At 70.1% G+C, this 56,901-nt stretch carries 52 protein-coding genes and 2 pseudogenes; 20 read left to right on the forward strand and 34 right to left on the reverse strand.

What is annotated here, in order from left to right:
• Nucleotides 1-307: hypothetical protein (locus ACIPEK_RS13470; RefSeq protein WP_401994733.1), on the forward strand; the 307-nt coding region annotated here is incomplete at its 5' end.
• Between the two features lie 331 nt (nt 308-638).
• On the opposite strand, the gene ACIPEK_RS13475 is transcribed toward ACIPEK_RS13470, so the two are convergent.
• Entirely contained in the window at nt 639-1,061 is a 423-nt protein-coding gene (locus tag ACIPEK_RS13475; protein WP_037701150.1) for a YjbQ family protein, read from the reverse strand.
• A 411-nt stretch (nt 1,062-1,472) separates the two neighbouring features.
• On the opposite strand from ACIPEK_RS13475, the pseudogene ACIPEK_RS13480 reads away from it, so the two are divergent.
• Nucleotides 1,473-1,997, forward strand: a pseudogene (locus ACIPEK_RS13480) (transposase); the annotation flags it as partial.
• 242 nt (nt 1,998-2,239) lie between these two features.
• Here ACIPEK_RS13480 and ACIPEK_RS13485 read toward each other — a convergent pair.
• From ACIPEK_RS13485 to ACIPEK_RS13505, 5 genes are read right to left on the reverse strand one after another with little or no spacing between them, the layout of a single operon-like run.
• Nucleotides 2,240-3,238: a LacI family DNA-binding transcriptional regulator gene (locus tag ACIPEK_RS13485; RefSeq protein ID WP_401994737.1), complete on the reverse strand. Its 999-nt coding sequence runs from the start codon at nt 3,236-3,238 to the stop codon at nt 2,240-2,242.
• A 23-nt stretch (nt 3,239-3,261) separates the two neighbouring features.
• Nucleotides 3,262-5,019, reverse strand: coding sequence for an alpha-galactosidase (locus tag ACIPEK_RS13490; RefSeq protein WP_401994740.1), 1,758 nt, complete (start codon nt 5,017-5,019; stop codon nt 3,262-3,264).
• Between the two features lie 2 nt (nt 5,020-5,021).
• A complete protein-coding gene (locus ACIPEK_RS13495; RefSeq protein WP_401994743.1) occupies nt 5,022-5,888 on the reverse strand; it encodes a carbohydrate ABC transporter permease in 867 nt (288 codons plus the stop codon).
• Nucleotides 5,885-6,811 (reverse strand): carbohydrate ABC transporter permease, encoded by a 927-nt coding sequence (locus tag ACIPEK_RS13500; RefSeq protein WP_401994746.1) that lies wholly within the window; start codon nt 6,809-6,811, stop codon nt 5,885-5,887. The genes ACIPEK_RS13495 and ACIPEK_RS13500 overlap by 4 nt, the downstream gene beginning before the upstream one ends.
• Nucleotides 6,808-8,118, reverse strand: coding sequence for an ABC transporter substrate-binding protein (locus ACIPEK_RS13505; RefSeq protein ID WP_401994749.1), 1,311 nt, complete (start codon nt 8,116-8,118; stop codon nt 6,808-6,810). The genes ACIPEK_RS13500 and ACIPEK_RS13505 overlap by 4 nt, the downstream gene beginning before the upstream one ends.
• 246 nt (nt 8,119-8,364) lie before the next feature.
• Between ACIPEK_RS13505 and ACIPEK_RS13510 the strand changes: the two genes are divergently transcribed.
• Together ACIPEK_RS13510 and ACIPEK_RS13515 are read left to right on the forward strand one after the other, a co-directional pair.
• The gene (locus ACIPEK_RS13510; RefSeq protein ID WP_401994752.1) at nt 8,365-10,320 is read left to right on the forward strand and encodes a hypothetical protein; all 1,956 of its coding nucleotides are present in this window, start codon (nt 8,365-8,367) and stop codon (nt 10,318-10,320) included.
• A 345-nt stretch (nt 10,321-10,665) separates the two neighbouring features.
• A complete protein-coding gene (locus tag ACIPEK_RS13515) occupies nt 10,666-10,956 on the forward strand; it encodes a hypothetical protein (protein WP_401994755.1) in 291 nt (96 codons plus the stop codon).
• Between the two features lie 39 nt (nt 10,957-10,995).
• Here the strand turns inward: ACIPEK_RS13515 and ACIPEK_RS13520 are convergent, their stop codons facing one another.
• Nucleotides 10,996-11,220 (reverse strand): hypothetical protein, encoded by a 225-nt coding sequence (locus tag ACIPEK_RS13520; protein WP_401994758.1) that lies wholly within the window; start codon nt 11,218-11,220, stop codon nt 10,996-10,998.
• A gap of 531 nt (nt 11,221-11,751) precedes the next feature.
• Between ACIPEK_RS13520 and ACIPEK_RS13525 the strand changes: the two genes are divergently transcribed.
• Nucleotides 11,752-15,093, forward strand: a complete 3,342-nt coding sequence (locus ACIPEK_RS13525; protein ID WP_401994760.1) for a S8 family peptidase — start codon at nt 11,752-11,754, stop codon at nt 15,091-15,093.
• A gap of 237 nt (nt 15,094-15,330) precedes the next feature.
• On the opposite strand, the gene ACIPEK_RS13530 is transcribed toward ACIPEK_RS13525, so the two are convergent.
• The 5 genes from ACIPEK_RS13530 to ACIPEK_RS13550 form a co-directional block, all read right to left on the reverse strand.
• Nucleotides 15,331-15,993: a hypothetical protein gene (locus ACIPEK_RS13530; protein WP_401994763.1), complete on the reverse strand. Its 663-nt coding sequence runs from the start codon at nt 15,991-15,993 to the stop codon at nt 15,331-15,333.
• Nucleotides 15,990-17,510: a sensor histidine kinase gene (locus ACIPEK_RS13535; RefSeq protein WP_401994766.1), complete on the reverse strand. Its 1,521-nt coding sequence runs from the start codon at nt 17,508-17,510 to the stop codon at nt 15,990-15,992. The genes ACIPEK_RS13530 and ACIPEK_RS13535 overlap by 4 nt, the downstream gene beginning before the upstream one ends.
• A gap of 2 nt (nt 17,511-17,512) precedes the next feature.
• Nucleotides 17,513-18,196 (reverse strand): response regulator, encoded by a 684-nt coding sequence (locus ACIPEK_RS13540; RefSeq protein ID WP_401994769.1) that lies wholly within the window; start codon nt 18,194-18,196, stop codon nt 17,513-17,515.
• 131 nt (nt 18,197-18,327) lie between these two features.
• Nucleotides 18,328-18,516: a hypothetical protein gene (locus ACIPEK_RS13545; RefSeq protein ID WP_401994772.1), complete on the reverse strand. Its 189-nt coding sequence runs from the start codon at nt 18,514-18,516 to the stop codon at nt 18,328-18,330.
• Between the two features lie 210 nt (nt 18,517-18,726).
• On the reverse strand, nt 18,727-18,912 hold the full coding sequence (locus tag ACIPEK_RS13550) for a hypothetical protein (protein ID WP_401994775.1): 186 nt from the start codon (nt 18,910-18,912) through the stop codon (nt 18,727-18,729).
• Nucleotides 18,913-19,540: 628 nt separating this feature from the next.
• Between ACIPEK_RS13550 and ACIPEK_RS13555 the strand changes: the two genes are divergently transcribed.
• From ACIPEK_RS13555 to ACIPEK_RS13595, 9 genes and pseudogenes are all read left to right on the forward strand, one after another.
• Nucleotides 19,541-19,825 carry a type II toxin-antitoxin system Phd/YefM family antitoxin gene (locus ACIPEK_RS13555; RefSeq protein WP_093893440.1) on the forward strand — a complete coding sequence of 95 codons (285 nt, stop codon included), beginning with the start codon at nt 19,541-19,543 and terminating at the stop codon, nt 19,823-19,825.
• 187 nt (nt 19,826-20,012) lie between these two features.
• Nucleotides 20,013-20,195, forward strand: a pseudogene (locus ACIPEK_RS13560) (TetR/AcrR family transcriptional regulator); the annotation flags it as partial.
• 138 nt (nt 20,196-20,333) lie between these two features.
• Nucleotides 20,334-20,636, forward strand: coding sequence for an urease subunit gamma (locus tag ACIPEK_RS13565; RefSeq protein WP_383068549.1), 303 nt, complete (start codon nt 20,334-20,336; stop codon nt 20,634-20,636).
• Nucleotides 20,637-20,651: 15 nt separating this feature from the next.
• A complete protein-coding gene (locus tag ACIPEK_RS13570; protein WP_401994779.1) occupies nt 20,652-20,963 on the forward strand; it encodes an urease subunit beta in 312 nt (103 codons plus the stop codon).
• Nucleotides 20,956-22,677, forward strand: coding sequence for an urease subunit alpha (locus ACIPEK_RS13575; protein WP_401994782.1), 1,722 nt, complete (start codon nt 20,956-20,958; stop codon nt 22,675-22,677). The genes ACIPEK_RS13570 and ACIPEK_RS13575 overlap by 8 nt, the downstream gene beginning before the upstream one ends.
• 13 nt (nt 22,678-22,690) lie before the next feature.
• Nucleotides 22,691-23,353: an urease accessory protein UreF gene (locus ACIPEK_RS13580; RefSeq protein ID WP_401994785.1), complete on the forward strand. Its 663-nt coding sequence runs from the start codon at nt 22,691-22,693 to the stop codon at nt 23,351-23,353.
• Between the two features lie 27 nt (nt 23,354-23,380).
• Complete coding sequence (ureG, locus tag ACIPEK_RS13585; RefSeq protein ID WP_401994788.1) at nt 23,381-24,058, forward strand: urease accessory protein UreG; 678 nt, start codon at nt 23,381-23,383, stop codon at nt 24,056-24,058.
• On the forward strand, nt 24,055-24,828 hold the full coding sequence (locus ACIPEK_RS13590) for an urease accessory protein UreD (protein ID WP_401994790.1): 774 nt from the start codon (nt 24,055-24,057) through the stop codon (nt 24,826-24,828). Before ureG ends, ACIPEK_RS13590 begins: the two co-directional genes overlap by 4 nt.
• 157 nt (nt 24,829-24,985) lie before the next feature.
• Nucleotides 24,986-26,563: an alpha/beta hydrolase gene (locus ACIPEK_RS13595; RefSeq protein WP_401994793.1), complete on the forward strand. Its 1,578-nt coding sequence runs from the start codon at nt 24,986-24,988 to the stop codon at nt 26,561-26,563.
• Between the two features lie 75 nt (nt 26,564-26,638).
• Here the strand turns inward: ACIPEK_RS13595 and ACIPEK_RS13600 are convergent, their stop codons facing one another.
• The 3 genes from ACIPEK_RS13600 to ACIPEK_RS13610 all read right to left on the reverse strand — a co-directional run bounded on the left by ACIPEK_RS13600 (nt 26,639) and on the right by ACIPEK_RS13610 (nt 28,908).
• Nucleotides 26,639-27,688: an NAD-dependent epimerase/dehydratase family protein gene (locus tag ACIPEK_RS13600; RefSeq protein ID WP_401994796.1), complete on the reverse strand. Its 1,050-nt coding sequence runs from the start codon at nt 27,686-27,688 to the stop codon at nt 26,639-26,641.
• A 64-nt stretch (nt 27,689-27,752) separates the two neighbouring features.
• The gene (locus ACIPEK_RS13605; protein WP_401994799.1) at nt 27,753-28,472 is read right to left on the reverse strand and encodes a lysophospholipid acyltransferase family protein; all 720 of its coding nucleotides are present in this window, start codon (nt 28,470-28,472) and stop codon (nt 27,753-27,755) included.
• A gap of 142 nt (nt 28,473-28,614) precedes the next feature.
• A complete protein-coding gene (locus tag ACIPEK_RS13610) occupies nt 28,615-28,908 on the reverse strand; it encodes a TetR/AcrR family transcriptional regulator (RefSeq protein ID WP_401994802.1) in 294 nt (97 codons plus the stop codon).
• A 77-nt stretch (nt 28,909-28,985) separates the two neighbouring features.
• Between ACIPEK_RS13610 and ACIPEK_RS13615 the strand changes: the two genes are divergently transcribed.
• A complete protein-coding gene (locus tag ACIPEK_RS13615) occupies nt 28,986-29,201 on the forward strand; it encodes a hypothetical protein (RefSeq protein WP_401994805.1) in 216 nt (71 codons plus the stop codon).
• Here the strand turns inward: ACIPEK_RS13615 and ACIPEK_RS13620 are convergent.
• From ACIPEK_RS13620 to gcvPA, 6 genes are all read right to left on the reverse strand, one after another.
• Entirely contained in the window at nt 29,198-29,383 is a 186-nt protein-coding gene (locus ACIPEK_RS13620; protein ID WP_401995263.1) for a hypothetical protein, read from the reverse strand. The two genes, ACIPEK_RS13615 and ACIPEK_RS13620, sit on opposite strands and share 4 nt — an antisense overlap.
• Before the next feature lie 152 nt (nt 29,384-29,535).
• Nucleotides 29,536-30,177, reverse strand: coding sequence for a GntR family transcriptional regulator (locus ACIPEK_RS13625; protein WP_383068567.1), 642 nt, complete (start codon nt 30,175-30,177; stop codon nt 29,536-29,538).
• 49 nt (nt 30,178-30,226) lie between these two features.
• Nucleotides 30,227-30,973, reverse strand: coding sequence for an SDR family NAD(P)-dependent oxidoreductase (locus tag ACIPEK_RS13630; RefSeq protein ID WP_389604791.1), 747 nt, complete (start codon nt 30,971-30,973; stop codon nt 30,227-30,229).
• 38 nt (nt 30,974-31,011) lie between these two features.
• A complete protein-coding gene (locus ACIPEK_RS13635; RefSeq protein WP_401994809.1) occupies nt 31,012-32,442 on the reverse strand; it encodes an ATP-NAD kinase family protein in 1,431 nt (476 codons plus the stop codon).
• Nucleotides 32,439-34,031 carry an aminomethyl-transferring glycine dehydrogenase subunit GcvPB gene (gene gcvPB / locus ACIPEK_RS13640; protein WP_401994812.1) on the reverse strand — a complete coding sequence of 531 codons (1,593 nt, stop codon included), beginning with the start codon at nt 34,029-34,031 and terminating at the stop codon, nt 32,439-32,441. The genes ACIPEK_RS13635 and gcvPB overlap by 4 nt, the downstream gene beginning before the upstream one ends.
• Nucleotides 34,028-35,419, reverse strand: coding sequence for an aminomethyl-transferring glycine dehydrogenase subunit GcvPA (gene gcvPA, locus ACIPEK_RS13645; protein WP_401994815.1), 1,392 nt, complete (start codon nt 35,417-35,419; stop codon nt 34,028-34,030). Before gcvPA ends, gcvPB begins: the two co-directional genes overlap by 4 nt.
• A gap of 145 nt (nt 35,420-35,564) precedes the next feature.
• Here gcvPA and ACIPEK_RS13650 point away from each other — a divergent pair, with 145 nt between their 5' ends.
• From ACIPEK_RS13650 to ACIPEK_RS13670, 5 genes are read left to right on the forward strand one after another with little or no spacing between them, the layout of a single operon-like run.
• Nucleotides 35,565-36,908 (forward strand): ABC transporter substrate-binding protein, encoded by a 1,344-nt coding sequence (locus ACIPEK_RS13650; protein WP_401994817.1) that lies wholly within the window; start codon nt 35,565-35,567, stop codon nt 36,906-36,908.
• Between the two features lie 4 nt (nt 36,909-36,912).
• The gene (locus ACIPEK_RS13655; protein WP_401994819.1) at nt 36,913-37,839 is read left to right on the forward strand and encodes a carbohydrate ABC transporter permease; all 927 of its coding nucleotides are present in this window, start codon (nt 36,913-36,915) and stop codon (nt 37,837-37,839) included.
• The gene (locus ACIPEK_RS13660; protein ID WP_401994822.1) at nt 37,836-38,693 is read left to right on the forward strand and encodes a carbohydrate ABC transporter permease; all 858 of its coding nucleotides are present in this window, start codon (nt 37,836-37,838) and stop codon (nt 38,691-38,693) included. The genes ACIPEK_RS13655 and ACIPEK_RS13660 overlap by 4 nt, the downstream gene beginning before the upstream one ends.
• Complete coding sequence (locus ACIPEK_RS13665; protein WP_401994825.1) at nt 38,690-40,723, forward strand: beta-galactosidase; 2,034 nt, start codon at nt 38,690-38,692, stop codon at nt 40,721-40,723. The genes ACIPEK_RS13660 and ACIPEK_RS13665 overlap by 4 nt, the downstream gene beginning before the upstream one ends.
• A complete protein-coding gene (locus tag ACIPEK_RS13670; RefSeq protein ID WP_401994828.1) occupies nt 40,720-42,900 on the forward strand; it encodes an MGH1-like glycoside hydrolase domain-containing protein in 2,181 nt (726 codons plus the stop codon). The genes ACIPEK_RS13665 and ACIPEK_RS13670 overlap by 4 nt, the downstream gene beginning before the upstream one ends.
• 293 nt (nt 42,901-43,193) lie before the next feature.
• On the opposite strand, the gene ACIPEK_RS13675 is transcribed toward ACIPEK_RS13670, so the two are convergent.
• From ACIPEK_RS13675 to ACIPEK_RS13735, 13 genes are all read right to left on the reverse strand, one after another.
• Nucleotides 43,194-43,967, reverse strand: coding sequence for an NADase-type glycan-binding domain-containing protein (locus ACIPEK_RS13675; RefSeq protein ID WP_401994831.1), 774 nt, complete (start codon nt 43,965-43,967; stop codon nt 43,194-43,196).
• A 406-nt stretch (nt 43,968-44,373) separates the two neighbouring features.
• Nucleotides 44,374-44,937, reverse strand: a complete 564-nt coding sequence (locus ACIPEK_RS13680; RefSeq protein WP_383068590.1) for a phage tail protein I — start codon at nt 44,935-44,937, stop codon at nt 44,374-44,376.
• The gene (locus tag ACIPEK_RS13685; RefSeq protein WP_401994834.1) at nt 44,934-46,895 is read right to left on the reverse strand and encodes a putative baseplate assembly protein; all 1,962 of its coding nucleotides are present in this window, start codon (nt 46,893-46,895) and stop codon (nt 44,934-44,936) included. Before ACIPEK_RS13685 ends, ACIPEK_RS13680 begins: the two co-directional genes overlap by 4 nt.
• Nucleotides 46,895-47,320, reverse strand: a complete 426-nt coding sequence (locus ACIPEK_RS13690) for a GPW/gp25 family protein (protein WP_114242526.1) — start codon at nt 47,318-47,320, stop codon at nt 46,895-46,897. Before ACIPEK_RS13690 ends, ACIPEK_RS13685 begins: the two co-directional genes overlap by 1 nt.
• The gene (locus tag ACIPEK_RS13695; RefSeq protein WP_383068594.1) at nt 47,317-47,634 is read right to left on the reverse strand and encodes a PAAR domain-containing protein; all 318 of its coding nucleotides are present in this window, start codon (nt 47,632-47,634) and stop codon (nt 47,317-47,319) included. The genes ACIPEK_RS13690 and ACIPEK_RS13695 overlap by 4 nt, the downstream gene beginning before the upstream one ends.
• 61 nt (nt 47,635-47,695) lie before the next feature.
• A complete protein-coding gene (locus ACIPEK_RS13700) occupies nt 47,696-49,462 on the reverse strand; it encodes a VgrG-related protein (RefSeq protein ID WP_401994838.1) in 1,767 nt (588 codons plus the stop codon).
• Nucleotides 49,459-50,181 carry a LysM peptidoglycan-binding domain-containing protein gene (locus ACIPEK_RS13705; RefSeq protein WP_401994841.1) on the reverse strand — a complete coding sequence of 241 codons (723 nt, stop codon included), beginning with the start codon at nt 50,179-50,181 and terminating at the stop codon, nt 49,459-49,461. Before ACIPEK_RS13705 ends, ACIPEK_RS13700 begins: the two co-directional genes overlap by 4 nt.
• A 60-nt stretch (nt 50,182-50,241) precedes the next feature.
• On the reverse strand, nt 50,242-50,667 hold the full coding sequence (locus tag ACIPEK_RS13710; RefSeq protein WP_266430804.1) for a phage tail protein: 426 nt from the start codon (nt 50,665-50,667) through the stop codon (nt 50,242-50,244).
• Nucleotides 50,668-50,729: 62 nt separating this feature from the next.
• Nucleotides 50,730-51,257 (reverse strand): hypothetical protein, encoded by a 528-nt coding sequence (locus ACIPEK_RS13715; RefSeq protein WP_401994845.1) that lies wholly within the window; start codon nt 51,255-51,257, stop codon nt 50,730-50,732.
• Between the two features lie 2,482 nt (nt 51,258-53,739).
• Nucleotides 53,740-53,898 (reverse strand): DUF6760 family protein, encoded by a 159-nt coding sequence (locus tag ACIPEK_RS13720; protein ID WP_003966147.1) that lies wholly within the window; start codon nt 53,896-53,898, stop codon nt 53,740-53,742.
• Nucleotides 53,895-54,389, reverse strand: a complete 495-nt coding sequence (locus ACIPEK_RS13725; protein ID WP_401994847.1) for a hypothetical protein — start codon at nt 54,387-54,389, stop codon at nt 53,895-53,897. Before ACIPEK_RS13725 ends, ACIPEK_RS13720 begins: the two co-directional genes overlap by 4 nt.
• Nucleotides 54,386-54,826, reverse strand: a complete 441-nt coding sequence (locus tag ACIPEK_RS13730; RefSeq protein ID WP_401994849.1) for a phage tail protein — start codon at nt 54,824-54,826, stop codon at nt 54,386-54,388. Before ACIPEK_RS13730 ends, ACIPEK_RS13725 begins: the two co-directional genes overlap by 4 nt.
• Before the next feature lie 39 nt (nt 54,827-54,865).
• Nucleotides 54,866-56,395 (reverse strand): phage tail sheath family protein, encoded by a 1,530-nt coding sequence (locus tag ACIPEK_RS13735; RefSeq protein ID WP_401994852.1) that lies wholly within the window; start codon nt 56,393-56,395, stop codon nt 54,866-54,868.
• Between the last annotated feature and the right edge of the window lie 506 nt (nt 56,396-56,901).

Raw genomic sequence — 56,901 nt, forward strand, 5'->3', positions numbered from 1 at the left:
CTGGCTGCATCCCCTCGAAGAACCCGTCCCCCTCGCCCCCAGCACCGCCCGGTTCTACCGCGCCCGGGTACAGGCACAGGCCACCGGGATGACGGTCCAGGACGTCGCTCGCGCCGCTGAGGACGCACAGGAATACCAGCGCGACATCGCCGGGCAGGCACTGGACAGCTACCGAGCCGAGGAATGGCTCCGCACCGCCGAAGTGGAACACCAGGAATGGCGCCGGATCTCAGCACTCATGACAGACAAGGCAATGAAGACGTACACCCCGCAGAACGACCCGCAAGGAATGACACCCCACTCCTGAGAAGCACGCTCCCGTGCCCCTGACCGTCGCGGCTGAGATCGCCTCGCGCGCCAGCGCGGCAGGTCAGATGCGCGGCCGCGTCCAGTGAGACAGACAGGAACCGTAGGTGTGTGTCCTCTGACGCCGAACTTGGACCGTTTGCCGCTGAACTTGGATCGGGTGGCCATGTCGATGCAATGACGAGCGACGTTGGATGTCACTCCGACGGGAGGCACCCCGCCTGCGGTGAAGCTTGTTCTGAGGAGACCAACCTCCGCTACGGCATCGGCCTGTAGTCGACATCGGCTGCCAGCAGAGGGCTGTCAGCCGCAGGACCGCGTGGGTGGTGTGGTCAGCCGAGGAAGGACAGCCGGACTTGGCGTTCGGGGCTTTCCCGGTTGGAGTTCACCAGTACAACGGACTGCGAGGCCCCCAGCTCCAGCTCACCATTGACTACGGGCAGCGTGGCGTGTGGTGGTACCAGTGCCGGGAGCACGTGGTCACTGCCGTGGCCTGGACGACCGTGGCGGGCTCGCCAACGGTCGTCCGCGGGAAGAATTTCGCGGAGGGCTGCCAACAGGTCATCGTCGCTGCCCGCGCCGGTCTCGATGATGGCCAGGCCGGATGTCGCGTGGGGGGTGAAAACGTTCAGCAGTCCGTTTCGCCCATGAGCGACCTCCCGGAGGAACGCGGAGCATGCGTTGGTCAGGTCGTGCATGGTCTCAGTGGCGCCGGTTGCAATGTTGATGGTGCGGGTGGTGAAGGTGCCGGTCATGCTTCACCAGTACCCATCGCGGAGCAAAAGCACTAAGCCTTGATCCACCGATCTGATGGCTGTGGATGACGTTTCGGGAAACAAGGAAGTGCCTTGTGACCTGCGATGATGGGAGTTCTGACGCTTCCAGCACGTACAATCAGCAAGGCACCTCGTAGATGCAAGTTTCCCACACTCCGGCAGCGGTCTCCGCTGTGTTCGATGACCCGAACCTGATCGCGCATGCCGGGCTCGCCCCGGTGATGCGGCTGGCCGAGCGGTGCGGGCTGTCGCGCCTGGTGGCCGGGAAGGTGAAGCTGACCGGGACGACGAACGGTGCGGGGGCTGCGGCGGACGCCAAGGTCACCAGCATAGTGGCCGGCATGGCCGCCGGGGCGGACAGCATCGACGACCTGAACGTCCTGCGCCACGGTGCGATGCCGGCCGTGTTCGCGGGTATCCGCGCCCCGTCCACCCTGGGCACCTTCCTGCGCGCTTTCACCCACGGTCACACCCTCCAACTCCACGCCGTGCACCGCGCACACTCCACTGCTGCCCGGGTCTGGAGAGAAGGCGTTCATCGATGTCGACTCCACCCACAAACGCGTTTACGGCCGGGCCAAGCAGGGTGCCGAGTACGGCCGGTTCAAAGGCATCCGCACCCTGCACCCCCTCCTCGCCACGGTCTGCACCCCGCACGCGCGGCCGGTGATCGCCGGGGTTCGGACGCGACGCGGCAAAGCAGCAGACTCCCGGGGCGCCCCGAAGTCCGTGAGCGAGGCCCTGGCTACCGCCCGCGAGGCCGGCTGCACCGGCATGCGCATCCTGCGGGCCGACTCGCAGTTCTGCAACGCCGGCGTGATCACCGCCTGCCAACGGGCCGGAGCCCACTTCTCGGTCACCACCGGGATGAACCCCTCCATCAAACGGGCTATCCATACCCTCCCCGACCAGGCCTGGCGCAGATCATGTACCCCACCGCGGTGCCCGACCCCGCCACCGGCGAACTCATCTCGGACGCCGAAGTCGCCGAGATACCCGCCTACACCGCCTTCGCCAGCCGCTCCACGTGCCCCTCCCGGCGATGCCGCCGACGCAACCGCGTCCAGCTCAAACCCCGCACCACCCAAGGACTTACCGGTCTTCCAGAACGCGAAACTCCTCGCGATCAACGTCCCTCAAACCGAGCCGCACCCAAGTTACTTGTGCGGCGCGGGCCCCGTTGTGGAGCGGATCACCAGTTCGGGGTCGAAGAAGAGTTCTCCCGTCGGTACTTCGCGGTTGCTGACGAGCGACAGGATGGTGCGGCCGACTTCGAGGGCGAGCCGGTCGGCCGGCTGCCTCACGGTGGTCAGAGGCGGATCGACGAACTCCGTGATCATGGAGCCGTCGTAGCCCACGACGGAGACATCCCCAGGGACCGAGAATCCCTGTCGGCGGATGCCGCGGATCGCGCCGAGGGCCATGTAGTCGCTGGCTGCGACTATGGCGGTGGCACCGAGCTGTAGCAGGGTATGCGCGGCTGCCTGACCGCCTTCGACGGTGTAGGACTGCCTTATCACCCAGCGTTCGGCGTCCTGGCTGCCCCGTTTGGCCATGGCGTCGAGGAAGCCCTGCACACGTCGGTCGGCCGGGAGGTTGCCGGCTGGCCCGGATGCCATGCCGATGGCGCGGTGACCGAGACGGTGGAGATGGTCCACGGCCAGTTCGGCGGCCAACGCGTCGTCGGTGGAGAAGACGGGCGCGGGAACGTTGTCGGCGAACCCCCCGTTGACACCGATGTACGGGATGCGTCGGGAGCGGAGCATCTCGTACGTTTCGGTGTCGGCACCCTCCACGGTGTTGGACGAGGACAGGAACACGACGGCCGCGATGCCCTTGTCGATGATCGAGGCGATGAACTCCCGTTCCTGGACCCCTCCGGGAAACGCCGGGCACAACACGGCCTTGAGTCCGTGTGGTGCCAGTGCCGCCTCGATGCGTTCGGCGACGTCGGCGAAGAAGGGGTTGGAGACGTGCTCGGTGATCACCGTGACCAGTTGGCCCTCCACGGGCCTTTCGTAGCCGAGTTCTGCCATGGCCTCTTCGACTGCGTCCCTGGTCTTCGTCGCCACTCCTTGACGCCGGTTGATGACCCGACTGACGGTGGCTTCGCTCACACCCGCCCGGGCAGCGATCTCAACGATGCCGACCTTCATTCGTCCCCTTTTCGCTGGCAGGGTCATGCGGTTTTCCGGATCAAGGCCAGCCCCATGTTCGGCACTGTCAGGTTGTGCAGGCCGGGGGTGAGCGTGATCCGGGTCTGCTCGATGATACGGCCGGAGGGATCACGGATCTCGGCCTCCACCTGCGCTCCCTCGTCCTGGACCTCCAGCACCAGTCGGTTCTCGGCAGTCGCGTTGATCAGGACCGTCTCGCGATGGACCGCAGGCTGCACTGGTACGGTCCGGTCGCTGAACACGGACACCACGTTCACCCCGTCTGCTCCGGCCTGCACCAGGGTGTAGAGGTCGTCAGGGCGACCGGGCTCGACCATTCCGTCGAGCAGTTGGGGGCGCAGGCGGCGCCACTGGGCCAGCCAGAAGCGGACCGCTTCGGCGTGGTCCTCGGGGAGTGCGTCGAGGCGCACGGAGACCTGCGGAACGGAGTGAAGTGCACCGATGAGCTGCCGTGCGGCGGTCGCCGCGGGGGCCGTGGTGTCCCACAGCAAGGGGTCGGAGTGGACGACACCGCCAACGGCGAGCAGCGCGGTGTCGATCGTGCGGACGCGGTTGGCCGTGGAGTCGGCCGGGCAGTCGAAGGATCTGAGCATGTTGCCGAACGCGGCCATGCCCGGACCGACGTAGGGTTGACGCAGTTCCAATAGCAGATCGGACCGCTCGGCGAGCAACGCGGAACGCAGTTCGGTGAGCAGGAGTGTGAGTGCCTGTCCGACATCGCCCCTGCCGTCGCCTGCGTAGGCCATGGCTTCGTCGAGGAAGTCGACCTTGAGTCCGTCGAGACCGTAGTCGCGCACCAGACGCACGCACAGGCGGACGACGTGGGATCGGACTTCGGGGCTGCGGGGGTCGAGGACGTGAGCACCGGGCACCTTGGCGAGGGCCGGGGCGTAGGAAGCCCACTGCTCGTAGCAGTCGGTCCGGGGGCCCAGGAGCAGAGGCGCGACCCAGGCCATGTAGCGCAGTCCGAGTTGGCGTACGCGGGCGACGTGAGTGGCGAAGTCGGGGAATTTGTCGGGGTCGGGGAGCCAGTCCCCCACACCGGCGTATCCGCGGCCGCTGCCGAAGCGCTGCCAGCCGTCGTCCAGGATGAGCGTGCCGAAGCCCATGTCCGCGGCGAGTGCGGCCTGCTGCTCGACGGCTGTCGCATCGACCTGCTGGTTGAAGGCGTACCAGGTGCAGTACAGAGGCAGTCGGGCCGCTTCGGGAACCGGCATGGCAGCCGGGGTCTGCTTTTCGTACCAGCCGCGCAGCGGGCGCATGGCCCAGGCAACTGACCGGCTGCGTGGTACGAAGAGGATGCGGTGCGGTGCGGTGGAAGGCGGCAGTTCGAGGTGGACGACGTGGGTGTCGTTCTCCTCGGACACTCCGAAGCGCAGGGCGACCTCGGGGACGGGGTCGGCTGCGGCGAAAGCGAGCAGTGTGGCACCCGAGTAGTCGTAGAGGCAGCCGGCGGCGAGGCCGTCGACGAGGCTGACCCTGGACCTGCCTTCCCAGTCGGCGACCAGGGTCCGGCTCCAGCCTGCCTTCGGGTGCCAGTAGCCGGCCGTATCGCCGAGCGGGGCGGAGAGTCGGATCTCCACCGGTGAGCCGGGGGCTTCGACATGCAGCATTCTCAGGCCGCCGGGCACTTCGGACAGTGTCCAGGCGGGGTCGGCGCCCGGGGCCAGGACGGCGATCTCCACGGTGTCGAGCAGTGGCTCGAAGGTGGCGGGCGCCAGTTCCGCAGTGGTGACGGCCTCGGTGGACAGGGTGCTCACGATCACTCCTTGACAGCACCGGCGAGCAGGCCGGAGACGAAGTGGCGTTGAAGGGCGAGGAAGACGATGATCACGGGAATGGCGGCGACGGCCGTTCCGGTGAGGATGGCCCCGTAGTCGGTGTCATCGACGCCCTGCAGCGAGGCGAGTGCGACGGGAATGGTGAGGGAAGCATCGTCGCGCAGCACGATCAGGGGCCAGATGAAGTCGTTCCACTGGTAGAGGAACAGGAAGATGCCCAGTGCTGCCAGGGCGGGCCTCATTGGCGGCAGGACGACCCGCAGGAACAGACGCAGTTCGCCGCAGCCGTCCATGCGGCCGGAGTCGAGCAGCTCGTCGGGGAGCGCAGCCATCGACTGGCGCATGAGGAAGATGCCGAACGGAAGCGCCAGATTGGGCATGATCACGGCCTGATACGTGTTGAGCCACTGCAGCTCGGCCATCATCTTGAACAGGGGAACCAGTGTGACCTGGGTCGGGATGACCAGCCCCAGCATCAGCATGCCGAAGAGCGCATCACGGCCCTTGAAGCGGTACTTGGTGAAGGCGTAGCCGGCCAGTGTGCAGACGGCTCCTGCACAGACTGTGTAAATGACCGCGATGAGCAGGGAGTTGAGCACGACCTGCCCGAAGGATGCGGTCTCCTGCAGGCTGGAGAGGTTCTTGCCGAGGTTCCCGCCGGGAAGCAGTGGCGGTGTGGAGTCGAAGATCTCGTCTGTGCTGTGGGTGCTGGCGATGACGAGCCAGTAGAAGGGAAGGAGTACGGCGGCGAGCGCGATGGCCAGCCCCGAGGTCAGCAGGATGCCGCGGCCTGGGCGGTGCAGGCCGGTGCGTGGTGGGCGTGCGGCGCCACGTGCGGGGGTCGTCATGATTTGTCTCCCAGGACCCGGAACTGGATCAGGCCGAGGACTCCGATCAGCACCGCAAGGACGTAGGCGATGGCCGACGCGTAGCCGAAGTCGAAGTACGTGAAGGCGTTCTGGTACAGGTACACGCCGATGGTCAGCGTCGCGTTGTCGGGGCCGCCGCGGGTGAGGATGTACGGCTCGTCGAAGATCTGCAGGGTGCCGATGGTGGAGAGCACCGTGGCGAGGAGGATCGCCGGACGCAGTCCCGGAAGCGTCACGTGACGGAAGGACTGCCAGGCTCCGGCCCCGTCGACCGAGGCGGCGTCGTACAGCTCCTTGGGAATGGTCTGCAGACGGGCCAGCAGAATCACCGCGTTGTAACCGGTGTAGTGCCAGGTCAGTGCCAGACCGAGGGAGATCTTTGCCCACAGCGGATCAGTCAGCCACGGCACTTCGCCGATTCCGACGAGCGAGAGCAACCAGTTGACCAGCCCATACTTCTCGTTGAGCAGGACGGAGAAGATGACACCGTACGCCACGAGGCCGGTGACCATCGGCATGAAGAATCCGAGCCGAAACACCGAACGCGCCCGCACGGAAGCCGAGTTGAACGCGACGGCCAGGCCAGTGGCAAGCGCCAGCATGATCGGCACCTGGACCACCAGGATGACTGCCGTGTTCTTCAGCGCCGTCCAGAACAGCGGGTCGTCCAGCAGCCGCTTGTAGTTGTCCGCTCCGACGAAGGTGTCGACGCCGTCGACCGTCTTGTGGAGGCTGAGAATGAACGACCAGCCGATCGGGTAGAGCTTGAAGGCGGCGAACAGCAGCACGGCGGGCAGGACGAAGGCGTACGGCGCGAGACGGCGGGCGCTCAAGCGCGGTGGTCGGGAGTCGCGCACACCCGCCGGTCGCACCGTACGGGTCGGGGAAGTGACAACGCTCATCGGGCGACCTTGCGCCCGGTCTGGGAAGCGAGCTGGTCCGCCGCCGCATGCAGCACTTTGGCCGGGTCGGCGCCCTTGAGCAGCACCTTCGTCTGGGCGTCGGTGACCACCTTGAGCGCTCGGGCGTAGTCGGAGGTGTAGTTGAACGCCGGCGAGGGCGCCTTGAGGGCACCGAAGAAAATCTCACCCTTCTTCCGACCGCCGAAGAACTTCGACGGCTCGTGGAAGACCGGATCGTCGTACGCCTTCAACAGGGCCGGGGCGATCCCCTTGCCCCGGTAGATCTTGACCTGCGACTCGGGCCGCGTCAGCACGAACTCCACGAAGTTCCAGGCCGCGGCCTGGTGCTTGCTGGTACCGGCAACGGCCAAGTGCGTGGAGTTCACGGTGGCGGCGGTGGGCCCACCGCGGCGTACGGACGGGGGCAGACGCACACCCCACTTGCCCGCCTGGTCGGGGACCGTCTCCTCGATGATTCCGCCGAACCAGGTCGGCCACGGCAGGACCGCCGCCGTTCCCTTCTTGATCGAGCTGATCAGCGCGTTCCAGCCGCCGGAGATGTCGCTGACGAGCCCGGCGTCGTTCATCTTCTTGATGAGCGACATGGCCCGCACGGCCTCGGCGGAATCGAGGGTGATGTCGCCGTCGGTGTTGAAATAGAAGCCGCCCTGGAGCTGGAGCAGCAGCTGGAAGAAGTTCGCCGAGTCCGGCTGCGAGGCGGGCTTGTCGATCCCCAGAAGGTACTTGCCCGTCTTCTTCTTGATCTTCTTGCCGGCCTCGATCGCGTCGTCCCAGGTGTCGAGCGCTTCGACATTGACACCGGCCTCCTCGAAGACATCGGCGCGGTAGTAGAATCCGGCCGAGTTCGCCTCCCACGGAAGCGCGTTCACGCGCTCGCCGTTGGGCGAGACCGTCTCCCACAGACCCTTCGCGAAGGCGTCCTGGTACTTGTGGGCTCCCAGCTTGCCGAGATCGGCGAGCTGGCCCGGGAAGCGGTCCACGTACCCGGGCAGGTAGTCGACGCCTATGTGCAGTACGTCCGCGAGGCCCGCCCCTCCGGCTGCCATGCCCGTGGTGATCTTGTCCCAGATCGCCGGGTTCCCGATGTCCTGCACGGTCACCTTGACGTCCGGGTACTTCTTGTTGAACGCCGGAACCAGTGCCCGCATTTCCGCCGCCGGGCCCTGCCAGCTCCACACCGTGATTGAGCCCTTGGTGGCGTCACCAGCACTGCCTCCCGGAGCGCCTGTGCTGCCGGTGCCGGAGCAGGCGGTCAGGCCGCCGAGGCCCGCTCCTGCGGCAAGCACGCCGCCCGCTCCAAGAACTCTGCGACGACTCATGTCCATGAGATGACCACCCCTACATGCGGCTCGGACATCGACCGAACGCCAGGTCGACTGGAGGGAAGTTAGCAACCAGCCAATCCAACTTGCAATGGTTGATTGAAAACTTTCTGATCGATTCCGCATCGCAAGTCTGCAGGACTATTGCAACCCGTCGCGTGCCGCTGCTAGCTTTCGGCCACTCATTCGAGCCCCGCACTGGAGTACGCCATGAGGCATCGCCGTCCTGCCCGCCTGGCAGTCGTAGCAACACTCGCCACACTCGCCCCGCTCACACCGCTGACCCTGGGCAGTCCGGCCATCGCAGCCACCTCAGCGCTGACCCTCAGCAATCTCGGATTCGAGGACGGCACCACGGGCTGGACGTTCACTTCCGGCACCGGGGTCGCCACCAACGCACCGCACGGTGGCTCAAAGCTCGCGTACCTGGATGCCGGAAGCGGTAACAAGGTGGCGCAGACCACCACGGCGTCCGGTGACGGTACATACGACTTCTCCGCCTGGATCGCCACCGGGGGCACGGGGGGAAGGTTCGTCGCCCGGGTGAACGGCGCGCAGGCCGGTGCGGTGGATCTGCCCAGCCGGTCCGGCTACGCCCGGTACACGATCAGCCGGGTGTCTCTGAAGAACGGCGACAACCTGGAGCTCGCCTTCGAATCCGGCAGCAATTGGATCAACGCCGACGACGTCATGGTCTCCCCCGCGGCCCCGGCCGACCCGGAGATTTCGTCTTCCGATCCGAAGATCGTCGAGATGTTCAACTGGTCGAAGCGCAAGGCCAACAGCTGGGTCCAGATGCCCGGCGCGACCGGTCCGCTGAATGTCGACGAGAACCACCTGTCCGGCACTGGAACCGGGACCTACGGCCCGTCCTACTGGGCCGGGTATGCGCATCGCAGCGCCTACTACTCACGCGATATGGCCCACCAGCTCGCCGGTGCCTCCATCCTCGGACTGAACGACGCGAACAAGGCCATGCTGCGTGCCTTCGCCGGCTCCGCGACGCCCGAGCACAGGTACTACCCCGTGTGGGCCATCAACTTCGACAACAAGACATACCTCTCGATCGACTACCGGAGCCCAAGCTCCTTCGTTCGAGAGGTCCCGGCCACGTTCGAGCTGGTGGAGAAAGCCAAGCACGCCTACCGCTGGAGTGGCGACAGCGCCTACGTCAACGACGGCACGCTCTGGGACTTCTACAAGCACGCGACCAAGGAATTCGTCGAACTCCACGACGCCAACAAGCCGAACGGCGTCGCCGAAGGCACCGGCAACGGCATCTTCGCGGGCGCCGCCAGCTACAACGAGGTCGGAGAGGAGCACCTGGCCGAGTCCGGGGACTCCATCGGATCCCAGTACCAGGCCTACCGGGCGATGTCCGACCTGGCCGCCGCCAAGGGCGACAGCACCCTGTCCAAGGAGTTCCGGCAGAAGGCCGACAGCCTCAAGGCGTACTTCAACGACACCTGGAGCGGCTCCGGCTCAGGGGCCGACATGGTCCGCGGCTACACCACCGACGGCAAGGCGCTCACCGGCTGGGGCAAGGAGAACAGCTGGTTCATGCCCATGAAGCAGATCATGAATCCGGGAGCGCGCGCCGACGCCTACCTGGACTACGTCGATGAGCAGGCGAGCGGCAGCGGCAAGCCGTCCAACGTCGAGGCGATCAGCTACCTGCCGGACACCTTCTTCGCCTACGAGCACAACGACACGGCCTGGAAGTGGATGCAGTACGTCTACGACAAGCGGAACGACCAGCACCCGGCGTCCAGCCAAGGCCCCAACGGCGACTATCCTGAAGTCTCTTACACCCTGCTGAGCCAGACCGTCGAGGGCCTCATGGGCGTGCAGCCCAACGCCCCGGGGCGCGCCCTGAGCACCCAGTCCCGCATGCCCGCCGGAATGGGCTGGCTGCAGATCAAGGACATCAAGATCGGCGGCAACACCTTCACCCTGCGTCATGACGGTGCCACCAAGTCGACCCTGACCAACGCCTCGGGTTCGGCCCGCTACAAGTGGGAGGCCCGCTTTCCCGGCAGCCACTCGACGATCAAGGTCAACGGCGTCCCTCAAGCAGTCAAGACGAAGACCGTCAACGGAAAGACCTGCACCTACGCAAAGGTGTCCGTCGCCCCTGGACAGAAGGTCACTGTGCACGTCTCGTAACGAAGGAGTGTCATGAATTAGTACTCCAGCCGGACTTCTTCATTGGCGTTGGTCAACGGCTTGGGTGTGGGGAGTGTAGCGGGCTGGGACGGGGGTGAGGCGGCCTTTGCCGAGCCGTCCCACGAAGGTGTGACCGCGCCGTGTGTAGTGGCAACGTTCCGGGCAGCCCGCTCGCATGAGTGATGCACCAACGGGCCTGTGGGAAGAGAGACTTGCTGAGCTGGCCACCAGCTGTCTGTCCCAGGGGTTCCGCAGATCATCGATGCGCACTACCCCGACCTCCCCGACGGCCGCGGCGTTCACCAGCCGAGACTGCAGCCGCGCTCGGAAGCGGAGATCGCGTTCGTGGGCATCGGCCCGGGAGCCGGCCGCTGGCTCAAGGAGGCCGGACCTGCCGGCGCGGTCCGTATCCGCGCCAAGATGGCCCGTGCCGTCGAGCTCGCCACGGTCATGGGCTCCGACAGCGTTGATCAGGCCCTGAGGCTGGCCGCGACCGCCGGACGCTTCGCCGACGACGACCTGCTCTCCATCCTGGAGCATCTCGCGGCGAACAGACCCGTCGGCGAGTTCGCGCGCGCGGACGAGGCGCACTCCGTCCAGAGCGGCACGATCGGATGGAAGGACCTGGGCCAGTAGGCCGCAGTCCCAGGGCAGTTGAAGACCAGCCGATCGGGGTCAGTCACCGAGGAACCACAGATACAGGTGCAACCCGCGCTCGACGACCTGGCACAACTCGCGGGCCTGCACGACCCAGTCACCACCACAGGCGGCGGGAAGCCGGTCGAGTTCCGCCGGCAGCAGCGGCAGCTTCCGCTGGTTGAACACCGCGTCCCCATACGGAGTCGGGGCCCGCAGCATCGGGAAGTCCGCCGGGTCCAGGTCCGCGAAGGCAGCGGCCACTCCCCGGCCTTGGCGCGAGCCACGATGTCCCCGCTCTCACCACGCACCGCCATATTGATCACTCGCCGAGCCTATCGGCGCCCACCCCGACCAGCGAAGAACGACCTCCCGGACCACGCGCCGCGCAGCCACCGCACCGCCGCGCAGGGCCGGGCCGTGTTCGCCGACTGGCAGGAAGCCCGCGCCACGCCATGGCGCGCACCATGACGGCCCCGACCACCGCACTACCGCTCGCGCCGGCGCATGACGTGGCGAAAGCCGACGCCGACGGCCCGCAGCGGGCGCCGCAGGGGCCGCGGACGACCCATGCGCCCGCGCAAGGAATGCCGCCGCCCACGAATAACCTGACGAGCCGTCACCACGTGCGGCCCGGCCGGGCCCCACGTGGTGAAGCGTTGTTACACAACGATCATTGAGTGCCTCCGAGCGCCCCCGGAATACTTCAAGTCCTCGGGGCCGCACGAGTATTCGAGAGCGCCCCATGCGGGCCGGGCCCTCGCCCGCCCGATTCACTCCTGAGCAGGGGCAATCTTGCGTAAACGATCAAAACAGGCCTATGCCGTCGTGGCCGCGGCCGCCGTCGTCCTGACGGCGGGCATGACCGGCCCGGCATCGGCGAGGACCAGCAGCGGCCCGGACCCGGCATTCCCGGTCGTCGCCAAGGACACGGGGACGGTCGGCAAGGCCGTGCGCACCGTCACCCTGATCACCGGTGACCGGGTCCTCGTGGACTCCCGTGGCCGGGTCGGCGGTATCCAGCGGGCGAAGGGCAGACAGGACATTCCCTTCTTCACCCGGACCTACGACGGCCGTACCTATGTGGTGCCGCGTGATGCCCGGCGGCTGATCGCCGACGGCACGCTGGACCAGCGGCTGTTCGACATCACCGGACTCACCGAACCGGAGAGCCTCAAGGCCAACCGGGCCGGCCTCAAGGTGATCGTCGGCTACCGGGGGTCGGCGGCCGGGTCCGCCCGCGCCGAGGTGCGTTCCTCCGACGGCACCACCGTCCGCCGGACCCTGTCGGCCCTCGACGCCGACGCCGTCACCAGCACCACCGACAGCGCGGGTTCCCTGTGGGACGCGCTGACCCGTCGGCGGGACGACGGTTCGGCGGCCACGACCTCCGGCATCGCGCGAATCTGGCTGGACGGCGTACGGAAGGCGTCGCTCGACCGCAGCACCGGCCAGATCGGCGCTCCGGCGGCCTGGGCCCGCTCCTACGACGGCACCGGTGTGAAGATCGCCGTCGTGGACACCGGAATCGACGCCACCCACCCGGACCTGACGGGCCGGGTGGTGGCGGAACGGAACTTCAGCGGCTCCCCGGACGCCCGGGACCGGGTCGGACACGGCACGCACGTGGCCTCCATCGCCGCCGGTGCGGGGGCCAAGGACGCCCGGTTCAAGGGCGTGGCGCCCGGGGCCCGGCTGATCAACGCCAAGGTGCTGGACGATCAGGGCAACGGTGACGACTCCAGCGTCCTGGCGGGGGTCGACTGGGCCGTCGCCCAGGGGGCCGACATCATCAATATGAGTCTGGGCGGCCCCGACACCCCGGGGATCGACCCTCTGGAGGCCCAGGTCGACAAGCTCTCCGCCGAGAAGGGCGTCCTGTTCGCGGTGGCCGCGGGCAACAGCGGGCCGGGCCGGGGCACGGTCGCGTCCCCCGGCAGCGCCGACGCGGCGCTGACGGTCGGTGCCGTCGACGACGACGACCTGATCGCCGACTTCTCCGGCGTCGGGCCCCGCACCGGGGACGGCGCCGTCAAGCCCGACATCACCGCGCCGGGCGTGGACATCACGGCGGCAGCGGCGAGCGGCACGCCGGACCAGAACCCTCCCGGATACGTCAGCAAGAGCGGCACGTCGATGGCGACCCCGCACGTCGCGGGCGCTGCGGCGATCCTCAAGCAGAAGAACCCCGCCTGGACGGGCGCACAGATCAAGGCGGCCCTGACGGGCTCGGCCAAGGGCGGCTCCCACTCGGTCTTCCAGCAGGGGGCGGGCCGGCTCGCTGTCGACAAGGCGATCGACCAGACGGTCGTCTCCGAACCGGCCTCGGTCGGCCTGGGTACCCAGCAGTGGCCCCACACCGACGACACACCCGTCGCCAAGCAGGTGAGGTACCGCAACAGCGGCACCACCGACGTGACGCTGGACCTGTCGCTGGAGGCGCCCACCGGCGGGGACGAGAAGCCCGCCGCGGCCGGGTTCTTCACCCTCGGGGCACAGCGGATCACGGTCCCGGCGGGCGGTACCGCCGCCGTGGACCTGACGGCCGACACCCGGCTCGGCGGTACGGTCGACGGCTCGTACTCGGTCACGGTCGTCGCGTCCGGAGGCGGCCGGAGCGTGCGCACCGCGGCATCGGTGGAGCGTGAGGCCGAGTCGTACGACGTCACCTTCAACACCGTCGGACGGGACGGTGCGGCCAGTACCAACTGGCAGGCCGACCTGAAGGGCTACGGCGGGTCCGCCACGGGCCTTCGGTTCTTCCCGGACCTGTCGTCGGGCTCCGCCACGGTCCGACTGCCGCGAGGTACCTACAGTCTCGCCGCCGACATGCTGGTCGACCCCACTGCCCCGGGCAAGGGCGTCGACCTGATCAACAACCCGCGGTTCTCGGTGACCGGTCCCACCACGGTCACCCTCGACGCCCGGACCACCCGGCCCGTCGACTTCAAGGTGCCGGACGCGGCCGCACGCTACACGCGCGCCGGAATGATGTACACCGTGAGCACACCCGAGACCCTCATCATCGAGGGGGGCGAGTTCGGCAGCTTCGACCATCTGCGCACCGCGTACCAGGGACCCGAGATGGACGACGGCGCCCTCGTCCAGCAGTGGTCCGCGCACTGGCAGCGGGGCAGCAACGAGTACAACGTCCTCACCGGCGGCCCGGTCAAGGAACTGGCCACCGGTTACAGCAAGACCTACAAGCCCGGGGACATGGCCCTGGTGAAGGCGAAGGTCGGATCGTCCGTACCGGGCCTCGACGGCGCCCTCGCGGCGCACGGCGTACTGGACTACGGAGGCGGCGTCGAGGCCCCCTACACCGTGCAGCCGGCGCCGGGAACGCGCAACGTGTATCTGTCCACGGCCGACGGGGCTGCCTGGAACATCGTCGCGGGAGTGCTGGGCGGGGCGGATCCCTCGGGCCAGCGGAACTTCGATGCCCTCTACGGCCTCGACGAGCCGCGGCGGTACAAGGCGGGGGAGACGTACACCGAGACCTACAACGTCGGTGCACCGGGGCCGCGGATGAACGAGAACGAGGGGATCGTGCGCCACGGCGACACCATCTTCGGTTCGCTGCCGCTGGTCAGTGACGGGGCGGGCCATTTCGGGATCGCCCGGTACTCGGGCGCGAGCACCACCGTCCACCGCAACGGTGAGCTGTTCGTGAAGAAGGACGTCGCCATCGACCAGGAGCCCTTCGCGCTGCCGTCGGAACCCGCCACGTACACGGTGTCGACCACGATCCACCGGGACCCGGAGTTCAACCGTACCGGGACCCGGATCGACGCCTCGTGGACCTTCGACTCGGCCCGCACCGAGAGCCCGACCATGCTCCCGGTCTCCACGGTCCGCTTCCTGCCGCGGCTCGCGCTGGACTCCACCGTTCCGGCAGGCGGCAAGCAGACCGTCCCCGTCAAGGTGCAAGGCGCGGCGGCCGGCGCCAACCTGAAGACCCTGCGGGTCCTGGTGTCGTACGACGACACGACGTGGCTGCCCGTCCCGGTCACGGCGGACAGGGTCACGGTGAAGGCCCCGGCGAAGGGCAAGGCGATCTCGCTGAAGGCCGTCGTCACCGACAAGGACGACAACGAGTCGACGGTCACCATCCACAACGCCTTCTTCGGCAGGTGAGGCGAGACCGGGCCGACAACCAGGGGCGCCGCGCAACCGGATGAGCGACCGACGGGCGGAGCACGGCCCCGGGTGAGCCGGGACGAGCGGCCCGCCGGAACCGATGTTCCGGCGGGCCGCTCCTTCCCGTGCCGCCGCCACCCGGGGTCGGTGCGGGAACGACGCCGACTCGTCCGCACGATACGGAGGCCGGCTCCTCTACCGGTGCCGGGCCAGGCGCCCGCCCGCCGCCACGGCTCAGCGTGTCGGCACCCGGACCGGTCGAACGGGGCAGTCGGCCGGGGCGAGGCGCCCGTCCTGCCCGCCCAGGGTCACGGACACAGCCCCCTGCGCATGCGCCGCGAACGCGGCCGTGCAGACGATCTGGCCGCGGGCGGCGGCGGTCAGCCCTTTCACCCGCAGACGCAGCATGACCTCGACGGTGCGGTCACCCATGACGATCCGGTTCGCGGCGGACGCCGCACGAGACAGAGAAGCGGCATTGTGGAACCCGGCCCGCCGTTCGGCCTTTTCCGGTCCGGCGAGCAGGGCGGTGACGGCCGCAAGTGGCGAGGGGGACTCGCTCATCCCCGCGCCCGGCGGGGACGAACCGCCGAGGCCGTCCCGTCCGGGCGACTCGTCCGGACGGGGCGACGCGTCATCCGACCCGGCGGAGCCCGCGGTTCCGTTCTGCCACGGTGCTTCGACGGTTCGTGGCACGGGCAGCAGTTCGTCGTCGGGGGAGAGGAAGAACAACAGCATCCGTTCCTCGCGCGGGGGAAGCAGATCGGCGACAACCGGCCTGCCGGCCTCGATCACAGCCGTCTCCTGGATGCCGCAGCCCACGAGCGGGCCCCCGGCGAGCATCAGCAGCGCGGCGAGTCGGACCGTCCGACGCCCACGGAACGGCGACTTCTTCACGCGATGGTCTCCGTCCGGTCGCGGCTCTCCGCCGGCCCCGTGCCACCGTGCGCGCGTGACGGACCGTCCGGCGCGCCGCTCCCGGACGTGGGCCCGTCGAAGGGCAGCTCCACGGTGAACAGGGCGCCGCCGCCGGCCGCGTTCCGTGCGTGGATCGTGCCGCCGTGCAGTTGCACGTTCTCCTTGGTGATCGCGAGCCCGAGGCCGCTGCCCGACGAGCGGGAACGCGCGGCGTCCGCCTTGTAGAAGCGGTCGAAGATGTGCGGCAGAGCGTGCGGTGGGATCCCGGGGCCGCTGTCGTGCACCTCGGTGATCAGCGCGTCCCCGCGTGCCGACAGCCGCACGGTGACCGGTTCGGCACCATGGCGCAGGGCGTTGCCGACCAGGTTGGCCACGATGACGTCGAAGCGGCGCGTGTCGAGGCGGATACGCAGGCCGTCGGGGAGCTCGGCGCGGACCCGGCCGAGCCACTGCCTGCCGGACAGGGTGTTACGCACGGCCTCCGCCGCGTCCACCTCATCGGTGTTGAGTTCCGCCGCGCGGGCGTCGAAACGGGAGATCTCCATCAGATCCTCCACCAGCACGGCGAGTTTGCCGGTCTCGGCGCTGATCAGGCGCACCGCCCGGGCGGTGTTCGGGGCGAGCGTCCCGGCCTCCTCGTCCACCACGTCCGTGACGGCGAGCATGCCGGCGAGCGGGGTGCGCAACTCGTGCGAGACGTCCGAGGCGAAGCGCCGGGCCCGTGCTCCGGCTTCCCGCAACTCCTCCACGGAGCGTTCGAGGCGGGCCGCCGACTCGTTGAACGTCCTGGCCAGGTCGGCCATCTCGTCCCGGCCGCGTACGGTGATACGTGTGTCGAGCTGCCCGCCGCCCATGGAGCGTGCGGCACGCCGCAGTTCACGGACGGGGCGCAGCACGCTGCGCGCCGCGAGCAGTGCGGGCACCAGGGCCACGGCCAGCCCCGGCAGGGCGCCGTCGCGGGCAGCGGTCACCAGGGAGTCGATGTCCACGTCCTCGTTCGTCATGGGCATCACGGCGAAGAGAACCAGGCCGCTCGGCACCGCGGCGCCACCGGCGACGACCCGGGTCATCACCGGCATCCCGATGGTCAGATACGCGTTCCCGTCCTTGACGACCCGCTCGAAGCTGCCGTGTGCCGAGGTGAGCGTGGTGCGGCGCAGTTCCGGGGTGAGAACACCGGAGACGGGCCGGTCACCCGAGGAGACGCGCAACGAACCGTACTCGGCGAAGACGATCCACGGATGTGGTTTGGCGCGCGCCGCGATGTCGTAGAGGTCCCACCGCAGCGCATCCGGATCCAGGGGCAGGCGGGGGACGAACTGCTCGACCTCCTCGCGGAAGGAGGTGACGGCCGTGTCCTGCGCACGCACGAGAACCGCGTTGCGCGCCTGCCGATAGGTCAACGCGGCGGTCGTGACGGCGCTGACAGCGGCCACCAGCAGGAACGCGATCACCAGCCGGGTGCGCAGCCCGAACGCGGCGGCCGCGCCGGGCATCCTCACAGCGGACCGAAGCGGTAGCCGTAGCCCCGCAGGGTCTGAATGTAGCGAGGATCGCGGGACGGATCCTCGATCTTGGCGCGCAGTCGGCGCACACAGGCGTCCACCAGGCGGATGTCGCTGTGGAAACTGTGATCCCAGACCTCCTTCAGGAGCCGCTGCCGGCTGAAGACCTGTTCCGGTACCGCGGACAGGTGCAGCAACAGCTTCAGTTCGGAGGGCGCGAGGGCGACCGGGTCGCCCGACCTGAGGACGGTGTGACCGGCGCGGTCGATGTCGAGTTCACCGTGGTGCTCGACGGCGGGCCTTGCGTCGATCGGGCTCTCGGCGCGGCGCAGCACGGCATGTATGCGGGCCTCGATGACCTCGGTGCGGGCGGGCTTGACGATGTAGTCGTCCGCGCCCGCCTCCAGGCCGACGACGATGTCGACGTCGTCGCCGCGCGCGGTCAGCATGATGATCGGTAACTGGCTGGTCTCGCGTACCCGGGAGCACACCTGGACGCCGCTCATCGCGGGGAGCATCAGGTCGAGCAGCAGGATGTCGGGGTGAAAGGCACCCAGCGCCTCAAGGCCCGCCTCGCCGGTCACGGCGGCGTGGACCTCGTGCCCGCGCTGGCACAGCCCGATCTCGACGCCCTCGCGCACGGAGGGGTCGTCTTCGACGAGGAGGACGCGTGGCATGGCGGTGTCTCCGGGATCGTGGGGAGTGGTGGGTCGTCAGGGCTTCGGCGACCGCGGGAGGGGGAGGAACCGGCGAGCGGATGACCGCGTGCGCGACGGCCCGCGTGCTGCGGGTCGTCCGACATCCCGAGTCACTGGTCCGGGCGCGGACCTGTCCGGTGCGGCAGCGCGTCCGGCCCGGTCGGCCGCGGGAGCCGTGCCGGCCGTGCGAACGCGGCGGCGACCGCCACCGACGCGTCGGTGGTGCCGTCGAACGGCTCTCCCGGCTCTGCCCCGTCCGGCGCGCGGGAGACCAGGAGCATGAGATCGCGACGGGGCATGTCGTACTCCAGGAGGTGGGGCAGCGGTGGTTCCCCATACTCGCAGGCGTGCGCGAGGCGATGACGGGCGGTCAGTTGTCCCGGGTGTGACCGGTTTCGTTACGGGCCGGGGTGAACGGGATGCGTGGATCGCGCCCCTCGCGCCGTCGACGGGCACAATCCGATCAAGCCCGCTTCACCACCGCCCACCCCACATCTGGTCTGACAGCATCACGGGAAGGTCTGAGCAGCGGTGACAGCAGAGGCGTGGGGGAGTCGACTGACGACGTACGGGGGCGTTCGGCGCGTACCACGCTCGTCCTGGCCAGTGACGACGGCGGAACCGACGCCCGCGTCCACCCAGAGCAGGGCGAAGTTCTCGGCCAAGGTCCCGCGCTCGTCCTGCTGCTCTGCCATCGCGGCCAGGTTCGCGCGGTGCCCAGGGCCTTCCGCAGCAGCGCCGGCATTGCGGGCGTCTCCCACCTGGCCAGGCCCGGGGTCTTGACCAGACCGCCCCCGTCGCGGCCCACCGGGCTCGGCATGCCGGTGACGGTGCGGTGGATGCGGCGAGGTGTCGGGCCCGTCGGGCCGAGGGTCGAGGCGAACGCCTCGTGGACGGTGCGGCACGAGGACTTCGCCGATTCCTCGGGCAGTGCGACGGATGCGGTGGACACGACCCGGCCGAGGATGTCGACGGTCCTGGCCTCCGCTGTCCGGGGCGTCACGTGGATGCCAGCGGCGTGGGACAGTCCGGGCACGACACCGTACGGGTGCGGGGGCTGGGCGGATCTCCGCCCAGCCCCCGGTGCGTCGACGGGCAGGCCCCCGCCCGGCAGGAGCTCCGTGCGGGCCCGCCGAGCGGGGCGTTCCGTCGCGCCGGAGACCCGCCAGGATTCAGTGCGACCAGAAAACTCTCCGTCTCACCTCGTCTCACACATCTCTCACAGACGAGAGCGCACGGGAGCACGCGACAGCCTCTGACCTGGACGATCGCCGTCGCCACGGACCAGGGCGGACCCAGCGGACATTGCATAGGCTGGGGAGCATGGCCTACGAGATTCCGGTGACGCAAGCCCGAGCTGAGCTCGCCGAACTGATCAACCGCGTTGTCTACGGCGGCGAGCGAGTGGTCGTGACGCGGCACGGCAAGCCGCTCGTGGCGCTCGTTTCGGCTGCTGACCTGGAGCGACTCGAAAACGACGAGGCGGCTGCCGAGGAGCAGGTGATCAGCTCGGTCTCCTCGATCGGCTCCTCCGTGTCCGCTCCCGGCGAACGGCGGCGCTTCGGCATCGCGGCGGAACACAGGGGGCACCGTGAGCCGGGCAGCTGAGCGCCCCACTGACGTCCCGTAACGCTGAAATGCCGTGCACCCCTGCCCGTGGCGGCGGGGGTGCACGGCATGCTCGAACGGGGTCAGCTCGCCAGGGCCGGCTCCGGGGTACTGGCAGCGGGCGCGGCCGGAGGCTGAGCCCGGCGCCGGCCGCCGACGAGTACCGCCGTCAGCCCGAGCGCCGCCCGACGTGTACCGCGACATCGGCCTGCTCGGCTCCGATGTGTCCGCCGATCATGTGGCCCGCACGCTGATCGCCACTGCCCAGGGATTCATCGCCCAGCTGGCGATGTTCGGTGACGCCGAACCCGAAGTGCTGGAGAACGGCCTGTGCGGCCTGATGTCCATGGATCTGCAAAAGATCAGTTAACGCGCCGGAAAAACTTCGGCTCTAACGTGCAATACCTCGCCGCGAGAGACCGGTTCGTTGTTCAACAGTCTGTTGACGGCGGCTAGTGTCTCGCTGCGCCCAGGGCCGGTACTGGGCACCGGACTGTGAGGTGGAAGCATGCAACTGACCCCGCATGAGCAGGAGCGCCTGCTCATCCATGTTGCTGCCGACGTGGCTCAGAAGCGTCGGGCGCGCGGACTGCGGCTCAACCACCCCGAGGCGGTCGCGCTGATCACCACCCATCTGCTGGAGGGTGCCCGCGACGGTCGGACGGTCTCCGAACTGATGGCATCGGGCCGCACGGTGCTCTCCCGCGAGGACGTCATGGACGGGGTGCCCGAGATGATCCATGACGTCCAGGTCGAGGCCACCTTCCCGGACGGCACCAAGCTCGTGACCGTGCACGAGCCGATCGTCTGACGGGAGGTGTCACCGATGATTCCCGGAGAGATCCTGTACGGAGACGGGCCCGTACCGCTCAACGAGGGCCGGTCCGTCACCCGCCTCACCGTTCTCAACGCCGCCGACCGGCCCGTCCAGGTCGGTTCGCACTATCACTTCGCCGAGGCCAACCCGGGCCTGGACTTCGACCGTCCGGCCGCCCGCGGGCTGAGGCTGAACATCGCCGCCGGGACCGCCGTGCGCTTCGAACCCGGCGTACCCGTCGACATCGAGCTCGTCCCCCTGGCCGGACGGCGCATCGTCCCCGGCCTGCGCGGAGAAACCGGAGGTGCCCTCGATGGCTGAACTCGACCGCGCGGTCTACGCCGACCTGTTCGGCCCCACGACCGGCGACCGCATCCGGCTCGCCGACACCGATCTGCTCGTCGAGATCGAGGAGGACCGCTCGGGCGGCCCCGGACTCGCGGGGGACGAGGCGGTTTTCGGCGGAGGCAAGGTGATCCGCGAGTCGATGGGCCAGGCGCGCACCACCCGCGCCGAAGGCGCCCCGGACACCGTCATCACCGGCGCCGTGATCATCGACCACTGGGGCATCGTCAAGGCGGACATCGGCATCCGCGACGGCCGGATCACCGGGATCGGCAAAGCCGGCAACCCGGACACCATGGACGGCGTCCACCCCGATCTGGTCATCGGCCCCGAGACCGAAATCGTCGCGGGCAACGGCAAGTTCCTCACCGCGGGCGCCATCGACGCCCATGTCCACTTCATCTCCCCGACCATCGTCGACCAAGCGCTCTCCGCCGGTGTCACCACGCTCGTCGGAGGGGGCACCGGACCGGCCGAGGGCACGAAGGCGACCACGGTCACTCCGGGCGCCTGGCACCTCGCCCGGATGTTCGAGGCTCTGGAGGCCTACCCCGTCAACATCGGACTGCTCGGCAAGGGCAACACGATGTCGGGCGACGCCATGCGCGCCCAACTGCGCGGCGGTGCCCTCGGATTCAAGATCCACGAGGACTGGGGTGCCACTCCCGCCGTCATCGACGCCTGTCTGAACGTGTGCGAGGAGAGCGGTGCGCAGCTCGCCATCCACACGGACACCCTCAACGAAGCCGGCTTCGTCGCCGATACGCTCGCGGCCATCGCCGGACGCTCCATCCACGCTTACCACACCGAAGGCGCCGGCGGCGGGCACGCCCCGGACATCATCACCGTGGTCTCGGAGCCGTATGTCCTGCCCAGTTCCACCAATCCGACCCGGCCGCACACCGTCAACACCATCGAGGAACACCTCGACATGCTGATGGTCTGCCACCACCTCAACCCCGCCGTGCCGGAGGACCTGGCCTTCGCCGAATCCCGGATCCGTCCCTCCACCATCGCGGCCGAGGACATCCTCCACGACCTGGGGGCGATCTCGATCATCTCCTCCGACGCCCAGGCGATGGGCCGCGTCGGCGAGGTCGTCCTGCGCACCTGGCAGACCGCCCATGTGATGAAGAAGCGCCGCGGCGTCCTTCCCGGCGACGGCCTGGCCGACAACCACCGGGTTCGTCGTTATGTCGCCAAATACACCATCAACCCCGCGGTCGCCCAGGGCCTCGACCGGGAGATCGGTTCGGTCGAGACCGGCAAGCTCGCCGATCTGGTGCTGTGGGACCCGGCGTTCTTCGGCGTGAAGCCGCAGACCGTCATCAAGGGCGGGCAGATCGCGTACGCGCAGATGGGCGACGCCAACGCGTCCATCCCTACGCCGCAGCCGGTGATGCCGCGGCCGATGTTCGGCGCAATCGGCCGGGCGCCCGCCGCCAACTCGTTCAACTTCGTGGCGAGCGCGGCCATCGAGGACGGGCTGCCCGAACGCCTCGGTCTCGGCAAGCGGTTCGTTCCGATCGCCAGCACGCGCGGCGTCACCAAGGCCGACATGCGGGAGAACGACACACTGCCGCAGGTCCACGTCGACCCCGACAGCTTCGCCGTGACGATCGACGGCGAACCCGTCGAACCGGCACCCGCCGCCGAACTGCCCATGGCCCAGCGCTACTTCCTCTTCTGATGCGGACCATGTGATGAGTCGCGCAGCTCTGCTCGTTCTCGCCGACGGCCGGTTCCCCGCAGGTGGCCACGCCCACTCCGGTGGCGCCGAACCGGCCGTGAAGGAAGGACGTATCCGTAACGCCGAGGACCTCGCCGAGTTCTGCCGGGGCCGCCTCCACACCACCGGACTCACGGCCGCCGCACTCGCCGCGGCGGCCGCCCGCGGCCATGACCCGCTCGCGCTCGACGAGGCCGCCGATGCCCGCACCCCGTCACCCGCGCTGCGGACCGTCGCGCGCAAACTCGGCCGGCAGCTGATGCGGGCGGCCCGCGCCACCTGGCCCAGCCCCGAACTCGCCGCGCTCGCCCGGGCCCGGCCGCGCGGCGCCCACCAGCCCGTCGTGCTCGGCCTCACCGCACGCGCGGCGGGACTCGGGCCCGAGGACGCTGCGCACTGTGTCGCCTACGAGACCGTCAGTGGACCGGCCACCGCTGTCGTCCGGCTGCTCTCCCTCGACCCCTTCGAGGCCACCGCCGTCCTCGCCCGCCTCGCACCCGAACTCGACCGGATCGCCGAACAGGCCGCCGCCGCGGCGCACGGAACCATCGATGCGCTGCCCGCCGCCTCCGCCCCTCTCCTCGACATCACCGCCGAGGCGCACGCGGCCTGGCCTGTCCGCCTGTTCGCCTCGTAAACCTGCAAGAACCAGGAGCCGAACACCATGCACCTCGACCACGCCCATGACGGCCCGGCCGCCATCAGCGCCGATACAGCCCGCCCCGACGGCACCCGCCGCGCTCTGCGCATCGGACTCGGCGGGCCGGTCGGCTCCGGCAAGACCGCGACCGTCGCCGCCCTCTGCCGGGCCCTGCGCGACCAGCTCTCCATCGCCGTGGTCACCAACGACATCTACACCCGCGAGGACGCCGCCTTCCTGCTGCGCCATGCCGTCCTGCCGCCCGAGCGCATCCAGGCCGTGGAGACCGGCGCCTGCCCGCACACCGCGATCCGGGACGACATCTCCGCCAACCTCGAAGCCGTCGAGGACCTGGAGGACACCGTCGGGCCACTCGACCTGATCCTGGTCGAATCAGGCGGCGACAACCTCACCGCCACCTTCTCCAAGGGGCTGGTCGACGCCCAGATCTTTGTCATCGATGTGGCGGGCGGCGACGACATCCCGCGCAAGGGCGGCCCCGGCGTCACCACTTCCGACCTGCTCGTCATCAACAAGACCGACCTCGCCCCGTACGTCGGCTCCGATCTCGACCGGATGGCTCAGGACGCCGCACAGCAGCGCGGGCCGCTCCCCGTGGCCTTCACCTCACTCACCTCGGAGGAAGGTGTGGGGCCGGTCGCGGACTGGGTGCGGGGGCAGATCGCCGCCTGGACCGCATGAGCGTCCAGGCCACCGCCCGGATCGCCGCGGTCCTCGACAGCCGGGGCGTCACCACGCTCCCCGTGCTGGAGAGCGACGGGCCGCTCGCCCTGCGCCGGACCCGGGCCGCGAACGGCCCGCACGCCCGTGTCACCGTCGTCGGCGCCATGAGCGCGCCGCTCGGCGGCGACCGGCTCGCCATCGAGGCGCAGATCGAGGAAGACGCCCGGCTCACCGTCGACTCGGCCGCGGCCACCGTCGCCCTGCCCGGACCGGGAGCGGCCGCCGAACCCGCCACGTACGACATCAGGTTGAACGTGGGGGAGCGGGCCGGGCTCCACTGGCTTCCGGAGCAACTCGTCTCGGCGCACGGCAGCGTCCTGCACATGACCACACGGGTCGAACTCGCCCCCACCGCAAGGCTGGTGCTGCGCGAGGAGCAGATTCTCGGACGCCACGGCGAGAGCACCGGCACCCTCACCAGCCGCCTCACAGTGCACCGCGCCGGCCGTCCGCTGATCGACCAGCAGGTGGCGTACGGGCCGGGAGCACCCGGCGGCTGGGACGGCGCGGCCGTCCTGGGCGGCCACCGGGCCGTCGGCCAACTCCTCGTCGTGGACCCGTCGTTCGACGTGAAATGTCCCGAAGCACGCCTGCTGGGGCCGACCGCCGTCCTCACACCACTCGTCGGTCCGGCTGTGCTGGTGACAGCCGTCGCCCCCGATGCACGCCTGCTGCGCAGGGTCCTGGGCGACGCACTGAGCGACGTACTCGACACCCCGGCGGGGTGAATACCGCTCAGCGGGACGCGGATGTCCGGTTATCGATTCGGTAAAGAAGTAAGTGTGTGACCTGTTCTCAGGAACCTCACAGACGACAGGATCCGCAGGAGGTCCTGAATGAACTGCGCCGCCACCGGCGGCGCTTCAGAGATGGGGGAGGTTCCACTTGAGACGCACAGCAGTGCTCGGCTCGGCCGGCGCTCTGATCGCGGGCACGCTCATAGCGGGCGCGGTGACCGCACCGGCGGCCACTGCCGAAGGCCGTCACCACCAAGGTTCCGAGGCGCGTGGCGTTCAGGTCGCCGCGGCACGGGCGGCCAGGTCCGGCATCGACTGGAAGGACTGTCCGGCCGACTGGGCCATAGCCAAGCCGATCCAGTGCGGCTGGGTGACGGTGCCGCTCGACTACGCCAGGCCCGACGGCAAGCAGATCAAGCTCGCCGTCGACCGGCACGTCAGCACCGGCACGAAGGACGAACGACAGGGCGCCCTGCTCTACAACCCGGGCGGCCCCGGCGGTTCGGGCATGGCGTTCCCGAAGCGCATCATCAACAAGACCGCGATCTGGGCGAACGCGGCGAAGGCCTACGACTTTGTGGGCTTCGACCCTCGGGGCGTCGGCCACTCCGCGCCGATCTCCTGCATCGACCCCCAGGAGTACGTCAAGGCCCCCAAGGCCGACCCCGTACCCGACTCCGAGGCCGACAAGCGCGCCCAGCGCAAGCTCGCCGCCGAATACGCGGACGGCTGCGCCGAACGCAGCGGCGACATGCTGCCGCACATGACCACGCCGAACACGGCACGCGACCTGGATGTCATCCGCGCCGCCCTGGGTGAGAAGCAGCTCAACTTCCTGGGCGTCTCCTACGGCACCTATCTGGGCGCGGTCTACGGCACGCTCTTCCCGACCCATGTCCGCCGCATGGTCGTCGACAGTGTCGTCAACCCGGCGAAGGACAACATCTGGTACCAGGCCAACCTCAACCAGGACATCGCCTTCCAGGGGCGTTGGGACGACTGGAAGGCATGGGTCGCCGAGAACGACTCCGCCTTCCACATCGGCGACACCCCCGAGAAGGTCGAGCAGGCGTGGCTGGAGCTGCGCGCTGCCGCGAAGAAGAACCCGATCGGCGGCGTCGTCGGCCCCGCCGAGCTCATCGGCTTCTTCCAGAGCGCGCCCTACTACGACTCCAGTTGGGCACGCGTCGCCCGGACCTGGAGCGACTACCTGGGCGGCGACACCCAGGCGCTGGTCAAGGCCGCCGGACCGACCATGTCGGACATCGCGGGGAACATCTCCTCGGAGAACGGCAACGCCGTGTACACGGCTGTCGAGTGCGCGGACGCCAAGTGGCCCACCAGCTGGCAGAAGTGGGACCGCGACAACAGCCGGCTGCACAAGGACTACCCGTTCATGACCTGGGCCAACGCCTGGATGAACCTGCCCTGTGCGACCTGGTCGGCGAAGCAGCAGACCCCGCTGAACGTGAAGACCGGCAAGGGCCTGCCGCCGGTGCTGATCGTGCAGTCCACGCGTGACGCCGCGACCCCGTACGAAGGCGCCGTCGAACTGCACAAGCGCTTCAAGGGCTCGCGCCTCATCACGGAGCGGGACGCCGGTTCGCACGGTGTCACCGGCCAGGTCAACCCCTGCATCAACGAGCGGGTGGACACCTACCTGCTCACCGGCAGGACCGACCGCAGCGACGTGACGTGCGCCCCGCACGCCACACCCAAGCCGTAACGGTCACACCTCACGGGCACGGGCGGCCGGTGGCTTCGAACCACCGGCCGCCCGTGCCCGCGTACGGGCTCCGCCTCACGCCTTGCGGTCGTACGTCTCCAGCCAGGCGTCCTCCGCCGCGTAGTCGAAGAGCTTCTTCCCGTATGCCCGCAGCATGAGGGGAAAGGCATCCGTCCAGTCGTTGCCCTCCAGTTGCGCGCCGATCCACTCGACCGTTTCCGGAAGCGACTCCTCGTAGCCCGTCACCGGCCGGTACCCGAGTTCCCGCTCGGCGGCCGTCATGTCGTACACGATGGGATGGGCGGCGCTCCAGGGCGTCGAGCCGACGCCGTCGTCCCCGGGTGCGCCGGCCATCAGCAGGGTCTCGGTCCTCCGGCCGAGTACCGCGTCGACGGCCTCGCCGATCTCCGCGACCGTCGGCGCCTGCGGATCCCCGGCATTGAGCACCCGCGAACCGGGCCGCCCGGCGGCGAGCCGGATCAGCTCGGCCAGGTTGGATACATGGACCGGGTGGAAACGGGACGTCCCGCCGTACGAGAGCACCCGCCGCCCCCGGCCGTCCAGGAGCCGCTTCACGAAGTACAGCTCTCGGGGCGAGCGGCAGTACGCCCCGTGAATCGCCCCCGCACGCAACAGCGTCACCGGCAGCATGTCCCCCGCCGCGAGCAGGACCTGCTCCAGCTGTATCTTCCGCGTCCCGTACGTGGCACCGCCGGCCGGCACGGTGCGTTGAGTCTCCGGGATCGGCACGGGGTATCGCGGAGCTCCGTCGGGCTCGCCCTGTGTGTCGAAGCTGCGACCCTGATCGTCCTCGTACACCGCACCGCTGGAGATGACCACCGCCGAACCGATCAGGTCGGTGAGGCCGGTCAGCTGCTGGGCGTGATCCGCGCCGTACGCGACCATGTCGACCAGTACGTCACAACCGTCACCCAGGGCCGCCGTCAGCGCCCCGTCCTCGTCCCGGTCGAGAACCGTCGTGCGCACCGCGCCGTCCCACCGCGCGTCCCGGCCGCCGCCGCGTGAAGCGGCCGTCACCTCCCAGCCGTCCTCGACGAGCGCCTGCACTGCCACTCGCCCGATCTGTCCCGTCGCTCCCAGAACCCATGCGTTTCCCCTGCTCATGAGAGGCACGCTAGGACCAGGCCGTCGCCCGGACCAGTGGAGTTCACCCGGCGCGGATTCGCCGTCAGCGTCGCAGCTTCGGGAACTTCTTCGACTGCCCTGCCCGCTCGGCCTGCGTGGCCTTCACCTTGGCCGCGTACTCGTCGACGTACTCCTGTCCCGAGAGGCCGAGAATCGCGTACATGATCTCGTCGGTGACCGCCCGGATCGCAGCCTTCTGATCCTCCAGACCTGCGTAGCGGGAGAAGTCCAGTGGCTCACCGAAGCGGATGGTGACCCGCTTGACGCGCGGGACGACCTGCCCCGGCGGCTGGATCTCGAACGTACCGACCATCGCGCACGGCACCACCGGCACCTGCGCCCTGATCGCCATCACGGCCACGCCGACCTTGCCCTTGTACAGCCGGCCGTCGTGCGAACGGGTCCCCTCCGGGTAGATCCCCAGCAGCTCGCCCCGGCTCAGCACCCCGAGCCCTTCGCGGATCGCCGCCTGCCCCGCGTCCTTGCCCGACCGGTCCACCGGAATCTGCCCGATGCTGTGGAAGAAGGCGGCGGTCAGCCGCCCCTTCACCCCCGGTCCGGTGAAGTACTCCGCCTTGGCGAGAAACGTGATGCGCCGTCTGAGGATGGCAGGCATCAGGAAATGATCGGAGAACGACAGATGGTTACCGGCGACGATGGCCGCGCCGTCCTCCGGGATGTGTTCCAGGCCCTCGATCCTGGGGCGGAAGAACAGCCGGAGAAGCGGCCCGAGGATGACGTATTTGAGCACGTAATAGAACACGGGGCGGCTCCTAGCTCTGCCGGATCGGCTCCAGGGCTGCATTCTGCCAGGTCAGCGGAGACCTGAGGGGAGGACAGCCTATGTGCAGCTGTCGTCCCGTGTAACCGTCTTCGGGCAGGTCGATGCCGACCCGGTGCCGACTTTACTGACAAGGTGTCAGGCCGGGGGCTCTCTGCGTCGGGGCGGGTGCGGGTCGGGGTCGGTCCGTCCATGTCTCGATGCGGCGACCAAAGTGCGCATGCAGGTCGAACAGTGCGAAGAACAACTTTTCCCTGGCGCGGAAGTTGGAGTAGAGCGCCCCGCACGTCAGCCCCGCGCGCTCACAGATCACCTCGAAGGAGGAGCCGTGGAAGCCGCGTTCGGTGAATGTCTCCTGAGCTGCCTCCAGCAGCCGCGCGGTCGTCTGCGGCCGGCGCTTCGTGGGCCCCTTCGGCAAGTTGTTCCTCCCCGGCCGTTGACACCTCTGCGTGGCCCGCCTCACGATCGCTGGACACGGGATCACGGGGAAAACGGATGATGTTTGCACTCATGGTCGGAGCAGCTGTCACGGGCTTCGGAATCTGCCTCCTGACGAACTTCAGAAACCTCGCAGATCGGCTCTTCGACTACTACTCCTCCACCGGGGTCACGATGGGAAGCGCTACGGCCGGGACGCTTCGCTTCATCGGCGGAGGAGCCGCGCTTATCGGCCTCTTCTGGATCGCAACCGCCGTGACTGAGATCTTCTAGCCCGCTTCCCGCGCCACGAGACGGCGGTGGCGGATGAGTGCCGCGGCTATGCCGACGAAGGCAAGGAAGTGTTCGGGCTTGCGTTCGTAGCGGCGGTGGATGTGGCGCTCCACCTTCTCTGGGGGCAGTTCGAGGAGGAGGGCCGGGTGTTCGGGGTTGGTGGCGCTGATCTGCAGAGTCATGCGGTCACAGTCCCTGGGCAGCGCGTCGGGCCGATGGATGGGTTCCGTTTCACGGTGAGGGGACCCCCGAGGAGCCGTGCGGGTCAAGCCTTGGCGTCTCGACCCGCACCACTGTGTCTGCGCTGTCCCCGTCAGGGTCCCGCCGCCCGCGGTCAGTCCTTCAGATGCTCCAGGATCCGGTGCATCCCGCTGTTCCAGTTCTCCTTGAGCGCCGCGACGGCCGCGTCGAGGTCGCCGCGCTGCAGGCACTCGGCGATCCGCTCGTGCTCCACCGCCGAACGCTCCAGGATGTCCTGGTCGCCCAGGGCCACCCGCTCGTAGCGGTGCATCGTCACCTTCAGAGAGGTGATCAGCTTCATCAGGCGGCTGTTCGTGCAGCCGGACAGGAGCAGGTCGTGCCACGCGTCGTCGTAACGCTCTATGACGTCGTGCGGCGCCTGCGGGGCCGAGAACGCGCGCGCCTCCTCGAGCAGCCGGGGAGCCGTCGCCGCCAGATACTCGGGGTCGCTGGACTCCAGGGCCAGCGCCTCCAGCGTCGCGACGATCGCGGACAGGTCACGGAACTCCTGCGCGCTGAGCGGCGTGAAGCGGAAGCCCTTGCCGCGCTCGCTGGTGATGACGCCCTCGCGCTCCAGCGTGATCAGTGCCTCGCGCAGCGGAGTGCGGCTGACGCCGAGTTCGGTGGCCAGCTGCCCCTCGTTGATCGGCTCGCTGGTTGCGATCGTGCCGCGCCCGAGGCGCTTGATCAGTTCCTCCTTGACCTGTTCGCGCAGCGGGCGGTTTTCGATTGGCATGTGAGGCTGCCCTCCCCTTCGGTCCGGTCGATTATCCGCTACCGGCGGGTCACGCGGTACCGGCGCCGTCGACCGGGATGATCGCCCCGCTCAGGAACGCCGAGGCGTCGGAGGCCAGGAACGCCACGGTCTGGGCGATGTCGCGGGGCTGCCCGATCCGGCCCAGCGGCCGGTCGGCGGCGTCGGCGTAGAACGCGTCGGAGCTCTCGCCGAGCTGGCGGGCCTCCTCGGCGAGCATCCCGGTCGCCGTGTCACCGGGGCAGACACAGTTGACGCGGATGTTGTCGGGGCCGTGGTCGATGGCCATGGCGCGGGTCATGTTGACGACGGCGCCCTTCGACGCGCAGTACGAGACAGCCCGGCCGCCGCCGCGGATGCCCCATCCGGAGCCGGTGTTGATGACGGAGCCGCCGCCCCGGGCAGCCATCCCCGGGATCACGAGGCGGCTCATCAGCATCACCGAGCGGATGTTCACGGCCATCACCAGGTCCCAGTCGTCCTCGGTGATCTCGCAGACCGTGGAGCGGCGGATGATGCCGGCGTTGTTGAAGAGGACGTCCACGCCGCCGAACTGCTCCTGCGCCGTGTGTACGACGGCCTCGCAGTCCTCGCGCCGTGACACGTCGCAGCGTACGAAGGTCCCTCCCGTGTCCTTCGCGGTGCGTTCGCCGCCGTCCGTGTCGATGTCGGCGATCACCACGCGGGCGCCGAGCTCCGCGAGGACCTGGGCGGTGGCGCGGCCGATTCCGGCTCCGCCGCCGGTCACGATGGCACGCTTGCCGTCAAGGGAGATCATCTTTGGCTCCTTCTGGGTGTGATGGGAGGCATGAGGGGTCATCCGGCCAGGCGGTACAGCGATGTGCGCCGCCTGCCGGTGATGACGGGCAGATGGCCAGACAGCTCCGCGTTGAGTGCGTCGTCGCCGGTGTCGAGGAGAAGAGGGCGGCCGCCGAGCGCGGCCAGTTTCTGTTCCGTGCACAGCACGAGCAGGCGCTCGCGGCCGCCTGCCGCGCGCAGGACGCGCGGCGAGATCTGCTGGTTGCCGCGGCCGAGAAGGAAGCCCTGGCCGCCGATGGGGGAGAGGGCGATCCAGGCCGGGCCGATGGAGAGGAGAGTGTCCTCGCCCGCGTCGCGGGCCACGATTCGCGGCCGGTGGCCGGGCCGCAGGCGGAGCACGTCGACGCCCGTGAGGGAGACGTCCGCGCCGAGCGTCGCCGCGACCGCCCGCGTGGTGCTGCCGGGGCCGAGCACGAGCAGCCCGTCCCCGACGCGCTCGGCGACGTCGGTCGCGATGCCGCCGACCGCATCGGGCGCGGTAGCGGTGCTGCCGGTCTTGCGCTGCTGTACGCGGGCCGGTACATCGGGAACGGGCAGCCACCCGAAGAGCTGTGAGGCGACGCGACCCTCGCTCAGGGCGTTTTCGTCGCGGTCCATCACCTCGGCGTCCCGCAGCCGAACAGTGCTCCTGCGGGCGAGCCACGCCGCCGCGACCTCACCCGCGGCGCGCGGGCTGATGGCGAAGACGGCCGAATGCATCTTCACGCCGGTCGGTATGCCGAGGACCGGGCAGGGCATGTCGCGGAGGGCGCCGAGCACGTCCCGCGCGGTGCCGTCGCCGCCGGCGAAGAGCAGGAGGTCGACGCCCTCGGCGACGACGGCCCGCACCGCGGCGGCCGTGTCCGCGGCCGAGGTGTCCCGCCCGGCCCCGGCGGCGTACACGACCCGCCCCGCAAGCCCTGCGGCGGCGACGGAGTCAGCGCCCAGGGGACCGGCGGCGGTCACGACGAGGAGTCCGGAGCCCGGCGGGTGACCGACCGGAGCGATGGCCGCCGCCCCGGCCTTCGTGTCGCTGAGTGCGTTCGGCGCGGGATCCCCGGTGGCGTCGGCCCGGCGGCCGGGCACGGGGTGTGGCGTGCGCTCCCGCATGGTTGCGGGGGCGTGCCCCGGGCTCTCCGACGCATCGGGTTGCCCATCCGGCGCGGCGGCCGTCGGAGCGGCGCCCGCCTGTGTGCGCCGGCTGGGCGCGGGGCGCGCCGCCGCTGTCGACTCGCTGCCCCGCCCCTCCCACGCAGGACGGCCGGCCTCTGTCAACCGGCCCGAACGCGCCGCCAGTTCACCCAAGGCCGCAGCGGCACGCGCCCCCGCCAAGGGGCGTGCGCCCAGCGAGAGTGCCGCGCGGGCCCGGTCCGGGCCGTCGGTACCGCCCAGGCCCACCCGGCCGCCGAGGCCGGCGACCGGGTTGACCACCAGGCCGATCCTCGTCACCGGCCGGCCTCACCGAGCACCTTGCGGCGGTAGGCGCGCCAGGAGACCGCCCAGGTCGCCGGGGAGTCCAGGGCTTCCGGGCGGACCCGGTGGATGGTCGAGCGATGCGGCGCCGTGCGTACGGTCTCCGGGTCCTCGTACGCCTCGCGGGCGATCTCCGCGAGGATCGCCGCGTACTCGTCGAGGTCGGCGCGCGTGTATGACTCGGTCGGCTCCAGCGTCATGGGTTCCGGCACGACGTACGGGTGGTGGCTGGTCCAGTAGTGCGTACCGAAGTCCGCGGCACGCAGGCCGATGTCCTCGGAGTGCAGGCCGGTGTCCTCGTGGAGCTTCTCCCAGCTGTAGCGGACCTGCTCGACGCGCGGGCGTCCCGCCGCGTAGGGGATGGAGACGCCCGGGATCTGCCGGACCTTGTGGAGCAGGTAGTTGTTGTTGAGGACGGCCGTCTCGGCTGCGGCCCGCAGGCCCTGTGCGCCGAGCGACATGATCCAGGCGTAGGCGCGGACCAGGTTCGGCACGACGCCGTAGAACGGCCGCATCTTGCCGACCGACTCGGGCCGGTCGTCGTCCAGCCGGTACGTCGAACCGTCGAACTCGACGGTGGGGCGCGGCAGATACGGGGCGAGGTCCTCGGAGACCGCGCACGCACCCGCCGCCGGACCGCCGCACGCATGCGGCGTGGAGAACGTCTTGTGCAGATTGAAGTGGCACAGGTCGAAGCCCGCGTCCCGGGCGCGCGTGATGCCGAGGATGCCGTTCGCGTTGGCCTGGTCGTACGAGCACAGACCGCCCGCTTCGTGCACGATCCGTACGAACTCCTCGATGCGCGGGTTGTAGATGCCCGTGTCCTCGGGGTTCGTGATGAGGAGCGCCGCAGTGCGCGGGCCGACCGCCGCCTTGAGGGCCTCGATGTCCGGGTAGCCGTCCGCGTCCGGGTGGAGCGTGATGACCTTGAAGCCCGCCGTCTTCGCGCAAGCCGCGTTCGACGGGTGGGAGAAGATCGTCGTGATGACCTCGTCGCGCTGCTCCAGCTCGCCGCGCGCGGCGAAGTAGGCGCGGATCATGGCGACGTTCGTGTAGATCGCGGCGGAGCCGGCGCCCGGCTGGAGCGAGACCCGGTCCATGCCGGAGATCTCCTTCAGGAGCTGCTCCAGGCTGTGGATGATCCCGAGGACGCCCTGGACCGTGTCCTCGTCCTGGAGGGGGTGCAGCGCCGCGATCCGCGGGTCACGGACGAACTGGTCGTTGACCTTGGGGCTGTACTTCATGGTGCAGGTGCCCTGGCCGACGTCGATGTTGAGATCGGCGCCCAGATTCTCCTGCGACAGGCGCAAGTAGTGGCGCAGAACCTGTTGTTGGGACATCTCCGGCAGTGCGGGCGGCTCGGCGCGGCGCAGCGTGGCGGGAATCTCGGCCTTCCCGATGGACGGGTCCGTGGCCGGTACGAGGACGCCTCGCTCGCCCGGGGAACCGAGCTCGAAGATCAGCTTCTCGTCCCAGGAGGCCTGCTGGAAACGGCGCAGGCGCGGCTTGTCGGCGATGCGCGCCTCCTCGGGGGAGACGGACACGGGCGCGTGCGGGGCGGTCACTTGACGATCTCCTCCAGGGTTGCGGCCAGCCGGTCGATGTCGGCCTTGGTGTGGACTTCGGTGACGCAGTACGCGGCCTCGTGCTCGCCGGTCGCAACGCCGCCGAAGATGCCCCGCTCCTTCAGGCCGGCGCGGATCTCGGCGGCGGTCCTGCCGCCCGTGTAGCGGATGGTGAAGTCGGCGAAGTGCAGGGCGTCGCCGTACGGGACCTCGATGCCGGGTACCTCGGCGAGGCGCCTGCGGGCGTACGCGGTGAGCGCGAGGATCGTGTCGCCGATCTCCCGCATGCCCTGTGGTCCCATCAGCGCGAGATAGACCCCGGCGCCGATACCGTGCAGCGCGGCGGCTGTGCCGACCCACTCCTTGCCCTCCTCGCGCAGCGCGAACGAGGTCCGCTCGTAGGCGACGTCGCCGAAGCCGTACTCGCCCTCGACGGTCGTCGGCACGAGGCCGAACAGGCGTGACGGGTACTCGGCGACCAGCGTCTCCTCGTCGCGTGTGGCGATGAAGCCCGCGTTGCCGCCGCCGAAGCTCTGGTGGAGGCCGAGCGGCTGGATGTCACCGCACGCGATGTCGGCGCCGTACGCGGAGGGCGGTGCGAGCACGCCGAGCGTGAGCGGATTGCAGCCCACGACGAACAACGCCCCCGCTTCGTGGGCGAGTTCGGCGAGGCGGGGCAGCGCCTCGTCGACGATGCCGAGTGCGGAGGGCGTGTCCGCGTACACCGCCGCCGTGTCGCCGGCGGCGAGTGCTTCACGCACCGCGTCGAGGTCGGCGCAGCCGGTGTCCGGGCCGACCGGGACCACCGTCACGTCGTGGTCGGGGCGTACGTAGTCACGTATGCGGGAGAGCTTGTCGGCGTCGATCGCGGTGGCGACGAGCACGCGGCGACGGCCCGTGATCCGGCCGGCCATGCGCAGGGCGGTTCCCGCGGCCTGGAAGCCGTCGTACACCGGGACGTTGACGATCTCGACGTCGAGCAGCTCGGCCATCATCGACTGGTACTCCCACAGCGCCTGGAAGCGGCCGTGGTCCTCGTAGGGCTCGCCCGCGTACGCCGTGAGGAACTCGCTGCGGTTGACCACCTCGTCCACGACCGCCGGTACGTGGTGCTGATAGCAGCCGGAGCCGAGAAAGCTGAGCGCCTGCCGGGTCGAGGTGTTGCGGCCGAGCAACTCCTCCATATGGCGGGTGAGTTCGGCTTCCGAACGCAGGGGGGGCGGCAGGTCGAGGGGGCGGTGCAGCCGGATGCCGTCCGGGATGTCGGCGTAGAAGTCCTCGACGCTCGCCGCGCCGATCTCCTCGAGCATCGCCTGCCGCACGGCCGGGACCGCATTCGGGATGTAGGGGTGGGTGTAGGGGTGGACGGAGTCCTGGGATGACGTCATGCCGCGCCTTTCGCGTGAGCCGACTCGGTCAGGTCAGTCATGAACCACAGCAACAAAAGTCTTTGGCTGTACACCTCTTGACGGCGGGCTCCGTCATTCAGTGTTCTGAATACAGCATTAGGCATTCAGGCTCCAGGAGGCAAGAGTGTCAACAAGACCCACCCGACGGGTCGTTCTGGTCACAGGTCTCGCGACCGCGGCATCGTCACTGGTCAGCGGATGTGCCATGGGCGGCGCGGGAGGCGGAGACGCCCGTGACATCGGCGGCGGGAAGGATGACGAAGGGGGCAAGGTCAGCGGGAAGATCACCGTCTGGTCGTGGGACGTGGCCGCCAAGGCCATGAAGCGCTTCGCCCGCACCTTCGAGGAGCGCCACCCCGGCACCACCGTCGACGTCGTCGACATCGGCTACGACAATGCCTACGACAAGATCACCGTGGGCCTGCGCGGCGGCTCGGGCCTCGCCGACGTCCTCACGGTCGAGGGCAGCCACATGCCGCGCTACATAGGCAACTTCCCCAGCGGCTTCTACGACCTGACGAGCCTCGGCGGCCGCTACGGGGGCGACTTCGACCGCGCCGCGTGGCGTACCGTCGCCGGCAAGGACGGCGCGGTCTTCGCCCTGCCCTGGGACATCGGCCCCTGCGCGCTCTACTACCGCACGGACCACTTCCGCGCCGCCGGAGTCGACCCCAAGTCGCTGCTGACCTGGGACGACTACGTGGCGGCGGGCGTCCGCATCAAGAAGGCCACCGGCCGCAAGCTGCTCATCATGGACTCCTCGAACACGGACGCCGGGATCCTGCCGATGCTGCTCCAGCAGCAGGGCCAGTCCTACTTCAAGGGCGGCCGGGTCGCGGTCGACACCCCGGAGGCCGTCAAGGCCCTGACGCTGATGAAGACCCTGCACGACAAGGGTCTCGTCGACTACGAGAAGGGCTGGGACGGGCTCGTCACCGGAACCAAGGAGGGCAAGGCCACCACCACGCCCACCGCCGCCTGGTGGACGGGCACCCTCACCGACGAGATGCCGGAGCTGAAGGGGAAGTTCTCGGTGGTGCCGCTGCCCGGATTCACCGCCGACGGCATCCGCACCTCGAACATCGGCGGCTCCACGCTCTGCGTCCCAGGGCAGAGCAAGAACCCCCGTCTGGCCTGGGCGTTCATCCAGTTCCTGCTCACCGGCAAGGCGAACCAGGTCTCCATGCTCAAGCGCGAGGGCCTGTTCCCCGCCTATCTGCCCGCGCTCGACGACCCCTATCTGGGCGCGAAGCAGGAGTACTTCGGCGGACAGGCGGCCCTCGACGTGTTCGCCCGGCTCGCCCGCAACATCCCGCCGGTCGAGAACAACAAGGACGACGCGAAGGCCACCGACATCATGATCTCCGCCGTCACCGGCGTGATGCTCCGGGGCAAGGACCCGCGCGCCGCCCTGAACTCGGCCGCGCGGCAGCTCGCCACGGCCACCGGCCGCGAAAGGGTGAAGTAACCCGATGGCCACCCACACCACCTACGACCGGCCGGTCGCCCCCGCCCGTGCCCCGGCCGGGGCACGCCGCAGGCGCCGACGCCCCACCGCCTGGATCTTCGCCGGACCCGCAGCCGCCCTTTTCGCGCTCTTCTTCGCCTATCCGCTGGGCGCCAGCCTCCTGCAGAGCTTCACCACCGAGGACGCCGGCGCCACCCACTGGGTCGGACTCGACCAGTACCGGCGCATGATCCACGACCCCGCGTTCCTGGAGTCCCTGTTCAACACCGGGATCATCCTCGCCGTGCAGGTCCCCGTGATGATCGGCCTGGCACTCGTCCTCGCCGTCCTTCTCAACCAGTCCTGGCTGCGCTTCCGAGGCACCTGGCGAGCGGTCTACTTCCTGCCCGCCGTCACCACACTCGTCGCGTACGCCGTCGTCTTCCAGGTCCTCCTCAAGACCGACGGCGGCCTCGTCAACCAGATACTCGGCGCCGTCGGCATCGGCCAGGTCGACTGGCTCAACAGCCCCACCTGGGCCCGCGTATCGCTGATCGCGTCCCTGACCTGGCGATGGACCGGCTACAACGCCGTCATCCTGCTCGCCGGACTCCAGTCCATCGGCAAGGAGCAGTACGAGGCCGCCTCCATCGACGGCGCCACCACCCGCTCCACGTACACCCGCGTGATCCTGCCGCAGCTGCGCCCGGTCGTCCTGTTCTGCGTGATCACCTCCACCATCGGGACACTCCAGCTCTTCGACGAGAACTACGTCCTCACCCGCGGCGGCCCCGACGACGCGACCCTCACCCCGGTCGTCTACCTCTACAAAGTCGGCTTCCAGCAGCTCGACTTCGGCTACGCCGCGGCCATCGCCTGGGTCGTCGTGGCCCTCATCGCCGCGATCTCCGCCCTCCAGTACGTCGCCTTCGGAAGGGAGCGCCGCCGGTGACCGCCCGCCAGCAGGCCCCCGTACGTGTCCACCCGGCCCGGCGCGCCGGCCGCTACGCCGTACGCCTGTTCCTCTCGGCCGGTGCCGTCGTCAGCCTGGTGCCGTTCCTCTGGATGGCGATCGCCGCGACGCACTCCACGTCTGACCTGTTCCGCTCGCCGCCGCCGTTCCTGCCCGGCGGCCGTCTGCTCGACAACCTCGCGCGGCTCCAGGACACCATCGGCTTCGGGAGGGTCCTCCTCAACAGCGCCGGCATCGCCGTCGTGCACACCGTGCTCAGCTCGCTGATCTCCGCCATGTGCGGCTACGGGCTCGCCAAGTACCGCTTCCGCGGCCGGGGTCTGCTGCTCGGCGCCGTGCTCGCCACGATGATGATCCCGTTCCAGGTGCTGCTCGTGCCGCTGTTCCAGATGATGGCGAGCGTCGGCTGGATCGACTCCTACCAAGCGGTCGTCCTGCCCTTCCTGGCGAACTCCTTCGGCATCCTGCTGATGCGGCAGGGCTTCGTCGACTTCCCCGACGAACTCCTCGAATCGGCCCGTATCGACGGCTCCGGCGAGCTGCGCACCTTCTACCAAGTCGTGCTGCCGTGCGTGCGCCCGCAGCTCGGCGCCCTGGTCATCTTCACGTTCATGGCGCAGTGGAACAGCTTCATCTGGCCGCTGCTCATGCTCAACTCCGAGGACAAATACACCGTGCCCGTCGCGCTCAACACCCTCACCGGGCTCTCCCATGTCGACTACTCGGGACTGATGCTCGGCTCACTCCTCGCCACCCTCCCGCTGATGGCCCTCTTCCTTCTCTTCCAGCGGCAGTTCGTGGCCGGACTCCTCGGCGGGGCGGTGAAGGGATGAGCCGCCTGACCCGAGTCCCGGGGGTCCTCTACGGCGGTGACTACAACCCCGAACAGTGGCCCGAGGACGTCTGGGCCGAGGACGCCAGGCTGATGCACGAGGCCGGCGTCACGATGGTGACCGTCGGCGTATTCTCCTGGGTACGCCTCCAACCCGGCCCGGACACGTGGGACTTCGCCTGGTTCGACCGGCTCCTCGACCTGCTGCACGCCCATGGCATCGCCGTCGACCTGGCCACCGCGACCGCGTCACCGCCCGCGTGGCTGGTCCGCGCCCACCCCGGGATCCTGCCGGTCACGGCCGACGGCGTACGCCTCGAATTCGGCTCGCGTCAGCACTACTGTCCGTCCTCCCCCGAGTACCGCTCCGCTGCCCTCCGCCTCACCCGAGCCCTCGCCGAACGCTACGCACACCATCCGGCCCTCGCTCTGTGGCACATCCACAACGAGTACGGCGACCATGTCACCGAGTGCTTCTGCGCACGTTCCGCCGACCACTTCCGCGCCTGGCTAACCGACCGGTACGGCACCATCGACGGCCTCAACCACGCCTGGGGCACGGCCTTCTGGTCGCAGCACTACGGCACGTACGACGAGATCGAACCGCCGCGCACCGCTCCGGGACCCGTCAACCCGACACAACTCCTGGACTGGCGGCGCTTCTGCTCCGACGCCCTCCTCGAATGCCACCGCGCCGAGCGCGAGGCACTCAGGGAACTCAGCCCGGACATCCCGGCCACCACCAACTTCATGTCGATGTTCAAGGCACTCGACTACTGGAAGTGGGCCGGGCACGAGGACCTCGTCTCCGACGACGCCTACCCCGACCCCGCCGACCCGCGCGCCCACGTCAACGCCTCCCTCAACTACGACCTGATGCGCTCCCTCAAGGGCGGCCGGCCCTGGCTGCTCCTCGAACAGGCGCCGTCCGCCGTCAGCTGGCGACCGGTCAACGTCCCCAAGAAGCCCGGCCTGCAACGGCTCTGGTCCCTCCAGGCCCTGGCCCGCGGCGCCGACGGCATCATGTACTTCCAGTGGCGCGCCTCCCGCGCCGGCGCCGAGAAGTACCACAGCGCGCTGCTCCCGCACCGCGGCACGGTCTCCCGCGGCTGGCACGAGACCGTGCGCTTCGGCGCCGAACTCGCCCGGCTCGGCGAAGTCACCGGCGCCACCACCCGGGCCGACGTGGCGATAGTCCTGGACTGGGACTCCTGGTGGGCCCTCGAGGCCGACGACCACCCCTCCGCCCGCATGCGCTGGCCCGACCTCCTGCGCCCCTGGTACGCGGCTCTCCACGCCCGCGCCGTCACCGCCGACTTCGTGCCCCCGCACGCGGACCTCGACTGCTACCGGGCGGTGCTCACGCCCAACCTCCACCTTCTGCGGCCCGAGAACGCCGCACGCATCGCCGCGTACGTACGCGGCGGCGGCCACCTCGTGTGCGGCCCCTTCAGCGGCGTCGTCGACGGCCACGACCACATCCACGACGGCGGCGCACCGGGACCGCTGCGGGACGTACTCGGCGTGTCCGTCGACGAGTTCTGGCCGATCCCCGACGGTGAGGCGGTGCGCCTCGACTCCGGTGCCGAGGCCACCCGGTGGAGCGAGTGGATCGAACCCGATGCCCTGGACACCGAGGTCGTCGACTCGTACGCGTCCGGAGAACTGACCGGCCGCCCCGCCGTCACCCGCCATCCGCACGGCTCCGGCACCGCGTGGTACGTGAGTGCCCACCTCGGCGACGGCATCGCAGCCGTGCTCGAGGACGTGCTGCGGGCAGCGGGCGTACGCCCCGTGCTCGACGTCCCCGAGGGAGTCGAGGCGACCGTGCGCTCCGGCACGCAGGGCACGTACCTCTTCGTCCTCAACCACAGTGACCACGACACTCGGACGCAACTGACCGGCCCCTACGCGGCCGGCGGCACCGACCTGCTCACCGGAACCGCCGTCCGCGACCACATCCGACTCGGCCCGCTCGGCGCCGCAGTCCTGCGCATCGCCACCGACCCCCTTGGAGAGACCGACCAGTGACCAGACACCGGCCCCTGCGCGCCCTGACCGCACTCCTCCTCGCCGGCGGTGCCCTCGCCGTACCGCAGACGGCCTCCGCCCATCCGCACCCGAAGCCGCCCTCCTCCTACGCCGACGTCCTCGACCTGCACGGCACCCCCGCTGCCGCCGAGCCGGGCGACGACGAGGACAACAACCCCGTCACCGTCTTCGCCGACCGGGGAGCCTGGCACGCCTACGCCCTGCCGAAGGCCGGCGACAAGGACGCCTACGGAGGCTTCTCCGGGCCCCTCTACATCGCACAGGAATACCCCTGGTGGCTCAGCAAGTCCTTCAGCCGCATCCGCCTCACCGAACACGGCCGCACCCTGGACCTGGCCGGGGGAGGCGCGCCACGCTTCACCTCGCTCCCGGGCCGGCTCCTCCAGTCGTACGACCTCGGCCGCGGCCTGCGCCTCACCCTCGAACTCCGCTTCGCCACCGACCGCAGCGCCCTGGTGCGGGCCGAGGTCCGCAACACCGGCCCGGCGCCCCGCACGCTGGGTGCCGACTGGACGGGCAGCCTGTTGCGGCCCGCCGGCCGGCCGATGCGCGACGCGCCCTCGCTGACCGCCACCGGCTCCGGTGCCGGCGTCGGCTTCGCGAAGGTCCGTGAGACCTGGGACTACCTGACCGACGGCACGGAACGCTTCGACGTCACGCACAAGGAAGCCGTCCGCACGACGGTGGACGGCGACACGTACCGCACCGAGGCCGTGGAACCGGTGATCCTCGCGCCGGGCCGCTCGCACAGCTTCGACTGGACCGAGTCCTACACCTTCACCGCCGCCGAGCGCGCGAAGGAGAAGGCGAAGATCCGTGACGTACTCGCACACCCCGATGCCGTCGTCTCGGCCTCCGACGCGCGCTGGCGGGGCTATGTCGCCGGGGTGACCCGGGGCGTGCCGGCGGATCGCCGGCGCACGGCCGTCAAGTCGCTGGAGACCCTCGTCACCAACTGGCGAGGCGCGGCAGGGCAGATCAAACACGACGGCATCACGCCGTCGATCTCCTACAAGTGGTTCACCGGTGGTATCTGGGCATGGGACACCTGGAAGCAGGCTGTGGGCACGGCACGCTTCGCGCCCGACCTGGCCGAGTCGCAGATCCGCGCCATGTTCGACTGGCAGACAAGCCCGGACTCCACGACCCGTCCGCAGGACGCCGGGATGATCCCCGACGTCATCTTCTACAACGACCCCTCGCGCGGCGGGGGCAACTGGAACGAGCGCAACTCCAAGCCCCCGCTGGCCGCCTGGGCGGTCTGGGAGGTGTACACGAAGAGCGGGGACAAGGCCTTCCTGCGTGAGATGTACCCGAAACTCGCCGCCTACCAGGCCTGGTGGTACCGCAACCGAGACCACGACCACGACGGCCTCGCCGAGTACGGCGCCACCGTCGACCCCGCCAACAACTCGCCCGAGGAGCGGCGCCTGGCCGCGGCCTGGGAGAGCGGCATGGACAACGCGCCCCGCTTCGACGCCGCCCTCGGCACCGGCATCGTCGCCAACCGAGCGGCCGACGGAACACTCCTCGGCTACTCCCTCGACCAGGAGTCCGTCGACCTTAACTCCTATCTCGCCGCTGACCAGGGCTACTTGGCGCGCATCGCGGGCACGCTGGGCCGCGGCGCCGAAGCCAAGCGGTGGAAGCAGCGGTCCGCCGCCACGTCCGCCGCCGTCCGCACGAGGATGTACGACTCCGTGGGCGGCTGGTTCCACGACACCGCGCTCGGCACCGGCGCACCGCTCACGGCCCGCGGACGCGGCATCGAGGGCGCCGTCCCCCTGTGGACCGGGACTGCGTCCGAGGCACAGGCCCGTGCCGTGCGCGACAAGCTGACGGACCCGGGGGAGTTCGCCACCACCGTGCCGTTCTCGACCGTGGCGAAGAGCTCCCCCTACTTCTCACCGACCGCGTACTGGCGCGGCCCCGTCTGGCTCGACCAGGCATACTTCGCCCTCGGCGGCCTGCGCCGCTACGGCTACGCCAAGGATGCGGACGCTCTGACGGACCAGCTCCTCACCCACGCGTCGGGCCTCGCGGGCAACGGACCGATCATGGAGAACTACGACCCGACCACCGGGGCACCGCTCAACTCGCCCAACTTCAGCTGGTCCGCGGCGCTGCTGCTGCCGATGCTGACAAGAGAGCAGTAGGAGGCAGGCGGCCACCGTCCGCACGGGGCGCCGCTCGGCGGGCGCCCCGGTGCGTGAGCTGGCGCTGTCCCGCCCCGGACGGCGCTCCGGACACGTCGGTCTCCACCTGGGCGCGGCCGCCGTCCACCGGGCCTGCGGATCACGGAGCGCCGGGCGAAGCTCCTCGAGCCCGACAAGCCGGAGAAGCGCGGGCCACGATCGATGGGTTCATCGGCGCGATTGCGTCCATCACCCTGGACGGCTGAACAGGCCGGAGCGACGCCGCCCGGTCTGCTGCCGGACGGCACCCGCCCTCAGCTGCGCTTGAAGAACTCGACCTCCCCGACCGCGATCGGCCGCCCCTCGCCCTGGCCGGACGCGGCCCTCAGCACGAGCCGGACGGAGACGACATCGCTGATGCCGGTCCGTACCGTCTGCGGGCCCGGCTTGTCGGCGAGTGTCAACGCCTTCTCGTGGACCTCGCCATCCGCCGTGGTGACGATCAGATCGGCCCGGGTGGGCCTGGCCCCCTGCCGGAACTCCTGGGGCTCCTTCGACACACCGGAGTACACCACGACGCCGACCAGCCGGAAGGGCTTGTCGAAGGTGCACGTCAGCGACGAGCCGAGCGTGGGTGCCCCCCAGTATTTATTGGTCAGTCCGTCGACGGCGGCGGACGCCGGATGGCCGGGAGCGTGTGCGCTCGCGGTGACGCCGGTCGGGCTGATCTCCGCCGTTCCGCCGAGCTTGTCCCGCACGTCCTCGAAGACGTAGCGCCCGGCCGGCAGGAGCAGGAAGCCCGCGAACAGCAGCCCGACGACCACCAGCACCAGCACGGTCCGCCGCAGCGCCCGGCCCGATCCTCTTCTCACCCGGCGGCGGAACGGCCACACCGTACGCCACCACGGCAGCGGCGCCGGCTGCTCGCGGGTGAACAGCGGTGCGGCGCAGCGCCGGCAGAACCGGCGTCCCGGCAGGTTCGGGGTGCCGCACGCCGGGCACGGTGGCCCGTCCGGCTCCTCGCCCGCCACCACGGGCCTTACGACGGGCCGCCGGGCGATCGGCTTGGCCGGCTGCACCGCGACCACGGGCGCTTCCGGTGCCGGTGGCTGTGGCCGTACGGGGGCGGGCTGTGCCGGTCGCGGGGGCGGTTCCGGGGCCGGGGCGGGCTCTGCGGGGGGCGGCCCGGCAGGTTCCGATGTGCGCGAACGCATCGGTTCCACCGGCGGCTCGGGGCGCGCAGAGGGCGGGGCCTCGGCCGGGGGACCCGCGGTCTCCGGGGCGGCACCGGTCGCGGGAACGGCTGGAGCACCGGTCGTGGGCTCGGCTGCCGGGCCTGCCGGGCCTGCGGGTTCTGCTGGGCCTTCAGGTTCCGTGGCGGCGGGAGGATTCCGCGAGGCCCGGGAGGACCAGCCCAGATAGGAACCGCAGTTCCCGCAGAAGTCGTCGTCCTCGCCGTTGGCCGTACCGCACGCCGGACACGAGCGCATCGCGTCAGCCTCCTGTCTCGTCTGGCGGGCCCGGCAGGATCTCCACCCGGCACGTGAGGTGTACGGGGCACGAGGCCGCGACGACGTCCAGGACGCGGCTCGCGTCCACCGGCCCCCCGCGCACCGCCCAGACCCGCACCAGCAGTTCTCCGGTCGGAGCCGGGGGCAGTTCCGCGTCCGGCTCGGACGACCACGCGACGCCGCCGCCGTCCTGGACATCGGCATGCACGCCGAAGCAGAGCCGGAGGTGTTCGACCAGGCCGCGGCGGGTGCCGCGCCAACGGTGCAGCTCGACGGCGCGCGCGATCACGGCCCGCCGCAGCCCCTCGGGCCACGCCGGATCGACATCGGCCGCCACCCAGGACGACAGCCAGGGCAGGAAGTCGGCCGGGGCCAGAGACGGATCGAAGTAGGCGGGAAGGTTGTCCAGGGTGGACAGGACGGGCGCCAGGACGGTGTCGAGGCCCGCCGTGAACCGCTGGGCCAGGTCGTCGTCCGCGTACAGCGCGGGCAGCAGCCCGCCGATCGGATAGCGGCTGGCGAGCCCGGGTACCGCAGCCCTCGTCATGAGCCGTCACCGGCCCCGCTCGCGGTGACCACGACCTGATGCTGATGCGAGAAGACCAGGGCGCCCGGGGCGACGTCGATCCGCTCCACCGCCGCCCCGCGCCGGCCGGTGATCGGGTCCGCGGGGAACAGCCGTACCTCCTCCACCAGACCCACACCGCGCACGCCCTGGAGTACGGCGAAGACCTCGCCGTACTGCACCGGCCTGCCGAACGGCCACCCGGTCCCCTCCACTCCGCCCCGCAGCGGGTCGATATGACGGAACAGCGCTGCGAGCGCCTCCGCGCGGACCCGGTCCACGTCACCACCGGCCGTCACCAGGCTGGCGACCACGGTGACGCCCTGGTAGGAGGGCGGTTCCACCACCAGCCGGGTGCCGACCAGGCGCCGTTCGTCGAGCCGCGCCGCGACCGCCGAGAGCACGGAGTCCGACGGGATCAGCTGCTCGAACCGCAGCTGCCCACCCTCGTCGGCGACCGCGTCGGGCACCACCAGGACCCGCACCGCACCGCCCTCGCCCGCGACGGCGGGCAGGCACCGGACCCTGCGCAGGGAAGGTGCGGCCTCGCGGGCGATGACCTCGTAGTCCCCGGCCGTGACCGCCCGCTCCTGCACCCTCAGGATGTTGGGCGCCCGGACCTTCGCGTTCTCCACTGTCTCGCCGTCGACCCCGCCCCGGGCCGCCTCACGGTTCTCCACGCCCGCCACGTACGGCACCGAGCTGCGCAGCACGCAGATGGCGCCCCGCGCGACGTTCCCGGCCGCCCCGCCGCCCGTACGGTAGCGGGGAACCCGCAGCTGCGCGCCCTTCTCGGGCACCGCCCCGTACGCGCGCATCGTCCCGTCCGGCTCGCGTACCTCCGGCGGGAACGCGAACTCGCCGGAGACGGCGTCGATCCGCACATGCCGGTCGTTCGGGGAGGAGGCGCCGAAGTGCTCCACGGCGGTCCAGACCTGCCAGCCCTCCGCGGAGGACACCTGAACGACCGGCGGCTCCCCGTCCAGCATCAGCGGCGCCCTGCTCACGGAGAACCTCTGCCCGGCGACACCCTCGGAGATGCCGAGCGCAACGTCGAGGACGGTCTCCGCGTGTTCGACGTCCATCGTGCCGCCGACGGTGAACACCTCCGCCTCCCGGATCGTCGGAGACTCGGAGTAGAACGGCTGGCCCGGTTCCGGCGCGGTGACCCGGCAGCGCAGCCATCCCGCCCGGGTACCCGCGGTCACCGACGCGGTGTGTCCGGCCGGGACGAACACGATCACCTCGCCGGGCCTGTTCAGCCCGCCGGTGCTGTCGGTGCCGGTCTGGCACGTGACCCAGCGGGCACCGTCCCACGCCTCCCACACCAGTGGCGGCTGCCGCGGGTCGACGCCCACGCCCTCCACGCGGCTGTCCAGGCGTACGGCGACGATGCACCGGGGCACGGCGGTGGGCAGCCCGAACAGCAGGGCGTCACCGGGCTCCGGCCGGGGCTGGAAGCACGGGATGTCCTTGCCGGCGCCGAGCGGTGCGGTGCGGTCCGTCTGGTCGCCCGACACCGGCGCGGTGACCAGCCGGACCAGCGAACTCGGCACGATCGACAGGTCGTCGGAGGTCGAGAACACCACCGCCTCCTCCGCCTCGCCACGTGAGGTGGCGACCTCCGTACCCGCCGGGAGCCGCACGGTCTCCGGCTGCGGCGCGGACAGCCAGAAGTCGACCTCCGCCCGCGCCACCGACGGCGGGAACAACGTGACGCCCAGCAGGTCGAGGAAGGCGGAGTAGTTCTTGTCCGGTACCCGGTTCAGCCGGTACAGCAGCTGGTCGACCATGTACGCGAACGTCTCGATGAGCGTGACCCCGGGGTCCGACACGTTGTGGTCGGTCCACTCGGGAGAGCGCTGCTGGACGTACCGCTTGGCCTCGTCGACGAGTTGCTGGAAGCGCCGGTCGTCCAGGTTGGGTGAGGGCAGGGCCATCAGCGCACTCCCGATTCTTCGGATCCCTCGGAGGACGGGATGGTGTAGAAGGGGAAGACGAGGTTGCGCAGGTCGTTCGTGGCCCGCACGGTGTAGTGCACGTCGATGTACAGGGTGCCCTCCTCGATGGCGTCGAACGCGATCACCACGTCGGTCACCTCGATGCGCGGTTCCCACCGCTCCAGCGACGTGCGGACCTCGTGCGCGATGCGACCGGCGGTGGCTCCGTCACCGGGTGCGAAGACGTAGTCGTGAATGCCGCAGCCGAACTCCGGGCGCATCGGCCGCTCGCCCGGCGCCGTGCCGAGCACCAGCCCGATCGCCTCCTCGATCTCCCGGTCCCGTTCGACCATGCCGATGCCGCCCGTGGCGCCGACCCGCAGCGGGAAGCCCCAGCCGCGTCCGATGAACCCGCCGCCGCTCACATCGGGCCCCCGATCAGTACGTTCGGCGCACCGCTGATGATGGGCGCGCCGCAGGTGGTGGTGTCCCGCATCCGGGCGGCGGGCAGCCCGCCGATCAGGACCTGACCGGTGACCGCGGCGGCCGGGTTGGGCATGATCACATTCCCCGGCCCGAGCGCGGCGTGCGGGGGGACGACACACACGTGCAGGCTCCCGGCGACGGCCGCGGGCCGACCGCCGATCAGCACGGTGGCGACGGCCACCGCACCCGGGGGCGGGGTGCCGATGAGGCCGCCGTGGGCGGTGCTGTCGCCCGTGCGGGCTGCGGGGGGCATGGCCGGGATTCTCCTTGCTGGGAAAGGGACTTCTGGGGACATCGGATGGATGGCAGGGTCGTCAGTTGATCTTGATGAGCTTGGCCTTGAGCACGGCGAGCAACCCGCCGTCGATGGTGACCCCCGTCTTGCCGTTGACGGTCACCGAGCTGCCCTTGATGTTCACGTCGCCCGCACCCGCGTCGAGGGTGATACCCGACGCGGAGAGCGTCACGGAGCTCAGCGCCCGGGTGCCGCCGGGGGCGTACACCGTCAGCGCGATCTCGCCCCGCCGCTCGTCCAGCGTGACTTCGAGCCGCTTGTCGCCGGTGGCCAGCCGGACACCGGACGGTCCGCGCGGGGCGTCCAGCAGTTCGAGCCGGTTCCCGGATCGGGAGACCAGCGAGCGGCGGTTGACCTTGCCACTGGTCGGGTCGACCAGCGCAACGTCGTGGGGCGAGGGCTTGTCGACCCCGTTGTAGAGGCCGCCCAGCACATAGGGGCTGTCCAGCAGGCCCTGCTCGAACCCGACCAGCACCTCGTCGTTGACCTCGGGGCTGAACACTCCGCCGCCGCCCTGGCCGCCCCATTGCACCGTACGGACCCAGTCGGTCACATAGGTGTCGTCGAGCCAGGGGAACTTCAGCCGGACCCAGCCGCGTTCGGCCTTGCCCTCGCGGATGTCGGTGACCACGCCGATGGCCAGACCAGGCATGCGCGGGCCGCGCGAGGGTGCGTTCGAGCCACTGGTCAGTCCCGCCAGCGAGCGGTCGGGCGCCGCGCTCACCAGCACGGTTGTGCGGTATCCGCCGTTCGGTTCGAGTACGTGGTGTGCGGCGGTCGCCGTGTAGCGCCCGGCGAACGCGGGCCCGACGTTGCCGAGGGCCACCGGCTCGCCCGCCCGCAACTGGGGATTGCCCTCGGCGACCGCTTCGATCTCGCCGAATCCGGAGCTCACCGAAGCGGCCACCGAACCGGCCACGGCCCTGGCCTCGGCCTGGGTCCGGTACGGGGTGTCGGTGACCGTCATCCGGGCGTTCGCGCCGAACGCCCCGGCCACCAGCGACGGGCTCATCCCGGGGGACACCGTGTCGCTGCGGATGGACTGCTCCCGGGCCACCAGCCGTGTCTTGGTGTCGACGTTCCAGCCGCGCACCTCCACGCTGTCCGCCCCGTCCGCACCGGTCAGCACGGCCCGCAGAGCCAGCAGATTGCGCCCATACTCCAGGACCATCGGGTGGCGGGTGGCGGAAGTGGCGGGCGAGGGGGCCGACGCGGCGGGCTTCGGCTTCACGAACTGCAGCAGACCCTTGTCGTCCACCCGCACGTGCGCACCGCTCTCGCCCGCGAGGTACTGGAGGAACTCCCAGTCCGAGACATTGGGCTGGGTCAGCTGCTTGTACGTGATGGGCGCGGCCTCGATCCGTCCGCAGGCCAGCCCGGCACCCGCGGCGACCTTGCGGACGATGTCCGCGGTCTTCATGTTGCGGTAGGCCACCACCTTCCGACCGCGCTGGAGCCGGTGGGCCTTGGAGAAGGCGCGGACCACCGTGAACGAACCGGTGGTGTCGCTGTCCAGCTCGACCGCCGTGACCTCACCGGTGAACAGCCGCTCGCGCACCCGCTCCTGCACGGTGACCACGGATATCTTCAGCGGGCTGCCGATGGTGAGACCGGTGGCGGTGAGCAGCTTGTGATCGGGGTCCCGGTACGTCAGCACGGCGGTGTCCGGCAGACCGACGTTCTCGTCCACCACGCAGCTCACCAGCTGGGCCGCCCAGGCCGGAGGCAGCTCGCCGGGGGCCTCGACGATCGGATCCGCGGCGAAGGAGCGGCCGGGGGCGGTCATCGGCTGCCCTCCGGGGCGTGATCTTCCAGTCCGGGCACGACCAGTTCACTGCCGGGGATCAACTGCATCGGGTCGTCCACGTCGTTGGCCTCCGCGATCGTGCGCCACGCGGTGGCGTCGCCGTACTCCCGCCAGGCCAGCAGCGGCAGGCTGTCACCGGCTACGACCCGGTGGGTACGACGTGCCTCCCGCGAGCCGGACGTGGGGTTCTGGCCGGCCGGATCGACGCTCGCCTCCTCGATCGACAGGGAGCAGGTGGCGCGCAGCGGTTTCCCGTCGACGTCGAACAGGGTGTATGAGACAGAGAGGTTGGAGAGTACGCCGTCGAACGAGGTCGTCTTCGACGTGCCCCAGTCGAAGCGGACCCAGGGGCTGGCGGGTGTCTTGCGGGCCAGGCTGCTCGGGGTGGGTACACACGCCGTCATCAGCTGCTCCACCGCCTTCTCCACCGAGTTGTCATGGGTGGCGGTGGCGTCCAGGAAGACCTCCAGGGACAACGACCGGGGCCCGCTGCCCACGAATTCGGGCAGCGCGGACTGCCCGGCCATCCGGGACGGCGTACGCCGCCACTCGGTGCTCTTGCTCAGCGACAGCTTCGCGGGGTTGAACTGCAACGTGAGCCGGGCGAGATTCCCGCCCGGTTTGGCGCCGACGGTCGCCGGCGGTTCCATGATGGTCAGCTGGGCGCGAGCACGGCTCGTGCGGACAGCGGGTGACATTGCGTTCCTCCTTCCCGATCTTCTCCGATACCTGTACCTGCTAGGGGAGATGACGGCTCGTCAAGACGGCTCCAGGCCCTCGTGTGCGATCTCCAGCGTCTCGATCGCCGCCTGCGAGCTGGCGGGGTCGAAGGACGGCCCCTGCCAGCGGACCGGCACGATGCCGTGCACCTGCCAGCTGATGATGCGGCTGAGGTCCGGACGGAGCGCGACGATCTCGCCGTCCTTGGGCTCGACCCGCTGGATCGTCTCGTTCAGCCACCGCGCGATCTTGAGCGTGTCGGCCGTGACGGGGCGGGTCAGCGTGATGTTGGTCCAGGTGATCCGCCCCGGCAGCTGCCAGGTGAAACCGTTGTTGCCGCCCTCGGCGTACTGCTCCATCTCCACCTCGGCGCCCAGACCCGAACAGGTGTGGAAGGCCCCCAGGTCACTGCCCCCGATGACGAGCTTGAAGAACACGCTCGTCGCGAAGATGTTGTCCGTCATGTGCTTCTCTTCTTCTCTGCTGTTTCCAAGTGCCGTGCCGTGCCCAGCCGTTCGGGCCGCTGTCAGCGGCGGCCGTCGTACAGCCGCCCGGTACGCTCCCGCCCTCTGCGCATGTCCGCGCGGATCAGCCGGCTCACCGGATCGAGCAGACGACGGGCCAGCTCCTCGATGTCCGCCCCGGTGACCCGGTTCGCGGCCGGAGCTTCCGCGGTGGCCGGTTCGACCGATCCGGCCGGCCCGGTCCCTCCCGACGGCATGGAGCGCTTCACCGGGGCCGCCCGCACCGGAACACCGCTGATTCCGGCGTTCGCCGCCGCGCGTTGAAGCACCTCGGCCGCGGACCCGGAGACGCCGGCTCCGGCGGCCGGAGCGGGTGCGCGTTGCGGAACCCGTACCGAAAGGCCCGGAGGTCCGGGAGGGGGAGAACCGACTCCGGCCTCCGGCCCGGTGGCCATGGGAGCGCCGGATTCGGGCACCACCGGCAGCGCCATCCGCTGTACGGGCACGGCGGCCGCTCCCGGCCGGTCCGGTGCGGGCGGATGCGGGCGCACGACCGGAACCGGCTGAGCGGCGGACGGCACAGACGGCACGGAGTGTGCTGTGGAGGGGGCCGCCGACGGGGTTGAGTGTGCGGGGCGTGGTGCCAGGGGCATCGGGCCGGGGCGGCGGGCGGTGTGTGACTCCGCGGGCTGCTGCTCCGGCGGGCGGTCCTCGGGGCGGGACGGGGGCGTTGTCGCGCCGCCGCGTACCGAACGCTGCACGAGCCGTAGGAGGGAGCCGCCGACCCCCGGTCCGCGCCCCGTCCGGTCGGCGCCGGTCCCAGCTCCGGCTCCCGGAACGCGAGCGGGGTCACCGGCGGGCGTCCGGCCCGAGGGCATCCCGCTCCGAGTGGTGCCGGGCGACGGGCTCCCGGACACGAGGCGTTGGACGGTGCCACCGGGCGCCGGCCCCTCAGGCGCCGGCCCGGGGCCGGTCGCCCGGGGCCGGCGCGGCGAAGCGGCTTCGGCGGGGCGGGTGCGCGGGTGAGGAAGTACCGGCCCGGGTGCGGCACCCGTCGGCGTCCGGTGCTCCCCGGCCCGCGTGCTCCCGGGCCCCGGCGACGGCTCATCGGGCCCCGGCTGCTGGACATCACGGCGCCAGGTGGCTGCCACGACCGGCCGGGATGCGTTCCCTGCCGCCGGCGCCGAAAAGCCCTCGCTGGAGCCGGTGCTCACCTTCAGGGCCCTGCCCGCGAGCAGGGCTCGCGACCGTTGGACGGCGGGCGTCGGCTCCCCTGCGCGGGCGGCAGGCCCGGATGCCCGCCCCTGCTCCCGCTCCGGGGTGATCCTCCGGACACGTACCGGCGTAGCGGGAGCGGAAGGGGAAGGAGAAGAGGTGGCCATGGGGGTGCTCGCGCGCGTGGCGTCCACTACGCGCTGGACAGCCGCAGGTTCAGGTGCGGAGCCACTGGTCCGAGCAGGAACGGGGGACGAGCGCACCGGCATCTCGGCGGGCGCGTTCACGGGCTTCGGCATCGGCTCGGCCGGTGCGGAGGGCGGGGGTGCCACAGGATCGCCCGCCGACGTCATTGCCTGCTGCGGACCCGTGGTTCCCGCCTGTGTCCGACGGCGGTCACCGAGCAGCGGCGCGTCGGTCCGGAGCCGGGCTGTCGATGGAAGCGACGGGAGGGGGGTACCGATCCCGCCGCGGGCACGAGCCTGCGATCCGAATCTATCGGGCTGTGGCGGCTGCGAGGACCGGACCTCCGGGGACCGGGGTTCCGGGGACCGGGCTTCCGGGGCCGAAGGCTGACGCACCAATGGCTGACGCACTGCCGGCTGCGTCGCCTCCTGCGAAGGCGTGGTCGTCGCCGCAGGGGTTGCCGCGTCGGATACTTGGCGTTGAATCACGGGCATGCCCGCTGCCTGTTGCCCTTCCGGCGCGGACGGGACGACCTCGTTCCGCGTTGCCGGGCCGGAAGTTACGGCTCCGGTGGGCAGTTCCCGCAGGGGCCGGCCCAGGGCGGGTCGCACCGTTGGGGTGGCGGGACGGTCGGTGGTGCGGTCCGTTGGTGGTGCGGCGCCCGGCGGGGCGGCGGGTGCAGCCTCGCCGGAGCCGTCCGGCCGCACGGGCACGGTCTGCTGCGACGCGCCCTGTTGCACCGCGGTGCTGGCGGTGACGGGAGCGTCCGGTGCGGAGGCCGTGGCCGGCAGGATCCCGTCGATGTGCCGCAGTGCCATCGCCGGGCGCCGGGCGATGATCAGGGGCGGGGCAGTCCGCCGCGGACGTACGGCCGCGGGCCGGGCCCGCTGGAGCGAGACCGGTGCCGGTGCGGTGTCCGCCGGATGCTGCGACGTTGACGCGGCGGCCGGGCCCGAAGCGGGACCCGGAGCCGCGGCCGGCGTCGAGACCGGTGCCGGTGCGGTGTCCGCGGGATGCTGCGACGTTGACGCGGCGGCCGGGCCCGAAGCGGGACCCGGAGTCGCGGCCGACGCCGTGCCCCCGGAGGAACGGGAGGAGGAACGGGAGGAGGAACGGGGAGACGAGGAGCGGGGGGACGAGGAGCGGGCGGACGTCGTACCGCTCGACCGTTGGACGGTTGCAGGGCCCGGCTTTCCGCCGGCCCGGCCCCTGCCGGTCGCGTCGCCCGCCGTGGCAGCTGTCGGGCCCGCCGCAGGTTTCGCCTCCTCCTCCGTTCCGGTCCGGGCGGCACGCAGCAGCAGCGGTCCGCCGGGAGACTCGGAACGCGCGCCGCCCGGACGGGCGACGCCATGGATGAGGCCCACCGGCGCGGACGGCAGTACGGCATGGCCGAGTTCGCTCCCGAACGCGAGGTTCTGCCACGAGGCGAGGCCGTCCCTGAACCGCAGTCCGTCACTCACCCCGATCGAGGAGCGGGCGACGGTCATCGGCGGGGGCGCGACCTGCCGCCAGCCACCGTCCCAGTCGCCGTCCCGCCGACCGGCCCCGCTGTCGCTCCGGTCGGCCTCCGGTTCCGGAGCGTGCCCGGTGCCGGCTCCGGCTCCGCCCGGGGACGGCGTTCCGGGCTGCTGCCGGTCCCCTCGGCGGAACCAGTCTCCGAATCCCACACGATCACCCGCCTTCGTTGACGCGGGTGTTGATCCGCGCTATCTCCCGCACCCACTGCTGACGCTCGCCGTGGGTGAGGTCGAGAATGTCCTCGCGCTGCCAATGGAAGTGGTAGGCGACGTACGCGATCTCCTCCCGCAATCGGGGAAGCGCGTACGTCACGATTCCCCCAGGCGCCCACCCGAGAGGTCCACCTCGAACGATCCGTGGCACAGCGGACAGGTCACCGCGGCATGCGTGTGGCCCTCGCTGTTGATCCGGCGGTAGAAGTCCTGGAGGAACGCCACATCCGTGGCGTACATCCGCTCGACGACCCCGGCGTGCACATCGGTGATGGTGCCGAGCTGGGTGATCACCTGGCTCAGCAGCACCACGGACAGGTACGCCGGGTTCTCCTTCACCCGCAGGTCGATCTGTGGGCGCAGCTCGTCCCGTGCCGTCGCGAGCCGCATCGAGCCGCGCCGGTGGACCTGGCCCTCGTCGTCGACGTAACCGCGCGGGAGCTCGAACTCGAACTCCGTACGCAGCTCCAGCTGGTCCCGGTCCCGGGCCGAAGGCGGCGCGGGGGCAGCCTCCTGTGCAGCGGGCGGGGTGGCTGCGAGGCTGTCGAGGACTTCGTCGAGCCCGCCCGACGTAACGGTCCTGCGCCTCATTCGACCACGATCTCCTCGAAGGTGATGGTCACCGTCTCGGTGGCGGCACTGGATTCGCCGGCCTTCAGCGAGGGCCCCGCCCACTTGCTGGCCCAGCCCTGCATCAGCTGGATGCGCCGGACCGTCTCACCCTTCGAGTCCTTGATCTCGATGGTCAGGTTCTGGCGCGCGGTGTCGACGGCCCCGTTGTTGAGCGTCTCCTTGATCCATTTGGTGAACTCACTGCTCTTGTCGAGTCCGCGGGTGATCGTCACCTCGCCCGCCTGACGTGCGCCGGGCTGCTTGCGGATGATCTGCTTGCCCTCGGCCGTCACTTGACGGACCTCGACGACTTCCTCCTCGACGGTCAGGCCGCTGATCTCTTGGATCGACTCGACGAGATAGCCGCCGAGCTGCACGCCGAAGACGTGGGTGGAAAGAGCGTCGCCCTCTGCCATGACTCTGTGTCACCTGTTCCGTTTGCGGACCCTGCTGGGTCACTCGTTGACGAGGCTGGTGCTGTCGGAGAACTGCGCGAGACGGAAGACCACGAACTCCGCGGGCTTCACCGGGGCCACGCCGATCTCGCACACGACCTGGCCGAGGTCGATCGACTCCTGCGGATTGTTGTCGCGGTCGCACTTGACGTAGAACGCCTCCTCGGCCGTGCGGCCGAAGAGGGCGCCCCGGCGCCATTCCTCGGTGAGGAAGGCGGTGACGTTGCGCCGGATGCTCGACCACAGGCGGTCGTCGTTCGGCTCGAACACCACCCACTGGGTGCCCAGGAGGATCGACTCCTCCAGGTAGTTGAATAGGCGGCGTACGTTGAGGTAGCGCCAGGCCGGGTCGGACGAGAGGGTACGTGCGCCCCAGATCCGGATGCCGCGCCCGGGGAAGGCACGCACGCAGTTGACACCGATCGGGTTGAGCAGGTCCTGCTCGCCCTTGCTGAGGCGGATCTCCAGGTCCAGCGCACCGCGGATGACCTCGTTGGCGGGGGCCTTGTGCACACCGCGCTCACCGTCGCTGCGCGCCCAGACACCGGCGACGTGGCCGCTCGGCGGTACCAGGGAGTTCTGGCCGGTCGCCGGGTCGAAGACCTTGAGCCACGGGTAGTACACGGTCGCGTAGCGCGAGTCGTAACCGGCGTCGTCGTTGCGCCAGGTACGGACGCGCTGGGCGTTCATGCCCGGCGGGGTGTCCAGGACAGCGACCCGGTCGCCCATCTGCTCACAGTGCGAAATCACCGCCAGCTGGACGGCCTTGACGCCCTCGGCGTCGATGTCCCCGCGCTGGTAGGCACTCATCAGGTCCGGGACGGCGACCATGGTGATCTCGTCGATCGCTTCGAGACCCGCGAACCCCGTACGGGCGGCGGCGTCGCCGACGTACTCGGCCGGGTCGAGCCGTGCGACACCGGCTGCGGGGGCTGCGGCGGTGGGCGCGAGGGAGAGGGTCTGGTTCTCGGGGCGGGCCGGGGTCGCGCCAGGCTGCTCGGTGACCTGGATGAGCTTGGACTGGCGGGTCTGGGCGACCAGATAGCCCTTGACGTTCTTGCGGGTGGAGACGTCGTAGGTCTCCACCACCTTGCCGGCCTGCCGCACCAGCAGCCGGAACCGGTCCTCCGGGGGGTTCTCGCCCTCGGCGTCGGCGACCTCCACGGAGAGGTCTCCACTCGTACCGGGTCGTGCGGAGACCAGGAAACCTCCGATGGCGGTGGGTGGGGCCGCTTCGGCGGCGGATCCCTGCCCCGAGTCCTGTGCGGGGCCACCGATGCGCACGATGTAGGCCGCGCCGCCGCCGTTGGCGAAGTAGCCGTAGACCGCGGGCGTCAGGTATGTGTCGGCGGTGAAGGTACCGAAGGTCTGGACGTACTGGTCCCAGTTCGTCACCAGCGTCGGCTGGTGGAAGGGGCCGGTCTCCGCGAAACCGACGAAGGCTGCGACCGCGGTGCCGACTCCCTCGATGGGCCGCGCTCCGGACTGCACCTCCTCCACGTATACACCGGGGGTGAGGTACGACGGCATGCTCGCTCCTTCGGGTGGTCATTCGTTCGCCGCTCAGTCTTGCCCGGCGGCCGTGGCGGACAGTAGGCCTCAGAGTCCTGGACACGGGGCAACGGCGCTGCCTTTCCAGTCACCTGTACGGCAGGAAACGCTTCCCCTTGCGGACCGGTCGCGGCAGTCGCCGTATTCTGCGGCTCGCCGCATTCCCGGGTCCGGTCGCGTGAGAGCGAGGTGGACTCCGGGTTTACGGAAGGGTGTCCGGCGGTACGCCGATGGGGGATTCGCCGGAAGTGTGGATGCCCGGCTTCGGTGAATGCCGGCATGCGAGATCTCCCCGTCACCCAGGATTCCCGGAACTGCCGTGGGTGTCCGCGACGGTCGGGGGATCGGTGCCGGTTCGACGCATATCGGTTCAGAATTTGCCGCGCGCGGTTGGCTGTCGGGCCGGGCTCAGGCAGCCGGAACAGGCCCTCGGCCGCCCTGCCCTGGCCTCCTGGCGTTCCGCCTCGAAGGCGACAGTGGTGGCT

Origin of the sequence: Streptomyces sp. NPDC088246, assembly GCF_044741025.1 — a bacterium.
Classification (GTDB): domain Bacteria; phylum Actinomycetota; class Actinomycetes; order Streptomycetales; family Streptomycetaceae; genus Streptomyces.

Coding starts and splice junctions, on each gene's coding strand:
- ACIPEK_RS13475 (WP_037701150.1), bottom strand. CDS start 1,061: ATGACCGGCACCTTCACCACCCGCACCATCAACATTGCAACCGGCGCC.
- ACIPEK_RS13485 (WP_401994737.1), bottom strand. CDS start 3,238: ATGAAGGTCGGCATCGTTGAGATCGCTGCCCGGGCGGGTGTGAGCGAA.
- ACIPEK_RS13495 (WP_401994743.1), bottom strand. CDS start 5,888: ATGACGACCCCCGCACGTGGCGCCGCACGCCCACCACGCACCGGCCTG.
- ACIPEK_RS13500 (WP_401994746.1), bottom strand. CDS start 6,811: ATGAGCGTTGTCACTTCCCCGACCCGTACGGTGCGACCGGCGGGTGTG.
- ACIPEK_RS13510 (WP_401994752.1), top strand. CDS start 8,365: ATGAGGCATCGCCGTCCTGCCCGCCTGGCAGTCGTAGCAACACTCGCC.
- ACIPEK_RS13535 (WP_401994766.1), bottom strand. CDS start 17,510: ATGCCCGGCGCGGCCGCCGCGTTCGGGCTGCGCACCCGGCTGGTGATC.
- ACIPEK_RS13540 (WP_401994769.1), bottom strand. CDS start 18,196: ATGCCACGCGTCCTCCTCGTCGAAGACGACCCCTCCGTGCGCGAGGGC.
- ACIPEK_RS13545 (WP_401994772.1), bottom strand. CDS start 18,516: ATGCCCCGTCGCGATCTCATGCTCCTGGTCTCCCGCGCGCCGGACGGG.
- ACIPEK_RS13550 (WP_401994775.1), bottom strand. CDS start 18,912: ATGGCAGAGCAGCAGGACGAGCGCGGGACCTTGGCCGAGAACTTCGCC.
- ACIPEK_RS13555 (WP_093893440.1), top strand. CDS start 19,541: ATGGCCTACGAGATTCCGGTGACGCAAGCCCGAGCTGAGCTCGCCGAA.
- ACIPEK_RS13565 (WP_383068549.1), top strand. CDS start 20,334: ATGCAACTGACCCCGCATGAGCAGGAGCGCCTGCTCATCCATGTTGCT.
- ACIPEK_RS13570 (WP_401994779.1), top strand. CDS start 20,652: ATGATTCCCGGAGAGATCCTGTACGGAGACGGGCCCGTACCGCTCAAC.
- ACIPEK_RS13575 (WP_401994782.1), top strand. CDS start 20,956: ATGGCTGAACTCGACCGCGCGGTCTACGCCGACCTGTTCGGCCCCACG.
- ACIPEK_RS13580 (WP_401994785.1), top strand. CDS start 22,691: ATGAGTCGCGCAGCTCTGCTCGTTCTCGCCGACGGCCGGTTCCCCGCA.
- ureG (WP_401994788.1), top strand. CDS start 23,381: ATGCACCTCGACCACGCCCATGACGGCCCGGCCGCCATCAGCGCCGAT.
- ACIPEK_RS13590 (WP_401994790.1), top strand. CDS start 24,055: ATGAGCGTCCAGGCCACCGCCCGGATCGCCGCGGTCCTCGACAGCCGG.
- ACIPEK_RS13600 (WP_401994796.1), bottom strand. CDS start 27,688: ATGAGCAGGGGAAACGCATGGGTTCTGGGAGCGACGGGACAGATCGGG.
- ACIPEK_RS13615 (WP_401994805.1), top strand. CDS start 28,986: ATGATGTTTGCACTCATGGTCGGAGCAGCTGTCACGGGCTTCGGAATC.
- ACIPEK_RS13620 (WP_401995263.1), bottom strand. CDS start 29,383: ATGACTCTGCAGATCAGCGCCACCAACCCCGAACACCCGGCCCTCCTC.
- ACIPEK_RS13625 (WP_383068567.1), bottom strand. CDS start 30,177: ATGCCAATCGAAAACCGCCCGCTGCGCGAACAGGTCAAGGAGGAACTG.
- ACIPEK_RS13630 (WP_389604791.1), bottom strand. CDS start 30,973: ATGATCTCCCTTGACGGCAAGCGTGCCATCGTGACCGGCGGCGGAGCC.
- gcvPA (WP_401994815.1), bottom strand. CDS start 35,419: ATGACGTCATCCCAGGACTCCGTCCACCCCTACACCCACCCCTACATC.
- ACIPEK_RS13655 (WP_401994819.1), top strand. CDS start 36,913: ATGGCCACCCACACCACCTACGACCGGCCGGTCGCCCCCGCCCGTGCC.
- ACIPEK_RS13665 (WP_401994825.1), top strand. CDS start 38,690: ATGAGCCGCCTGACCCGAGTCCCGGGGGTCCTCTACGGCGGTGACTAC.
- ACIPEK_RS13680 (WP_383068590.1), bottom strand. CDS start 44,937: ATGACGAGGGCTGCGGTACCCGGGCTCGCCAGCCGCTATCCGATCGGC.
- ACIPEK_RS13685 (WP_401994834.1), bottom strand. CDS start 46,895: ATGGCCCTGCCCTCACCCAACCTGGACGACCGGCGCTTCCAGCAACTC.
- ACIPEK_RS13695 (WP_383068594.1), bottom strand. CDS start 47,634: ATGCCCCCCGCAGCCCGCACGGGCGACAGCACCGCCCACGGCGGCCTC.
- ACIPEK_RS13700 (WP_401994838.1), bottom strand. CDS start 49,462: ATGACCGCCCCCGGCCGCTCCTTCGCCGCGGATCCGATCGTCGAGGCC.
- ACIPEK_RS13705 (WP_401994841.1), bottom strand. CDS start 50,181: ATGTCACCCGCTGTCCGCACGAGCCGTGCTCGCGCCCAGCTGACCATC.
- ACIPEK_RS13710 (WP_266430804.1), bottom strand. CDS start 50,667: ATGACGGACAACATCTTCGCGACGAGCGTGTTCTTCAAGCTCGTCATC.
- ACIPEK_RS13725 (WP_401994847.1), bottom strand. CDS start 54,389: ATGAGGCGCAGGACCGTTACGTCGGGCGGGCTCGACGAAGTCCTCGAC.
- ACIPEK_RS13730 (WP_401994849.1), bottom strand. CDS start 54,826: ATGGCAGAGGGCGACGCTCTTTCCACCCACGTCTTCGGCGTGCAGCTC.
- ACIPEK_RS13735 (WP_401994852.1), bottom strand. CDS start 56,395: ATGCCGTCGTACCTCACCCCCGGTGTATACGTGGAGGAGGTGCAGTCC.